The organism is Halobacteriovorax sp. RT-2-3, assembly GCF_047085075.1.
Classification (GTDB): domain Bacteria; phylum Bdellovibrionota; class Bacteriovoracia; order Bacteriovoracales; family Bacteriovoracaceae; genus Halobacteriovorax_A.
The window spans coordinates 781,336-839,006 of sequence record NZ_JBKIYF010000003.1; the positions used below are offsets into that span (position 1 = coordinate 781,336).

Here is a 57,671-nt window from a genome sequence, read left to right on the forward strand (position 1 = left end):
AATTAAAGCATCAATCTCAACTTCAACATTTTTTAAATCTGGAATCAAGTAGTTGATATCAAAACAGTCTTCGTAAGGAAATAGAATTCCACTATCGATAATCAGGTTTGTATTTTTATATGATACTAAAGTCGCGTTAGAACCAATCTGTCCAACTCCGCCGAGAGGTGAAATATTTAAGTTAGACATTAAGATCCTTTTGTCGAATTCAGCAATAATTCGAATTCTTTATTGTGTTCAACTAATTGTAGTAATCTTGCAGCTAATATCTCAGATGCAACATCAGTTTCTTCTCCAACGATGAAGTCTGCATATTGTCTTTGAGGTGCTAAAAACTTTTCATACATTGGACGTACGCTATCGTAGTATTGATTGATAACACTTTCTAAACTTCTACCTCTTTCTGCAACATCTCGATTAAGTCTTCTTGTGAAGCGAATATCTGCTTCAACATGGAGAAAGCAACGTATATCTAATTTCTCTCTAATTTCTTGATCAAAAAGTGTGAAGATTCCTTCAAAGAGAACAACTGGTGTAGGTTTTAAAGTCGTCGTTGTAGCGGTACGATTACTCGTTTTGAAATCGTAATTTGGAACTTCAATCGACTCGTCATTCTTCAGTGCTGTAATATGTTGTTGAAGAAGAGGCCAGTCAAATGCTTGAGGATGGTCGTAATTTGGTCGTCCTGATTTCGTATAATGCTCTTTTGGTTGCTCTGGTAGATAGTAAGAGTCCATTGATAGAACTGACACTTTCTCTTTTGGTAGTTTAGAAATTACCTTTGATGCAAAAGTAGTTTTTCCTGAACCTGAACCACCAGTGATTCCAATTAGCTTCATAGATGACCTTTGTTTGAATGTTTTCAGTAACTTATCACAGATTGAGTTCACATCAAATAAAAGAGGTGATAATCTTATAATAATTACATTTGTGTCATTCGTCAGGGATATTCGATGTCTAGAATTTTATCTATTTTGCTAATTTCTTTCCTAAGTTCAATGGTTTACGGAGCGAGTCTTAATGTCGCAATCTCATCATCGCCTAATAGCTTAAGCCCATTTTTTTCAACTGATGCAAATTCGCAAAATATCAATCGTCTGATTAATGCATCACTAATCGACTTTGACAGTAATATGCAACCTATTTGTCAGTTGTGTGAATCGTTCAAGGAATTTCGCACAAAGGATAATTATAAGATTCGCTTTAAACTTAAGCCAGGTCTCAAATTTTCTAACGGTGAAGAATTAACTTCTAAAGATGTTCAAAAGTCTCATTTTTATTTCACAGAAACGGCTAAGATCAAATCAATTTTTAGATTCGCATTTGGAAATATAACAGAAGTTAAGATTATAGATAAATTAACATTCGAATTAATTTATAAGAGTTTTGGCCTTGATCATCTTCCCAACTTAGTTCTATTTAAAATTATTCAAATTCCTAATTACGACGTTATCGATAAGGTTGAAATGGTCGATATTGTAGGTGCAGGTGATTATAAGATTACTAAAATTGCTCCACTACAAATCGACTTGAAGTCACTTAAGAAAGGTCATTATGATTTAAATTTTGTTGTCGTTAAAGATGAAACAACCCTTTCTTTGAAGCTTATTAAAGGTGAGATTGATCTTTCTGTCGCTAATATTTCACCTCGTAAGGTTAACTACTTAGAAAAGAATAGTGATGTGAATGTTCAAAAGGTTTTGGGAACAGATTATAATTTTATAGGACTAAATCAAAAGAAGGGTGTTCTACAAAATGTTAATATTAGAAAGGCGTTAAGCCATCTCGTTCCACGTAACAAAATTATAGAATATAAATTTAAAAATAATGCTGTTGCATCTAATGGACTGTTCGCAAAATCATTTAAGAGTTTCTATATAGACATGCCCGTCGATGAGTTTGATCCTAAAGTCGCTTATGATCTTTTTTTAAAAGCGGGCTTTGTAAGGAAGAATGGTGTTTGGTACGACCCAGAAGGTAAGACATTCTCTCTAACTTGGAAGACTAGTAGTAATAAGTTTCAACAAGAACTTGTTACAATTATCAAGAATGAATTCGAAAAATTTGGTCTCGTTGTTAATGTTGTCCCTCAGGAGTGGGGAACATTTCTTAGGGGAGTCAAAAGAGGGGAATATGATCTTTATTTAGGGCGTTGGATCGGCTTTACTGGTCAAGATATGCTTAAGTTCGCTTTTTACTCTGAAAATATGGCCCCAAAAGGTGCAAATCGTGTCTTTTTTGATAATAAAGAATTCGATAATTTAATTGTAAAGGCAGAGCAAACTATTGATAAGAAGAAGGAAGTTGCTCTTTATAAAAAAGCCAATATTGTAGTAAACGAACAATACCCATATATTAGTTTATGGCACCCGCATGTTATTTGGGTGATGAGTAAATGTATAAAACTGAAAGAGATATATCCAAATGGAAACTTTCTAGTTTTAAAGGAAATTGAGAATGTCTGTAAAAACTGAAATCTTTAAAATTGTTACGATCGAGTTTCAAAGTAGCTCACAGTGTGAAGAAGTAAATAAAATCGCCCTTAATGACTTTGAAGTTGATGGGATTGAAGAATTCTCAATGGAAGAAGCTCGTGTTGATGAAATTTTAGGAGAAAGAGCCTATTCTGGTGGAGATGTTCCAGAATCTGTTATTGATGAAGTCGTTGATATATCAGATGACCAAGATGTGAAAAAGTTTAATTACTTTTTCTTCCAAGGTGACATTAATAGGGCCCATGATTTTGTTAAAGCGATTGAAGGTATGGACTTATCTATTGAAGTTAAGGATGAGGAATACTCAGATTGGAATGAAGTTTGGAAAAAGCACTATGCACCTATTGAAGTAACTCCAGAGCTAAGTGTAATTCCTGAATGGTTTAAAGAAGAAGATTACAAATCAAATAATAACAATATCTATATTATTCCTGGAATGGGCTTCGGTACAGGTGAGCATGAAACAACTTATTTATGCTTGAAACATTTTATGGCCGTTAAGGATTCATTTAAGGATAAAGATCTGTGTCTAGACTTTGGATGTGGATCTGGAATTCTAGGTATTGGTGCAATCAAAAAAAGTAATATGCTCGTAGACTTTGTTGATATTGATCCAGCAGCACTTGATAATTGTCATGAAAACTTAAAACTCAATTTAGATGAAGATCGCTTAAATGGACATCGACTAGTTGCTCGTAAACGCTTTAATCTTGATGATAAGTACAAGTTAGTTTTTGCAAATATACTTATGCATGTTCTTGTTTCAGAAAAGGAAGTACTCCTAGATTCCCTAGATGATAATGGTTATTTAGTTTTATCTGGAATCTTAAATGAACAAGTTAATGATGTAATTGAAGAGTATAAGTCTTTGAAGAAAATTGATGTATTATCTAAAGGTGATTGGTCTGCAATTCTTTTAAGAAAGGAGTAGTTCATGCGTGCTATTTATACTCGAGATGATCTTTCTCCATCGATTGATGGAATACTAAGCTTTTCAGATGATCGAAGCCACCACTTAATTAAAGTCGTAAGAGTTAAAAAAGGCGATGAAGTACTACTACTTGATGGTCAAGGTGGTCGTTATACAAGTGAAGTTATAAATTGCACCAAGAGAGAAGTTTCTCTTAAAATAAAATCCTTTGAGAAAGTAGATAAGTTTTCAAATATCGACTTAGCAATAGGTCTTCCAAAAAGAGAGGCTTTTGAAAACGCACTTAAGAATGCAACTCAAGTCGGTATCTCTGAAGTATTTCCGTTTCAAGCAGATTATTCTAACTGGTCAATAAAGAACTTTGATCGTGTTAGCTCTGTAATTGAAAGCTCGTTAATTCAATCTAATAATCCTTATATGCCGATTGTGCATCATGAAACTGCTAGTTTAGATGCTCTTTTTGAGATCTTCCATCAGTATGATTATATATTCCTAACGACATTATCCCGTGCAAATGGTAATGATATCGAAGACATTAAAAGCATCAAAGATAAACGTATTTTAATTATCATTGGACCGGAGGGTGGTCTCTCTAACCGTGAAGAAGAACTTATGTTTAAGGAGAATAATGTAATTGGCCTTAGGCTAGCGACACCTATTCTCAAAACGGAAAGTGCAGTACTGACAATTGTGGGCTATGTACTTGGAAAATTTGATGTTAAATAAAAAATGTGTCATCCTATTATAAGAGGGCTCAGGGATGAATTTAGATACACAACATAATAAGAAACCAATAAATTTAAATGACTTCGAAGAATTTGAAGACTTTGAAATTGAAGATATACCATTTAAGCCAATTAATGAAGGTCTAGGCTTTCACCATGGAAGAGCAAGTAAAGAAGTATTAAAAAGTGCCAGAGTTGAAGTTACACCAACTCAGTCACATGTTAATAACTTTAATAAAGTTCTTGGCCGTGAAAAAGAAATGAGTGTTCCATCAGAACTTGAAGCTTTCTATCGTAAAGGAACTGAGTCTGAGATTCCTAAAGTAAATCGTGAAATTGAAATTAAGAGTAAAGCTCAAGATGTCTCAATTGCGAGGCGTTTTGCTTCTTACATAATTGATATGAGTGTGTCTTTAGTTGTTTTTGCTGTCACATTAGCTGCAATGTTTTTAGTAAGTGGCCTACCTCAAGAGTCATTTATTGAAATCACACTTCAAAATTCAAATTATAGATTTTTGATTGCTTTATTTGTACTGATTCATATTATCTATCGTATAACATCAGTTTATAGACCTACTTTTGGTCAATACATCTGTGGATTAAAACCAAAGCTTTCTAATGAAGCAGCATTTAATACTATTATTGAAAGAACTTTATTTGAATTCATTTCAATTCCACTTTTAGGTCTTCCGTATATTCTAGGGCTTGATAAGAAGTTCTTTGGAAATAGTTTAAAAAAGAGTAAGTAATGAAATATCAAGAAGCAAAGGATTATGTTGAAGCTAACTTTAGTGGGCAAAAAATTGTTTTTACTAATGGCTGCTTTGATATTCTCCATCGTGGACATTTAATGTACTTAAATGAAGCGAAGAAGCTCGGTGATGTACTTATCATTGGACTTAATTCAGATAGCAGCGTTAAGCGTTTGAAAGGTGAAGATAGACCTGTTAATCCAGAGAATGATCGCCAATTTATGCTTGAAAATTTAAAAGCTGTTGATAAGGTTTTTATTTTTGATGAAGATACGCCGTATGAATTGATTAATGCTGTTTTACCAAATACTCTAGTTAAAGGTGGTGACTGGGCCATTGAGCAAATTGTTGGACATGATGTTGTAACGGCCAATGGTGGACAAGTGCTAAGTCTAAACTTTGAAGACGGCTATTCTACGACGAATTTAATCGAAAAGATTCAAGGTAGATCGTAAGTGTATATACATTTACATCAAGATTACGCTGTTATTTCTAACGAAGAATCTAGTATTGAAATTCCTTTTTCGCAAATTTTAAAAACAATTAAAGCTACTCTCAAATCTGGATTAGTAGTTGTTGTAAAATTTCAAGATTGTAATTTTAAATTATCAAATTTAAGAAGTAAGCACTATGTTGCTAATAATGATTTTGCATTTATTAATACTTCATTAAAAAATAGATTTCCTATTGATTACAAAATTAAATCACCGAGTGAAATGCTCCAGTATATGCTTGATTTGAACGATTTGTTTCTTAAGTAATTGATTCTCCTGAGCTCCTTTAGTAATCGGTCGGAGTTGTTCGGTATCATATTGTCATCGTGGCAAATACTGCGTCCAAAAAAGTAAAAAATCTTCCACTTTTCTCTCAAGAATATTTCCGAGTAACCGTTATGGGTATTGCAACCAGATGGGTCTGGTTGTTTGGGATTTAAAATTGTTGAGACAAGGAGTTTCAACGCAAATTACACAAGGAGGTTGCTTATTCGAGGAGAATAGTAATGGGATTAAGAATTAACACGAACACACAGTCAATTTCAGCACAAAGAAGTCTAGGTCAAGTTAAGAGAACACAAGATGAGTCTTTAAACAAGCTTTCATCAGGTTCAAGAATTAACAAGGCAAGTGACGATGCTGCAGGACTTGCGATATCTGAAAAGTTAAGAGCGAATATCAGAGGTACTCAACAAGCGGCAAGAAACGCGGGTGATGGTATCTCAATGATTCAGATCGCTGAAGGTGGGATGAACGAAGTATCAAATATTTTAGTTCGTCTAAGAGAGCTTTCAGTACAATCTGCATCAGATACAATTGGTGATACTGAACGTGAATTTACTGATAAAGAATTCCAACAACTAACTAAAGAAGTTGATAGAATTGCAGAGTCAGTACAGTTTAACGGAACATCACTAATTAATGGTGAAGGTGACGATAAGGAATTCCAAATTGGTTTATATAATGATGAAACTAATGACAGAATTGCTTACAAGCCATCAGCAGTATCAGTTAAGACAGAAGACCTAGGTATTGGTGGGCTTTCTGTTGCAACAAAAGGTGACGCTCAGACTAACCTTGAGGCTATTGATAAGGCGATGACATCAGTGTCTGGTGGACGTGCGGAGCTAGGGGCTTTACAAAATAGACTACAGTCTACAATTAATAACCTAGAAATCTCTAATGAAAATATGAGTGCCGCAAATTCACGAATCAGAGATACAGATGTAGCAGCAGAGTCTGCAAACTTAGCTAAGGCGAATATCCTTACTAACTCTGCAACTTCGGTACTTTCGCAAGCAAACGCTTCGAGCCAATCTGCACTGAGACTGATCGGTTAAGTAAAAATCTAAATCGAAAGCAACATCTACAAGTAAGGGCCTTCTTCGGAAGGCCCTTATTCATTTATCTTATACTTTCATTTTGAAAAATTGAGCTTAAATAAATAGACCACGTTTTCACGTGGCCCACTAGAATCTTGAAAGAGCAGAAACTCAGGAGAGAGAATCGCTCATTTCTAATTATATTCATAAATCTTATTTCAAAATATGATCCTAATCATTTATTAGTGGCAAAAAATAATGTCGATTTTCATCCATTTTTTAAGTACTTATTATTGATACCTTATTTTCTAACCTATTGAATTCATGTTAATTTATATACTTTTTTCCAAATATTTGAGGGATTAACTAAAGTATTTAACCGAGTGTAACGAACAGGTATTTGTGAACACTAATTTTGTCTGAAAGCTATTTTAGTAGGACGTGAGGAAAGGAGAAAAAAATGGGTTTACGTATTGCAACTAATACCGCTGCGCAAATGGTGCAGAAAAACATTAAACAAACAGGTAAAGCTTCCGGGGAGGCCTTGGAGAAGTTATCGAGTGGTAAGAGGATTAACAAGTCCGCAGATGATGCTGCCGGTTTAGCGATTGCTAAGAATATGGAAGCACAAGTTAAGGGTTTACGTCAGGCTTCTCGAAACGCAAATGATGGTATTTCAATGGTTCAGACTGCTGAAGGTGCCATGAATGAAACAAGTAATATTTTAGTAAGATTGAGAGAGCTATCAGTTCAGGCCGCATCGGATACGATTGGTGATACTGAACGTGGCTTCCTTGATAAAGAATATCAGCAATTGGTTAAAGAAGTTGATCGTATTGCTGAGTCGACAAAGTATGGATCGATTGAATTATTAAATGGATCAGGTTCCGAGATGGATATTCAGGTTGGTACTTTTGCTGGCGATAGTGGGCAAATACAATATGACCCTTCTCAAACAAATGCAACTTCATCCGCACTGAATATTTCAGGTTTAAGCGTTTCTTCTAAAGATGATGCAAGATCGTCAATGGAGAACGTGGATGAGGCCATTACGAGTTTATCAGAGCAACGAGCGAATCTCGGTGCGATTCAGTCAAGGCTGCAATCTTCGGTTAATAACCTTGAGATTCAAGCGACTAACTTAGACTCGTCAAGATCTGTAATTGAGGATGCTGACGTGGCCTTCGAGTCATCTCAATTAGCTTCTTCTAATATTGCTAAGCAAGCAGGTATCTCATCGTTAGCACAGGCTAATAATCTGAACTCTGCAGCACTTAGATTAGTAGGTTAATAAATATGGGGGTCCTGCCCCCACTCCTTTCTTAAATAATTAAGCGGCCTTGTGTAGGAGAGACCAAGGCCGCCTTTTTAGGAGAAAGAAGTATACTAAGGTTGAGAGACAAATGAGCACAAAGAAGTTTGAACAAGATATTATTGAATCAATAAATGAAAACAGTGAAGTTATTGTCTGGGACGTTATTGATCATAATATCGTTAGACTTCCGGCCAAAATAAAAAGTCTTAATGCCTTTGCCAAACAAATCTTTTTAACAATCGAAGATGGCTTAAGAGATAGCTTGGCCCACTTTGTTCGAGGGCCAGGACTGTTAAAGTTCTATATTCCAGATTTACAATTAATATTCATTAGCGAGTTAAATGCATCACATGGTAATAGCTTAGAGATCTCGTATCCAGTAAAGGAGAAGAGACTCGAGAGACGTGAACATGAACGCTTTGAGCCTTTGATTCCACTTTATAGTTGTTTTCAAAATATAAAATATGAAATCTTCGATATAAGTGAAGGAGGGATTTCTTTTGTCTTGGGTGCATCTCAATATGAACAGCTCTTTAGTAATAAGAATGAGGTATTAAATTTTGAGGTAGGATTTGCAAAAGAAAAAATTCATGTGAAAGGCCATGTTGTAAATAAAAAGAAGATCAGACCTTATCAGATTTCAAGATTTCCATACGGTGCTTATCGAATTGCAGTTGCAATTGATAATAACCCCGAATATCGAAAGCATGTGAAAAAGCTTCAAGCGGGTTGTGATAATCTTATTAAAGATCTACTTTGATTATCTGCACTAATCCTATATGATTACTTTATGAGTTGTTATGTGATTTCTGATGTCCACGTGAAATGGGATCAAAAAAATTCTGAATTTCTTAAAAAATTTCTATCTATTGATTTCAATGAAAATGATCGTATTTATTTACTAGGTGATATTTTTGACTTAATGGTTGGAAGCTACCAAGAGTATGAAAAGCAATACGACTGGTTCTTTACACGTATCAAGGAAATTAAAGATATAGGTGCGACAATTTTCTATATACAAGGAAATCACGATTTTCATATTGAAGACTTACTAACTGATAATGGAATAATTGTAAAAACTAAACCATTTGTAGAAATTGTGAATGAAAGAAAAGTTTTATTCTGCCATGGCGATGAGATAGAAATTGAAAATTTCAATTACCGAGTATGGCGTGGCTTTATTAGGAGTTACCCTTTAGCACTTATTTCAAAATATATATTCAATTATAAGATCGTAAAGGCCATTGGGGATTACCTTTCTCATAAAAGTAGACAAAGAAATGAAAAACGATATGGTCAAACACAATTGAATGATGGAATTCGCGATAAGTTTAGAAAGAGTGCTGAAATTGCTTCAAGAGAATACAATGTCGATATAATTATCTGTGGCCATAGTCATTATCAAGATGAATACGTTTCTGAGAATTTTTCATACTATAACTGTGGATACGTACCAGCTTCAAATAAGTTTTTAATTATCAATGATGACTATAGTTTTGAAGAATTAATTTAATCTTATCTTCTTCCGTATTTAAACTTCTCTTTTAAAGTTCTAAAGTAATTTCTTTCTTCGTTAATATAGAAGTTTACATGACTACTTCTAGATTTTTTTATTTGAATCTCGTCTTTAGGCTCTAGTTTAAATTCTTTTTGTCCATCAATAGTAAGATAAATGTCTTCTTGCCCACGTGGAATAATAATACTTAATGTTTCATTATCTGGTAGAACCATCGGTCTATGGGTTAGGGCATGTGGACAAATTGGAGTGAGGACAACTCCTTTAACACTAGGGTGTAGAATTGGTCCATTCGCAGCTAGTGAGTATGCTGTTGACCCAATCGGTGTACTCACGATTAATCCATCTCCTGCTAGGTTGTATATACTCTCGCCATTTGCCTCTAGTTCAAGATTAAACATTCTTGAAATACCAGATTTAGTAATAACAGCATCATTCATAAAGTTTAGTTTAATTTTCTTGTGTCCAGGGCGTGTAATCTCAGCTTGGTATATCTGAACTTTGCGAGTTTTTAATTTTCCTTTCAGTGCCATTTCAAGACCTTCATAGAAATCGTGCTTTGCAAACTCAGCGATAAATCCAAGATTACCCATGTTTATTCCAAAGATATTCACCTTCTTAATATCTTTACTTCTTACAGCACCAATTAAGGTCCCATCACCACCAAGCGTAATTAGTATTTTGCATTTTTTAGCAATATCATCTCGATTAATGAAATTAAAATTTTCAGGTTGGCTGTTTTTGAATATTTTTAAGATGCGTGATTCTTGAGATTTTTCAAAGTAGACATCGACCTTTCTTCTTATTAGCCAATTTGTTAAGTTTGGTAGAACAGTTGAAAATTCTGTCACTACTTTTGGCTTTAAGATTATTGCTACTTTGTTTGTTATTGCCATTTATTCCTCAATTATAACTTCATTTAAAAAGTTATTTATATCATCAAAAGGTTTCTGTATTACTTTACAACCATAACTTGCAGCCCTTTGAACAATTTGCTCAGAACTGTATGCAGTAATAATATAAAAAATCTTTGAAATTTCTGATTCATTATATTTAGTTTTGGATTCTTCTATTATATCAAAACCAGTAATATCTTGAAGCATTAAATCACAAATAATACGCTCATAATTGTGTTCTTTGATAAGTTCTATTGCTTCTTTTCCACTGGCCGTAGACATAACATCTACCCCTTTTCGTTTAAGTAGAGTTACAATAGTTTTCTGTATCAGAAGCTCATCTTCAACAACTAGTATTTTCATGATTTACCTTGGGAATATTTATTTGGAAGTGGGCGCCTTCTTCGGATTCAATGAGATAAATATCACCATTAATCTTTTTAGTTAAATTTTTACAAATTGCTAAGCCTAGTCCTGTTCCAGTGTCTTTTGTTGTAAAAAACGGATTGAATATATTGTTTTCTATATCTTTAGATATTCCAGGCCCATTATCAATTATATCGATCAAAATCTTATTATTAACTTCACTAACGTTAATATCGATTCTTGAGTTTGCAATATTGTTAACATTAAGTGATTGTGAGCTGTTAATAAGTAAATTAAATATAACCTGACTTAATAATGTTCCGTTAGTCATTATTTCAATATCATTGCTCATGTCAAAATTAACTTTGTGGGATCTTGATTCCGATTTTGTTAAAATGATTGTTTCAGCAATTAAGTTTTTTAATGATGTTGAAGTGAACTCTTCATCATCCTTATATAAATTTGAAAACTCTTGAATAATAGCTTGTGATCTTTTTACGCTGTTTGATATATGCGAAAGTGTATCTTTTACATCGAAGTCTTCAGTTTGTTCTATGAGAAGATTATGAGAAAGATCAATTCCAAAAAGTGGGTTACTGAGTTCGTGCCTTAGTGTGTTTAAGAGTTCTCCCATTAGTAGTATTCTTTCATGATGAAGTGAGCTTGTGTCTTGTTGATGATCTTCAATACCGATTTGATTGATCTTAACTCCATCATCTTCAATAACAAAAGAATTGATAGGGAAATTAGAGAGAATTTTATCTCTTTCGATTTTTGATTGCCTGCTACTTTCTACAGTTATTATATTAAATAACTTAGGAATAGATTTAATGATCAACTTGTCGAAGTTTGTTCTGTCTATATCTGAAACAGGGAATAGGTCATTACGTGATAGGAGAATAATTAAGTTAAAGTCACGAAACGATAATTCTTTTGCTAAGAAATGTCCGTCTAATTGTATATCCTTATTAAGTAACTCTTTTTGATCAAAAGACTTATTTTTACTCTTTCTAACTTTTGCGAATAAAGTGTTAAAAAAAGTAGGTTCTTGATAAGTTTCATAATATTCATCATTTTTGTAGGTGATAGAGTATATATTAGTAGTACCTTTTTGATGAATGAGCATTTGAGAGGAGCTAAATCCATTTAACTCATCTGCATTTGTAAGTGCCTTTAGGAATGATCGAATACTATCTTTCTTTTTAAATTGAAATTCTTTGCTTGGCAGTAGAGTTAGCTCTTTTGCATCACATATTTTATCAGAAAGAAAATCTGTCGAATTCATTAGAACGAATTTCTTACTATTGATTTTTAATTCAATTTCATCTTTATTATATTTAACGATCTGTAGTTGAGAATTTTTTTTTGAGGTAGTTAAAAATTTGCTGTCTTGAAATAATGAATCCAAGACAGCTTTATCTGCATAAATATTTAAAAATTTATCTTTGACTCTTGAATGAGTGGTATTGCTCTGATTTTCCACTGTTTAAGATTATCTATTAGTTCATATTCTAGCAAGTCAGAAAGCATCACAATATCATTGTTTTCACGTGCTGGGATAAGTGCTTTAATAACTGAAAATAGGTGAATCTCAAGATTCTTAATTACTTCTTTATCTGAGAAGAAATTCTTGTTTGCTTTTCTTGCCGTAGCATGAATTCTCGTAATTAAGTGAATATATAGATCGAGTAACTCAATTAAATCTGCAAAAAATAAGTTCCCTTGATCAATATTTCCTTTATTGAACTCATCTGTAGTAATTAAGATTTTATCAACTAATTCATCAATATATCTTTTACAATCTTCCAATGCTTCAAAAGCCAATTCATAAGAGTTTTTAATTTGTAGACTAGGGTAGCCAAGCTCTTCGAGCGTGTAGTCTAATAATTCTCCAACTTCATCAATTGAAAAAGATTTGCCTTCAATGACAACTGCTGTGATTGATTCATTATCTGATATACCATCTGTTTCAATTGCTGTTATGGCCTGTCTAAGGGAAATCGAATTTCCATCTAAAGAAAAGCTATCGTTTCCTAGTTCTAATGTGATCATATATTTTCCCTTGCCTCTGGTTTGGACTTGTTAATGAGTGAGCATTTTTCGAAAAATTCGTAAAGGACACTACACATAAGAGATATCTCGTTATACGTGTAGAATGCAGCTTCGGATAATTTTACAAGATTATTTCCTTGTAGATTGTTTTTAGCAACTTTCGCAAAGTCTATGACTGGTGCTAATAGTGGATAAGAAGTCGATACAAGATCACTAAGACGATCGATTTCATCTAGTTTTGCTGAAAACTTCTTTATCTCTTCTAAGCTTGGTGTATTCTTACTAATTTCTTCGATTATGTATCGCGAGTACTTTTTACCAAATTCTGACAGCTCATATAATGTTTCAATACCTTTTGACTGTGAACTTAGTTGTGCTTTAGTTTGAATATTAAAAGAAGGGATATCCATGCTAGTGTTAATTTCAGTAAAAATGCTAGTCCACGCAATGTGATAGAAATTTCGCATAACTTCTTTTGCATCTTGATCCTTATGTAGTGATTCTCTAATATATAAGTCTCCATTATCAAGCATGTCAGAATGATAAAGCTTTACTCTACTTAAAGAGAGAGACGAACATGAGCTATTTAATTCCTCGATATTAATTTTGTTATTATTTAATAACTGTCCAATACATTGATGAGTAATGTTGTATGGAACATCGTTGTGACATTTGAACTCAGTGCACTCATCCTTTGGGAAACAAGGAGCACACTCTGTTTTAGGCGCTAGGTTGTAGTTGTCTAGAGCATAAGGAGTTGTTTCATGCGGCCTAACAGTACCTAGGGATATTGTTAAAGTTTTTATGTTTTTGAAACTTAGAAGATTCCCAATCATTGAATCATGGCCCACGAATAAAAAAGAACTATCGACTTTTGAATATAGTTCTTTTAGATCTAAACCAATCCATAGATTAACACGATCCTTAAAGGGCCTAATTAGCTCGGAATTTAAAATTTCATCTGCTGATTTTTGATCTTGATTAGAGCCGCAAATATATACTTTTACATTCTCATTCTTTTTTAATGTTTGGTAAATAACTTCAACCCATCGGTTCGCTTTCCACATCTTTTTTTCATTTGATGCAAATGGGTGAATTAATAAATTTGTTTTCTTTTCACTTGAATAATCTTTATTACTTAAATGAGTGAGCTTCTTTGTTGTCCCAATGATTGAAGAGAATAGGTCAACTAGATTAAATGGGTTAAGATCACCTCTCATTACTGTTGAGTAAAGGTATTGTGACCATCTGTCTGTGATCACTCTCTCATGTAAATCATTGAAGTATGGACCTACTTTATTACTTGATTCAATTAGCGAATGTAGATATGTCGCAGATTTAGAAAAAGCGAGGTTGATTGATACATCGATATTTTGTTCATTAATTTCTTTAAGTTGTTTCTTTAATTTAGAGAGGGCCTCTCTCACATTGTCAGCTCCAAATATTGCTGTTTTGTGCTCAATTGTTACAACTTTATCAAATACCTTTTCTAACAAGAACATGATCGGTGTAGCAAATTTTTTACGCGCTACTAGGACAACTCTATATTCGGGATGATTTTCTTTTAGTAGCTTAACGGCATGAGATGTTTGCAGAAGATCACCAATTCTTGTTGTTTGAATTATTGCAATGGTCTTTTTATTATCTGCTTCGTTTTTTAAGGCGTTCATTGATTGCTCCTATTCTTCTTCTAGGACAGAACATAGATATAAAAAGGCCATGTCGTCTTCGCTCAAGTTTTCTCTTTTGACTTGTTTCTCTTGAATTCTTTCAAGTTCTTTGAAGAATTCAGTCCTTAAATTGTTATGATCTTGATTCATTTAATAATTCCTTTGTAGATTCTTCTCGTAATCTACTACGACTCTCTCTTACTAAATTTGATACTTCTTTAATTTGTTCAAATTGTATTTGTAGATCATTTTTTAAAGCGATTAAAATATGCTCTACTTCTGATAGAGTCGGTGTTTCGATATTATTAATTTTTGCTCTGTAGAATAAAAATGGAAGTGCGCAGTAATCAGATGTATGACCTATATATAAATTAATATCCGCTAACTTTGCTTGTAGTTTTTGCGCGTCTTGTGCAAGTGTTGCCTTGATTGCTGCTAACACATGACGTGAGGATTTAATTAATTCCCCTTGAGCTTGCTCTAGCCAGTTGGACGTAAAGTTTAAGTCACTTTCGACAATACCGTGTCCAGAAAGTGTTTTTCGTTCTATTTTTCGATATAAGAAATCTCTTGATAGATACCTTTCAAGCTCTATTTCTGTATCGATACGTCCTTCTATATTTTTATAGAAACCACCTAATTCGTCGTGTTTGATTTGATAGATCGATATGTCAGTGTTTTGTAGATATTGTTCTTCTTTATTTAGGAAATACTTATTAAGTACATAAATAATATCTTCAGCTTTAATGATTTCATTATTTCTAACTTGTTTTTCCGTGTGTGCACTTGGGCCATAAGCAAAGTCACGATCTTTAATTCGTGGAGTGATAATCATACTTTCTAGATTTGTTGTTCCTTGTTTAAGGAATGGTGAAGGACCCATTGAAAGCTCAATTGTTGGAACATCTAATATATCTGCCATATGCTTTATTGCTGTATCTGGTGTAATTAAAAGATCACAGTTGATTAACACTGATGGAAGAGCACTGAACTGTGCTTCAATTGTTACAGCTTTCTTATCTAGTTCTGAATTGATTTTATTAGCATAAGATCTTTCGTCTGATGTCGGAGCGATCACTAGCAATGGGATCGTATCTTCTTGTGCATTAAGTTTGTTGATTAGATTGATAAGTTCTTGCCTTTCAATCATTTTATTAATATTTGATGCTGTTAATTGAATAGCTATCAGCTTAGGATCGATTTTTCCTTCGGCCTTTCTCATTTTTAAGAAATTTTGATGGCATACCTTATTGTATTCATTTGAAACGTGTAGGGCATTGAATGAGTTGTTTTCTTCAATTCCAACCATCTTATGATAGCAATCATTGAAATTTAGTGGAGCATATTTTTGCTGTGTAAGTACATCATTAAATACAACTGCCCATTCATTTGAGTATTTAACATTACAGTTGAGGTCAAATTGAATACCTTTAAATTCTTTGTTTATATATGATGCTAAACTCGTTGAGATTCTATCGTTAGAGTAGTTTATTACTAAATTCCAACTTTTATTAATTTCTTTTATCGTTTTACCAAATTCATCGAGAGCAAAGCCGTTTGAATAGATCTTATTTTTTTTGTAGCTAACAATCTTTTTTCTATCAAGTGTGATGATATTTTTAACACCATTTAGTAACTCAGCAGACTTTTCAAATTCTTTGTTAATTAAAATCGTTATATTTGCTTCAGGGTGTTTGTTCTTTAGTGATGAGACAAGTCGTCCCATTTGAAAAATGTCACCATGTCTTTTGAAGTTGATAATTAGTATATCTTTCATCTATTCCTCTTAACCTTGCTTGATTACGGCATCAAAAGCCAGGAGTAAAAAATCATTTTTATTTTTAAATTGATTTGTTTGATATATTGCTCTGTCGATATGTTGATCAATTGTTAAGTCTTGATCAGCATTATAGAGTAGGGACTTAAGTTCGCTCGATTTAATATGCTCGATACAGTCACCGATTTTGCTACTCGCTTCAAAATCTAAAAAGTCTTTGTAGAACTTATTGTAAAGAGAGAATGAGGGAGCATGAGTAAGTATAGTTGGTTTTTGAGAAAGAAATGATGCGACATTCTTTTCTTTATAGATACTCGCCACATCATCAGTGGCATATACTTCGATGTTTTTATTTGGAAATAAATTGTTCTTTATACATTCTGTGTATGTTTGCTCATTAGGTTCAATGACAATAACTTTATAATCTTGACCATGGTATATCTCAAGAAGCTTACATGCTTCATAGACGTGGTAGGCAAAACCTAAACCTAAAATTAATAAATTCTTATTCTCTTTAAGTTGATGCTCGATATTGGCGATTAGCTTTTTAGCTTCCTTTGCAGGATGGTAATTCGAATGTAGGTGTACGCCGTTAATAACAGGTACCTTTAAATTACTTCGTGATTGTTTAATTTCGTACGAATGTATATCTAAGAAAGAAAGTGATTTTGCAGGAATTGCTTGTACTAATTCTTTTGCTAGTTCCATAATTTCCTCGTCCTAAGGCCCAATGGTCTTTATATAAAGTGAAGCTCTTTCCTAGAGCTCCACCATATTATACTATAATTTCGATTAAGGGGGCAAACTGGTCTAGTATTACCTGTTTTTTACATTGTTGAGGTTGTAGCCCTGAAATTGTTGACGTTTTTTGAAGACAGTTGAGATTTCTTTAGTAGTTGACTCTTTTGCTTGTGATAGTAGGTTTAAGCACTCATCATCAAGCTTTTGATTTTCATGAACAAGTTCCGTGACATCTTGTATCCAAGATTTAAAGATTTCGATATCTTCTTGTGGATAAATCACTTTATTATTCTGAATTTCAGCTTCAATATCATCTTGGAGTAGGCGAATGATATTAATCAGTCGCTCTCTATTTTCAGAGATATTATCAACGAGGTCAAATCTTCCATTGTTACATGAAGTGATCATAGACTTTGTAGAGTTAACGAGAAGTCCCAGTAAATCTAGATGTCTAGTGATCTTATTAAAGATCTCTATTGTGTTCATTATTTAGCCTTTTGCTCAACTCTAAGTTGCTTAACAGCTTCTTGCCAACCTTCATATAGCGTCGTTAAAACTTCAAGGACTCCTTTTAATGGCTCCTTGTCAATTTTGATATTTGCCTGTGTACTTGAAAAAAGCATAAAGTCATATAAAGATGAAAGTTCTTTGGCCACATCTCCACCAACTTCAAAGTCTAAACTACTGTTAAGCTCGATGATAATATCTTGTAGCTTTCCAATAAATTGTCCTTTCGCAGATAAGTCCTTCTTTTCAATTGCTTCAATTGCTTTTTTACAATTTTTAATAGCAGCTTGATAAAGCATAAGTAGGATTTGCTCCTTACTTGCTGTTTTAACAGATGTTTGTTTGTAGGCACCTAAACCGTAACTCATTTACTTCTCCTTAATTATCCCATCGGCTGAGGTCCGCCAAGGCCTGCACCTTGTGAACGAATCCTAGACATGGTTCCTTCTAAGCGTGAAAATTTATCTTTTAAGTTCTTTTCTTTTTGTTGAAGCATGTTCTCTCTTTGAGCAATCCTTCTATCAATTGTTTCAATATTATTTTCTAGTGATCTTTTTCTTGAAGAGAGTAGACCATTTGGAAACTGAAGAAGCTGGCCTACAGTTTCTTTGAGGTTATCGATGAATCCATTAGTTTTTGTACCGTCTTCGTAGCGACCAGTTAGAACTTCAGCAATATGATCGTAATCTTTCTCCATTACTGTTTGAAATTTCTTCTGATCAAACTCAAGTAAACCTTCCCTAGAAAATTGGATACCTAGTTCTCCAATACGAGAAGTCCCTCCGTCTTTAAGAGGAATATCTTTAAAGATTGCACTTCTTAATCGAGATTCGATTGATTGTAGAAGAATATCTCCACCTAGAGTTCTAGAGGTATCAGTCGTTTCATCCATTGTGTTTTGTTGTTTAATGAATGAGAATACACCGTTAATTTGATCAATTAGAGATTTTACTTTCTCTCCAATTTTTCCAGCATCTTCACTAATGTTGATAGTGAACTCATCACCAGGCTTTGCCTTTTTTAGATCAAGAGTTACACCAGGTATTAGTTCTGCCGCTTTGTTTTCAGGTAATTCGATTTCAAAACCATCAAGTGCAACGACAGCGTCTTGGGCCTCTCTTTCAAATTCAATATAAAAATCTTGTTCACCATCTACGAAATAGAAGTGTGGGAATTCTGCCTTGTTAATATCACCAGTATCTTTTAGCGATAGGATTAGACGCCAAGGTGTATCTGATTCCGAACCGTCATTGATAACACTGGCCCTTAGTCCTGATTCTTCATCTTTGTTAATTAGTTTTGCTACTGACTTTAATGAAGCGTTGTCAGCATCTACGTATATTTCTTTTGTATCGCCACTTGGTAGTGAGTATTGAATAAACCCAACACCAATATAACTTTCATCTGGATCAGCAAAACCAGATGTCATGGCCGAAGACTTCTGTGCAAGTTGTTTAACTTCGAATTGATATGTTGCTGGTTCCGCAACGTTCTTATCCGCAGTAATTCCTACGATATCATCATTTCCAATAACACTTAATTCTCTTAGAGATCTGGCACTACCGTTTTGGAGGAGGGTTCCACGCATACCTTCAACTAGGGACGTAAGCTCTTGGACAAGTGCTTTCTTGTCAGAGATCTTACCTTTACGCATTTCCATATTTTGAATAGGAATTCGTTCAGCTTTCATAATTTGCTGAACAATATCCTTTGGAAGTCCCGTGTTAATGGAGCCCATTGCTATCGACAAAAATCCTCCTGATTTTAGATGTGAAAATCCTTTTCACACTTGTCTCCAACTCTGATTTTATCACACTTGAGCTTTTTTTTCCGTCGCATCATTAGTGGAAGAATTTTCTAGGCAAGGCCTCTTCGTCATTTGATGTTTTAGGGGCTATAATAGATAAATCCCTGAAAATAAAAAACCCGCCTTGTGGGCGGGTACTTTTCGAGAAAGTAATTTTTTTGGGATTGGGATTTTGTACTAAATTTATCGGGTATTACTGTGAAAACTTTAGAGAAAAAGTCGGATATTTACATTGAAAAGACAAAATTCTTGTTATTTCGACTAGTTACATATTTTACATTCTTATTATTGCCAATCTATTTGCAAAAAGAAGTTAATCTCGAGCCAATTTGGCAAATTATCGCAATGATTTTCTTTTCAATGTTTATTGTTTCTCAGTGGTTCTTACTGGGAAAGGAAATTGACCACCGATTAAAGATATATTTCAAAGTGAACTCATCCATCGATAGAGTCGTTTATCGACTTTTTATGGGGATGTTCTTTATGGCCATTTATTTCAACTTGCTAAGCCTTTTGCCTCACAAGTGGAGTTACAATATTTTTTGGCTTACGTGGATTGTGATGGGGCTATTTTATTCATGGCCTACGCGAGGAAAGATCATTAAGGAGTCGGTTTCGACTAACTTCCATGAGTATCGCTATCTTGATAAGTTTGAAAAGACAGTACTATTTTTAACAGTAGTTATGTTCTTTACTTCGCTACCTCAGTTGCCAAATTTATTTTCGACAAGTTCTCTAAGGCTGTTCTTTGATCCAAGTGAACGAGTCTCAGGAGCATTCTGGAACTTTATATCAATTAACTATATTCCATTTAGTAAGTATCCAAAGCTTTTAAATCTATCATGGTCGATTCATTTTTACTTTGTAACGATGTCTCTATTTTTGATGACCTTCTACGCTCTTCTTCGAAATTTTGTTTCAAGGAGACTATCTCTTCTTGGAGTATTCGCGTTAGTTTCTTCTTGGTCATTTTCAAAGATACTTGCAAATAACTACGGATTTACCCTTTTAACGACTTTTTCTGTTGTGTGGGTATGGTCTACACTCTGGTCGACAAAGAGTTCTACGTACCGTTCTGGGCTGTTTATAGGTCTGCTAGGTGCTTGGGGAACAGTTATTGATAAGTCGAATATAATCTTATTAATAGTTCAACTCCTATTAATCCATTTTGTTTTCTTCAAAGAGGAAACTGCATGGTATAAGAGACAATTTTTCAAATATACATTGTTGGGAGTCTTTCTCTCTATTTCTCTGTTCTTTTTATCAACGAGCACCGTTTCAATCGAAATGATTGAAAGTGTAAACATAATTTCTGCAGAGATAATGAGGCTCGTGTCTCGTAAATCATTCTTTATTCTCTCAATTTTTGGCCTAATAGTTTTTATGTATAAAATTTTAGGGCAAACGCGAAGTGAGAAGCACAAAATACTAAATATCTCGCATGATTCTTCCATTAAGGTTGCTATCTCTATTCTGTGCCTCCTTCTAATTGATGTTCTCTTTAGCTCGCGAACATTTCAGGACTTTTCTATACTGTGGTTATTGGCATTTTTTAGTGTCTTACTTATCGAAGTTATCTTCCAGAAAATCAGAGGGCTTAGAAGCTCTAGGAATATGATATACGCGGTTTATATTATTATCTGTCTACTGGACTCACACTTTGAAGGACGAGTTAAAATCCTATTAAGAACGATCGGAGCAATTGACTAAAATCCTAGGACTTAAAATTATTTATTTATATGAGAATTAATTTATAATTTAATTAACGTTAACGATGAAAGGGAGTTTCATCTGTTTAAGTCTCATATAACAAGACAATTGTTTGAAGAGTTTTCTGATTCCTACAAAATGCGTAAAGACGCGGCCACTTCACATCCATTTGTATTTGTCGACCCAGCTGATAGTAGTATCAAGCTGATAGCTAGTTCATTTACTTATGATGATGGTGAAGAGTATGGAGCGATCCTAGCAGGTAGTGAAGAATTAGAATTCATGGTTACTTCCGAGTAACTGCCTCTACCTTACTGAAATAACTATTATTGTGCTTTGAGCATAAGGGAAATCCATCCCTCAAAATCTTACTTCAGATATTCGAAAAATATTATTGACAAGCTTTAAAAGCACTTTGAAATGTGCATATGTGGATAAGTTAGCTTTTTTTGTTGGTAAGTTTACTTGCGACCTGTCAAAACCTGTCATCACATCGCAACATCTAAGGTAAAGTGTTGAAAATAAGGCATTTCATTAGTAAAAGTTAAATTAATGAAAAATAACCAAGCATTATGGTCAAGTGTGGATAACTCTGTTAATAATGTTAGTAAAAAACCTGAGTCAATAAGTTTTTTCACAAAAGAAATTTTTTTTTCGCGCTCAGATGTAAGAAAAATGTCGTGGACTTACAAAAAGCGACTTTTTCAGTTTTTTGAATAATGTTGGTCTAATATCAGGTATAAGGTTTAGTTAATGACGTTTAAAGTAAAAGATTATTATTACAACAAGGCTAAGAAAGAGAACTTTTTGGCCCGCTCTATTTATAAGCTAGAAGAAATTGATAAGAAGTATAAGGTTATCGAAAAGGGTAATAATGTACTCGACTTAGGTTATTTTCCAGGCTCTTGGATGCAGTATACGAGCAAGAAGATTGGGCCAGAAGGCTTTGCAGTGGGTATTGATATCAAGCCAGTAAATAAGAAACTTTTAGGAGTTAAGAATGTCAGGCTTTTTGAAAAGTCGATTTTTGATGTAACAACTGTGGAGGAGCTTGATTTTGATCGCAAATTTGATGTTGTTATTTCTGATATGGCCCCAAACACTACTGGTGTACGCTCTGTAGACCAATTAAGAAGTTTAAATTTAATTGAACAAGTTTTTGCACATCTTGATGTCTTTTTAAAAAAAGATGGAAACTTTGTAATTAAAGTATTTGATGGCCATGAGGCCCAAGTCTTTTTAAAATCACAAAGAAGTATTTTTAAAGAATTCCATTTCCTAAAGCCGAAATCTACACGTTCGGTTAGTAAGGAGTTCTTTGTGATTGGTAAGGGCTATAAAGGTGTTCAAATATAGGTTTTTGTATAAGTATTTATTAGTTTTAGCTCCGCTCGCTTTAATAGGATATTTTTTAGTAGGAAAAGACGAGCAAAAGAAAATAGAAGTTAAGCCAAAGGCGAGTGAAATTGATAATCATCAATTGAAGCACTACCTCTCAAGCCAACTTTTAGATCCTAAAACTCCATTTAAACAAACAATTTCACATAATTCGAAATCTTACAAAGTGAACTATTCAACAGATCCTGAATTAGAGAGCTTTGTAAGAAAACGACTTCGTTATTATCGTCCTGATAAAGCAGCTATTGTTGTTATGGATAATAACAACGGTAATCTATTAGTCAGTATTGGATTTACAAGAGAAGGAAAGGTTTTTGATTACCTTCTTCCTTTTACTGGGACACATCCGGCAGCAAGTGTTTTTAAGATTGTTACAAGTGCAGATCTTATCAATAATGAAGATTTTAATATTCATGATAAGTTTAAATATCGTGGTCGCGGAACGACTCTTTATAAATATCAGTTAAAGAATAAAAAATCGCGTTGGCAGCGAACAACATCTTTTGATAAGGCTTTTGCTTATTCTAATAATGTAATTTTTGGAAAGGCTGCAATTAATAATACAACTCCTGAAGAGTTAGAGGAGATGGCAAAGCGCCTTGGCTTTAATGACGAGTTAATGAAGGAAATTGACTTGGCCAAGTCGACATTTGAAATTCCTCAAACAGACTATGCAATGGCCGAAATAGCGTCGGGCTTTAATAAACGTACGCAAATCTCTCCGGTTCATTGTGCTGTACTATCAAGTGTTGTTGCTAATGATGGGGTTTTACAATATCCACGACTGGCAACTGACTTAGTTGATGAACAGAATCAAAAGGTTTGGCAAAACGAAATTCGTAAAGATCAGGTTATTGGCCAAGACACTGCTAAAGAACTATCTGAACTAATGCAAGGAACGATTAAACGCGGTACTGCAAGAAGAACTTTTCGAAGATACATGAGTAGACGTATTGCTAATAAACTCGAGATAGGCGGTAAAACTGGTTCAATTACTGGTGGTTTTCCGTTTGGGAAAAGAGATTGGTTTACATCTTATGCTAAACCGAAAAATAATTTAGACGATAAGGGTATCTCTGTTTGTGTCATGATTATTAACTATAAGAAATGGTATGTGAAATCGACTAAGTTGGCGCAAGAAATTATTTCAAAGTATTATCGAGGAATTAAGTGAGTGATATTTTAGACGAGAAAATTGCTAGTCGTAAGAAAAGTTTTCTAAGGATGAGTCGAGACTCATTTCTAATAATATTATTTCTTTTGGTTTTTAGATCTTCTTTTTATGAGCCATATCGAATTCCCTCTGGTTCAATGATCCCGACACTAGAAATAGGTGATTTTATTTTAGTTGAAAAATTCAGCTATGGCCTAAAGTTACCCTTTTCTGATATTGCCCTAGGTGGGGTTAATTCAAACCCTGTATATCTACTTAGAACTAATGATGTTCAACGTGGAGACATCATTGTTTTTAAATATCCAAACGATCCAAAAATTAATTATATTAAAAGAGTCGTTGGACTACCTGGTGAAACTATTGAGATTAAAAACAAGAAGATTTATATCAATGGTAAACCAATAAACGAAAAATTAATTGCAACAAGATTCAACGATAATTACGATTATCTTGAAACTAAGATGAATGAGAAAACATTTGTTGTTAAAAAAGATATGGATAATATCTATAAGCTAAACTATCCCGCAACAAAAATACCAAAAGACCATTATTTCGTAATGGGAGATAATCGCGACAACTCTTCTGATTCTAGAGCATGGGGATTCGTACCATTTGAAAATATTAGAGGACGCGCCTTCTTCGTTTGGTTCTCAATGATGCAAGATAGCTATACTGGTCAAATGAATATAAAATCAGAGCGTATTTTTAAGTCGATTGAGTAAGATCGATTCTTGTTGCACCATCATTTCCTTCATCTGGTGACCAATTTAGATCTCTCTGTCTTCTAAGCTCATTTCTCAGCCATTTCTTTAATGTACCATCGCCATGGCCATGTACAATGATTAAATAGGGAATATGTCCCATTCTTAGATCATCAATGCATGAAAAAACTTTCTGCTGGAATTCGCTTAAACGCATCCCACGACAATTAACCTCTGTAGTGTAGTTAATGGTCTTAAAGACATTAATTTCAACTTTTTTTGCTTTTTGTGGCTTCTTATTGTTGATACCTTGTTGATCAAAAAGGGAAGCCTTTGGAACAGAAATTTTCTTTCCATTAACCTCAACAACACAATTCTTACCTTTTATTTCAGAAACAATACATGTCGAATTCAGACGGTCGCAAAAATAGCGAGAACCAACTTTTATCTCAGTCGCAATTTGTCTTTCTTCTTTTGGCCTTTCATTTCTATTTGGTTTAAGTCTTTCATATTGCTTGTTTAAGGTAGAAATTTCATTACTTAAGCTTTTAGTCTTAACATCATTAAGACCTTTTATGATCTTTTTAATTTCTTTTTCATATTGATCATAAGCTCTCTGTTTCTCTAAGAAGAGAATACCTTCTTGAGATTTTTTTTGATTCTTAAGTTCATGATTAAGCTGAATATTTTCTTTAAGTGTTTTGCTGATTTTTTCTTGTTTCTTAGATAGATCTTGAAGAAGCCTTTCATAAGTAACGTATTTAGTATCAAGCATTTTTTTAGCATCATCTAAAATAAATTCAGGAATATTGTGTTTCTTACTAAGTCGCTTAAATATCTCTAGTGCCATTGATGAACCAGGTGTTCCAATGATTAGTTTGTATGTAGGAGTATTATTATCAAAATCATAACCTACATGGGCCGAGATAAATTCTTCACTTTCTTGGATTTTGGTTTTAAGTAATTGGTGGTGTGTCGAAATAAGAACATCACATCCAAGTTCTTTTGTAACATAATTAATAATTGAATAAGCAAGTGATGATGCCTCATCTGAAGATGTCGAATTAAAAATCTCATCTGCAGCAATAAGTGAATCATTTTGAATATTTTCTAGCATTGATAAGATTACCTGAACTTCTCCCGCAAATGAGCTTAGTCCCATTTCTAAATCTTGGTAATCGCTGTCAAAGTAGAATACATCACTTTTATATTGTAGCTTTGCTTTTTGCGCAGGAATGAATAACCCAAGTTTTAGGAATAAATGGGCAATAACAATACTTTTGATGGATACTGTCTTACCACCTGTATTGGGACCAGAGATAATAATACCTCTTTTCTCACTATCAACTTCGATTGTGTTTCTGACACAATTATCAATTAGTGGATGATAAAAATCGACCAAGTTTGTTGAACCATCAATACTAACTTCTGGATAACAAAAACTTTTCGCGTGTGAATAACTAGCTAATGTATATGTATAATCTAATTCTATAAAAAATGAATACACATCATGCATTGTTGAAAGATCGTTATTCACTAGGTCACAAAAATTCTTACATATTTGTGATATGGCATAGTCAATTTTAGAGTTTATTTCGATAAGGTCATTAGACATCTTTCTCGTTGCAACTGGTTCAACAAAAAGTGTGTTACCTGTTGAAGACCTTGCAACGATACTACCTAGATCACTTCTATAAGAGTCACTTCTGATTGGAATGACAAATCTTTCATTAATAATATCAAAAGTATCCATTTGAAGACGCTTGGAAATGTCTTCATCCTTAAGAATAAAATTGATTGTTTCTCGAATTCTTTTTTCTAATCCTAATTGTTCTTGGATAAGTGGTGCGATAATAGGGTGTCTTTCAAGATGAACACTGCCGTCTGCATCGACAAACTTTCTAAATGGATTGATAAATTTCTGCTTTAGCCTTTGAGTTTTATTCACTAACTCATCTAGATAAATTCGATAGTGGCTAAAATTAAGAACTCTTTTGGTTGAAAAAAGGTTTTCAATTATATTTGCCAAAAAATTAAGCTGATCTAATGTCGCAACGCCACCTTTAGAGATGTAATTTAGGGCATTGTGATTTTCTTCACTATCTCTCAAATTACTAAAAAAATAGTCTCCTAAACTACCTGACTCATCAATTTTCTTAATAATCTCATTTAAGTCAAAAAAATGCTCATTTAATTGTTCAGATTCGAATATCTTTGGATTATGTTCTATAATATTTTTATTAACTTGAAATCTTGCGTGGGTGATTATTTCAGAAGCTATCTTGCTCCAGTCAATATTACTCAGTGTTTGTGACAAAATTGTTGGATTATTCATGAATTTAAATTTCTCAGAGCTAGGGCGAAATGTCGATAGAATTAATGATCAATTAATTGAAAATGGCGCTTCAACAAATCCTCGAATACAAAAAATCTTCTCATCGGGAAAGCTCGTATTATTACAGCTTAGACTTAGAGGAAAGAATCTTTGCATTACAATTGGAAGAGGAGGAGAGCATTGTGGTATTTGGGACTCAATTCAATCGATTCCTTCAGAATATCGAATTACACGTGATCAGTTTCTAGAATTTCTAAGATCTAATATTCGAAATAGTCGACTTATTGAAATTGAAACTGATACCAAAGATAAGTGCTTAAATTTCAAGTTTTACGATAAGAGTAACCTTTTGCTTTTCTGGAAAGGACGACAACTATTCTTTAGTTATGTTTATATAAACGAGGGGAGGAAGTTTCACTTTTCTCCATGGCAATCGAATAAGAAGCAAGTTTTTGATTTTGAAAATTATTTCGACATCTTCAATGAATTAGGAAGAAAACAACTTGATACAAAAGATGTTAAGGAAAAAAAGCTTATTCTAGCTGAAGAAGATGTTTTTAATAAAAAAGCAGAAACAACTTATAATAAAAAATTGTTGCGTAAGAAAAATTTTATTCAAAAAGACCTTGAAAACTGTAAGGTTAGACATGAGCTTGAGAAGAAATTAATTAACGATGAATTAGATTTAAATGAACACGTTTTCAAATATAAATCACTCAAAGCTAAGTTTGATTTTGGCCTTAGTTACTATCAAAAGAAGAATATTCTTTTCACGAAGATTAAGAAGTTGCGAAAAGGTGAGGAATTTCTTGAAAAACGTCTTGCTGATGTTATTAAAGAAATTGAATCCAAGAAGGAAGTATTTGTTCGAGAAAAAGTGAATGTACCAGTTTGGAAGAAAGTAGCACCCAAAAATACTGAAGTTAATAAGTCGGATGATCATTCAATTTTTAAATGGAATGAAATATCAATTGCTGTTGGACTAAATACTAAGGGAAATGATTATATCCGAAGTAAATGGTCTAGTAAGGGTGATATTTGGTTTCATATAGATGGAGATAAGAGTGCTCACGTTATTGTTAAGAATTTAGAAGGCTTTGATTTTGATAAATATAGTGTAGTTGCTTCAATTCTTGCTGATTACAGTGAGTTTAGTGCTGATCAAATACCTGTTATATTTACTCAGGTAGAGAATTTAAAAGGTGTTAAGGGCTCTGCAGGTAAAGTTATTTATAAGAAGGAAAAGCATTTGATTTTACCTAAAGTCAATTGGAAGGAAATAATTTCAACTAGTTGGTAAAGGTCTGTGTCCCTTTTAAAATAAGTTAAAAGGACATATTATGCTAAAATTTAACTTATCCCTAATTGTTGTTTTATTACTTTCTGTCACATCTGTATTTTCTAACAATAGTAGTATTTTTAATGATCACAAATTAAGAACCTACACTCCATTAGAAGGGGAGATTCAAGATTTATTTTTCGATATTCGAGAACCTAATCTTGAAAAGTATGTAAGAGCAAATACGGCCCTTGAGCCTGATGATGTTTACTATCGTGTTTATTGGGTATATCCAAACAATATTAGAATTAGAGTTGAAGGGTTACCTGAAAAAGGTTTTGATTTATTAAAGCAGACTTTGATTGCAAAAGTTAAACCTTACGTAGAATTAGTTTTAGCGAAAAATCTAACGACTCCTTTAGAAATGAGTGCATTTAAGAAGGATCCTAAAAATAATAGTCGATTCATACGAGTGAAGGATCAAGCCGAATTATTAGATTTGAGTATTGAATTGTATTCAAGTGGACAAATTAAAGAGATTGAATCAAGTAGTCCACAGTTGCATACAAAAACTTCATTTTCATATTCAAAAAAATCATGGGCAAAAGGGAAAAGTGTTATTTCACAGATATCAATTTCTGAAGGAAGAGGTGCTTCTTCAATTCTCAAAGAAATTGAAATTGAATATGAAAAATTTGGTACTTTCGGATTACCAAGTAATATCGAAGCAGTATCGTATGCCATAACTGGCGATAAAAAGGTTGAGCTAGGTAAGATAGATTTGAAGATTCAAAATTATCAAATTAATACTGGGCAAGCCAAAAAGATTATAGGCCTATAAATGAGACAAATAGAAATTAATAAAAAAGTTAGACTTTACTTTGAAAGTAAAGTTATCCATTTATCTGAAATTGATATTGAGGATTCTCTACGCTCTTTTCGTCCGGGGGAATGGTGTAGTTTCAATCATTTGAAAAATAAGTATATTGGCTTTGTGAATCCAAACTCGACAAGAAAAAAGAATGTCGTTGTCTTGAATTCAACTTTAGGGCCATGGGATTACATCTCTAAAACAATTGAAAAGGCGATTCGTTATCGAAATGAAATTGGTTATGGTAAAAATGCTAGGTTAATTTATGGAGATGAGGATGGACTGCCTGGACTTATTCTTGATGGATATCAGAACTGTGCAATTCTACAAATCAATACAGCTGGAATGGATGGCTTTCGTAACGAGATAAAATCACATATCCAAAGCTTATTAGATAAAGAAGTGATTCTTCTTGATAATAAGAAATATAGAGATATAGAAGAGCTCCCTGTTTTTGAAAGTGATGAATTACCAGATGTTATTAAAATTGAAGAAACAGAATTTCAATATCAAATCAAGAAAGATCTAATGCAGAAGGTTGGTTATTATTACGACCACCGAGAAAATAGAAGAAAATTTGAAGATCTAATTAAAAGAACAGGACAGAATTATAAGACTGGTTTAGACCTCTTTACCTATGTGGGATCATGGGGGTTACACCTTCTCAGAGCTGGTGTTGAAAGTGTTGAGTTTGTTGACCAAGCTAATATGAGTGAAGTTGTACATAATCATCTTGAAATTAATAATTTCAGTGGCAGAGGAAACTTTACTCGTAATGATGTATTTAAATTCTTAGATGAAAAAGTGAGTGAAGGGAAAAGTTACGATGTAATTGTCTGTGACCCTCCAGCTTTTAGTAAGAGTTATAAAGACAAAAAGGCTGCTATAAGTGGCTATGAAAAATTATATACAAAAATATTCAAAATGATAAACAAGGGTGGAATTCTTGCTGCTGCATCTTGTACTCAAAATATTTCAATGAATGAACTAGATCAATGTGTAGTTCGTAGTGCGCAGAAGAATAATTTATCAATCCGCTTAATTGACACAGGAATACAAGGACTAGATCATCCAATTAGCAAGTTAGAATCAAAATCAAATTACATAAAATATTTAGCATATAAGGTGGAAAGAAATGACTGATAGTTCAAGACAGAAGGTTAATAGTGTTTTAGATAGGGCCAAACGTATTGTTTATGGTCAAGATGAAATGCTTGATAGTATCATTGCAGCTTTAGTCTGCGAAGGACATCTCTTAATTGAGGGGATGCCTGGACTGGGTAAAACTTTATCTGTTTCTACAATGAGTAAGCTATGTGACTTAACTTTCAAAAGAGTTCAGTTTACGCCTGACCTACTTCCCTCTGACTTGGTTGGAACGATGGTCTACTCTCAACAAAAGGAAGAGTTTTCTACAAAGTTTGGTCCAATCTTTACACAACTTTTACTTGCGGATGAGATCAATCGATCTCCTGCCAAGGTACAATCAGCTTTACTTGAGGCCATGGCCGAAAAACAAGTTACAATTGGTGACTCTACTCATAAGTTATCGAGCCCATTTGTTGTACTAGCAACACAAAACCCAATTGAGCAGGAAGGAACTTATCCGCTTCCAGAAGCGCAGTTAGACCGTTTTATGATGAAAGTTAGTGTAAATTATCCTGACTTCGAAGCTGAAAAATCTATTTTAGATTTAGAAAATGTAAAGCAAGACCTAGGCTCTTTTCTTTCAACCGACGATATCCTATCGATTCGCCAAGAGATCGATAAAGTATACGTCGATGATAAGATGAAAGATTTAATTATTAAAATTGTTAGAGCAACCAGACCTGGAGATAAGCATTTTTCTCCTGATTTTAAAGGACTTGTACAAGCAGGAGCTTCTCCGCGTGCAGCAATCTGGCTACAGAAACTAGGTCGTTTTAATGCCTTTATGGCCCAACGTGATTTCGTTACACCAGATGATGTAATGAAAGTCGTTGCCTCAGTGTTAGGACATAGAATTATTTTAACTTATGAAGCATCCATTGATGGAATTAATCCGAGAGACTTAGCAGTTAAGATTGCTCAGAAAATGATTTAATATGAAGACACTTGAAGTACATCAAATTGTTCAAAATATGAAAAATAGTTTGTTCAAACGATCAAACTCATTTTCTATTGGTATGCTTAAATCTCACTTCAGAGGAACGGGATTAAAGTTTAAGGAACATCAGGTGTATGTTCATGGTGATGATGTTCGTTTTATTGACTGGAAGATGGTCGCAAAAACAAATACTCCATATATTAAGACTTTTGAAGAAGAGAGAAATGTTGAGATTACAATTCTTTTAGATTGTAGTCCCGGTATGGTTATCGGACACAACGGAAAGTCTAAGCTTGCAGCAGCTTTTGAAATTATATCGTTACTTTATTTACTCTCAGAAAAAACACATGACTATATAGAAACAATTATTTGTTTGAATGATCGAGTCTTAAGAGTTCAAAAAAAGAGAGGAGAGGCAGGGCTCGTTGCGTTTGTTGACGCCTTGAGGAAAACGAATGTTATTAATCAAGCTGGAGAGATTGATGTTGAATATCTGGTTTCTCAAAAAGAAAGAAATTTCGCTAAATTTGATGCCGAACTAGTTCGTGAATTTTATAAGAAAAGAGAAGTCGTTATTCTAAGTGACTTTTATGAATTCTTATCTCCAGAAACCCTAAAGAGACTAACTGCACGTAAACATGTTCATGCTTTTCGTTTGCTCTGTCCCCTCGATACTTCTAATGAGTTTCGATTCTCTATTGTTGGACGTATCGCTGGTAAAGGTAGTGGTAAGGTTGATACGAGATTAAAAGGAAAGGCGGAAGTTTTAGATTTTGGATTTCGTTTGAAAGATATAAATGTAGGGGATCGCTATTTAGAAGACTTTGTTAAGGAGATGTTGTAGTGAAAGCACGTTTCTTTTATGCATTCTTTTCAATTTTATTAATTTGTATGTCATTTAGCTCCTTAGCTTTAGACACCAAAATTGAGATAAGTATTGATAGTGAGAGTAATGTTTGGAGTGTTGGTGAAATTAAAGACTTTAAGCTAACTATTTATCCAATAAATGACATAGTAGATGAAGATATAAAGGCTCATTTATTATCACGTGATTTTGCTGATATTATTAAAATATCAAAAGTTAATAAGCAGTATTTCTTAGCTGCTAATCCAGAATATTATATTATTGAAGCCAGTGGTGTACTTATTGCTACACCAAAAGATTCGTTTCCAAAAATCTGGGATTATCGAGGAATGGCCCTAGGGGTTACATTTTCAGACATTAGTTTTCAAGATACTACAATTAAACAACAGGATTTTTTTGTATTTAACAAAAAGCTAAACGAAAATAAATCGATTTTAGATTATTCAATTTATCTTCTTATCGTTCTTATGCTTCTTGGATTGGCTATATATGGTTATCTACAATTTTCAAAAAAAAGAAGAGTGCATCAAAATTGGCAAAAAAGAGTTTTAACTTTTAAAAGTGCTGATACACGTGAAAAGCATGAACTTATATATAGTGAGAAGGATTCTTTTTTTGAATTATTTGAAAACCGTGAAGCCTTTAAAAATTATTTGAATAAAGTAAATGAAGTTCAATATAAAAGAGCTTGGACACCTGAAGATGATGTAGCAATTGTAGCTCTCCATGAAAAAGCAAAGGAGAATATCGTTGTTAAGTAACTATATCTTTCATAATAAGTACTTATTCATCTTTGGAGTTATTGGCTTTCTTTTTTGGTGCGCTGATTTTTTTGCCATTTTTAAAAAAGGTGAACTTATCTTACCTCCTAAATATAGCTTAAAGAAAAAGCCGTCATTTCTAAGAGGGTTGCTGTTTCTAATGGCCATTGGTGCTTGGGCATTAATAAGCTTTTCATTAATGGGCCCAAAAACTCCAATGGGTAAAAGCAATGTGAAGAAAGAGATTAATGACATTTATTTTGTAGTCGACGTCTCTAGATCTATGTTGGCAGAGGACTTTCCGCCAAACCGCTTGGAAGCGGCAAAAGGGCAAATAAGAAAGTTCATTGAACTATCTCCTGTTGATCGCATCGGTATTATTATGTTTGGAGATAAAGTTTTTACACTAATTCCTGTGACTACTGATTTGAAATTAGTCGAACAATCGGTAGAACAAATTAATATTGGTTTTCTAGGCTCAGGCACAAATATTGGGGATGCCTTAGGGCTTGCACTAGCACGATCTGAAACTAGTGTTGCTGAAAACAAATCTATAATTTTACTAACTGATGGTAGTGCCAATGCCGGATTAATGTCACCGATGCAGGCAGCAGAAAAAGCTAAAGAGCTTGGCATTAAAATATACACAATTGGTATTGGTGGTGATCCTGATGCTAAACTACCAGTTGGTCGTGATGCATTTGGTAGAATGAGATATCAAAATATGCCTGGTCAAAGTATGGACTTTGAAACTTTGCAAAAAATAGCTGAGATGTCTGGTGGAAAAGATTTTGTTGCCTCTGATAATGAATCTTTGAATGAGGTACTTTCTGAAATTAATAAATTGGAAAGAAAGGGCCTTGAAATTAAAGGGCGAATTATTTATCAAGAGGACTATTACAAGTTCTTACTTGCTGGCGTTTTACTTTTGATATTAATTGAAAGTACTCGTAGATTATATTTAAGGGAAGTAGCATAATGGATTTCGTTAATACAAAGCTATTGATTATATCTATTATAGTAGTCGCTATATTTATATTTTTTCTTACCTTATTAAGAAAGAAATTTTTCAAGATTGTTAAACAAGTATGGAATTTTGATTCGCGTTTTATTTCCAAGCTATCTATGTTGTTATACGCGTTAGCATTTTTAGGTTTTGCCTTATCTTTAGGTGACTTAAGAGGGCCGGAGGAACTTGTTGAATCTAATATACCTAATCAACGTACACTTATTCTAATTGATAACTCGCAAAGTATGTTAGTTGAAGATATCAGACCTAATCGTATAGCTAAAGCTGCAATTATTGCTAAACATCTTGTGAAAAATGCATATGGGCACCAGATTGCATTAAGTGTCTTTTCTGACATACAAAGAAAAATTGTACCCTTTACTGATGATGTTGATATTTTAGAGTCACGTCTAGGAAGTATGCTGAGCGCAACACCAGAAGGTGGATCTAATGTGAGTCTTGCTCTTAAAGAAGCTTTTCAGTTTTTTAAAACGAGTGAAGGTTTTTCTAAAGGAAATATCCTCTTAATCACTGATGGTGAAGAGCATGGAAGTGTTGATGTTGAAATACCAGACGAAATCAGCCTTGCTATTATTGGCGTAGGAACTGAAGAAGGTGGAAAAATTCCAATGCGTGGAAAACGTGGAAACTTCTTCGGATATAAAAAGTTTAATGGTGTTGAAATTATATCAAAAATGAATAAGCAATTTTTTGAAGATTTAGTCGGTAAGTCAAAATATGCAAAAGTATGGTTTGTTGAATCATATAGTTTACCGACGCAAGAAATATTGGCTTTCTTTAAGGATGTACATTTAAATTCTTTTACAAAAGGAACTTTGAGGTCTAGGCCGGTTTTAGGATATTGGCTTATTGTTTCAAGTATCTTGTTGTATGTGTTTTCTGTATTACTTGGGCGCTTTAGAACTTTTAAACCAGCTGTCTTAGTTTTACTTATGTGTCTTTTTATTTTGCCTGAAATTAATACTTTTGCTCAGGACGATGAAGAAACTCCAGTTGATCCCTTACAGCAGGAACTTGTAGATAAAATGAGGGCCGGTAATATTTCTAAAGAAGAGAAGTTGAAACTGGCCGAGCTTTTTCTTAGGCAAAAAGAGGGGCAAAAGCAAGCTGCAGAAATTTATAATGAAACATTAAAGAATTATGAAGATGAAGCACCGGCAGATCTATTTAATTATGCAACTGCACTTTTGAAAGATAATCAATTCGTAGACTCTATTAATTTGTATAAGTACATATTGGAGAAGAACTCAAACAATAAAGAATTAGAGCAAGTCATTAAGGAGCAAATTAAGTTTGCCCTACAAAAGCAAAAACAAGACAAGCAGAAGAAGAAAGAAGAAGAAAAAAAGAAGCAACAAGAAAAGAAAGATAAAGAAAATAAGGATAATCAGGAAAATAACGAGAATAAAGATAATAATGATGACCAACAGAAAAAAGAAGGTCAACAAGACAATAAAGATCAAAAAGACAAGGGTCAAAAAGGAAAGGACTCTAAAAATAATAAGGACAATAAGAAATCAGACTCTTCAGATAAAAATAAAGATAAACAACAGTCTGAAGGTGATCAAAATAAAAATGAGAAGAAGAAACAAAAAACTCAGCAGCAACAATGGAAAGAACTTGAAGATCAAGCTAAGAAAAAGAAGCGTATGAGAAAGGCAAATGGTGTCTTCAAACAAATCATGAATGATGACTCTCAGTTGCAAAAGAAACTTTTTGATTCAACCTCAGATGGTAATAATCGTAAGGATTGGTAATGTTTAAGTATATAGTTTTATTTTTGTTAACATTTTCTTCGCTAGCACAAACGATAACAGCTAAGGTAAGTTCATCAGAAGTATCGTTAGAAGACTCTTTTAAGTTGATAATAAATTTTGAATATCAAGGAGAGACTGAACCATATGTTAATTTCAAGTTGAATAATGCTGAAATCGTATCTGATAATACGAACGATGCAAGCCGTCTTATGATAAAGGGTTACTTTGCTGGCGGTAAGATGGTTCAAAAGAAAGTTTATAACTATGTTTATGAGCTGAGGGCCATTAAAACAGGTTCTGCAGTTATTAGAGATATTAAAGTTGATTTCGGTGCCCAAGTTGTGAAACACAGATCATTAACTGTTAGAGTTCTTAGTCAAAGAGCAAGATTGCAAGATTATTTTGTACGTGCTGAAGTTGATAAGACACAGGCATATGTAGGTGAAAAGATCGACTTGGTTTATTACATTTACTTTAAAGGGCAGATTTCAAATCCTGAATTTGTAAAATTCCCTGTTCAAAAGAACTTTTTAAAAAGATTTGAATTACCAAGATCTTCGGTTGAAAGTGTAAGTATCCAGGGAGAAATTTATAAACGAGCCGCTTTGTATAAAAGTGTACTATATCCTGAAAAAGCAGGTGACTTATCGATAGATCCAGTTGAAATACGTTTTCAACATCCCGATTATACAAGTAGACGTGGGAATGCCTTTGGTATGTCCTTTACCTTTAGTACTGGTTCCGAAAAAACTAAAGTGTTAAGGAGTGATCGAGTTAAGATTAAGGCATTGCCTATACCTGTTGAAAATATGCCTAAATCATTTACTGGTCTAGTTGGTAAACATACTTTCAACCTAAGCCTGAATAAAAGTAAGATTGTCGTAAATGACGTACTTGAGGCACGTTTAGAAATTCGTGGTGATGGCGCTTTAGAGAAGTTTGATGCTCCTCGCTTGATAACATCAGATGCGTTTGAAGTTTTCGAAACAAGAGCAGAAATGATTGAACAAACAGCTTTAGTTAAAAATAAAGTTTTTGATTATACGTTTCTAGCGAAGAGGGCAGAGTTCGTATCGGAAAGGAAAATAGAACTATCTACATTTAACCCACTTACAGGCAATTTTGAAACGACAGAATTAACAATTGATCCATTGATTATCATAGGTTCCGGTTCTGCGGCTTCAAATATAGCTTCTGATGAGACTAAAGACGTTGTTAAGAAAGTTCAGCAGACAGCTCCTGCCGAAGTGAAGACTGTTGTTTCTGGAAATATTATGGCCCCTGTTTTTACGAATTCTAAGAAAAGGAATTTGTGGGACATTATTAATTACTCTTTAATCGGGATCGCCGCTTTTGTAATTGCACTAACAGCATTTCCTTACATTCGCTTCTTTGATAGAGACCCATTTAAGAATCTTAAAAGAGAATTTAACTATTCTAATATTTTTCACCATATCACGACATTTACACCAGATGTGCATGGTGATAGTTTAAATGATCGTATTAAGGGGATGAGAGTCTCTCCTGAGGCACGAAAGTACTTTAATGACTTGGTTGATAATGCTGGAAAAAATGAATACAAGGGAGCCAAGTTACCTCTTAAGTATAAAAAAGAATATTGGCAAGAATTAGCTAGAGCAAATAATGAAAATAATTAAAAGTTTAAAAGATATTGAATGTGATAACTTTGCTATAACCATAGGAAACTTTGATGGTGTACATCGAGGACATCAAAGAATTATTAAGCAAATTTATAGTGAGTGTAGCGAAGCTAATTTAAAGCTCGTTGTTATCACTTTCACTCCACATCCTGTAGAAATTCTTAACCCTAAAGAACACTATCTTATCAATAGTTATGAGGAAAGAAGAGAACTTCTATCTGAATTAAGTATTGATTATCTCCTTGAAATTGAATTTAATCGAGATCTTTCAATGAAAGAACCGGATGATTTTTTAAACGAATATATTTTCAATCACGTTGAACCACAAAGAATATACTTAGGACATGATTTTGCCTTTGGTGCTCAGAAAAAAGGGAACCATGAGTTTGTTAAGAAATTTTGTGCTGATAAAGTAACAGATGTTAATGTTCTATGCTCTTACGATGTTGAAGGGGATAAAGTATCAAGTACGATCGTACGAGAAGCACTATCTATCGGTGATGTTGAAAGCGTTGCTAAATATTTAGGGCGCGAATACTTTATTCGCGGACGAGTAATCAAAGGAGCAGGTCGAGGTCGTCAGATTGGAATTCCAACTGCGAATTTAGCACTTGATCGCTATCGTCGCTACCCTAAAAATGGTGTTTATATAACTAAAACGAAATTTGGTGAATCAACTTGGTTTTCTGTGACAAATATTGGCCACAATCCTACATTTACTAACGGTAATAACGTTTTTGTGGAAACACATATTTTAGATTTCGATAATGATATCTATGGAAATGAATTAGAAGTTTCTTTTGTAAAGAGGCTAAGAGATGAAAAAAAATTCTCTTCAGTTAATGAGCTTATTGAACAAATAAAGCTTGATGTAGAAAAGACTCGAGAATATTTTAATGCTTAAGCTTGGTTTACTGGGAAAAGATATTCAACACTCAAAGTCACCACAAATCTATGATGAATTATATAGTGGTCAGGTAGAATATAGTCTTTTAGATGTCTCTTCTGAAGATAAGATTCCTTGCCTTAAAGATATATTTAAAACGTTACAAGGCCTTTCGATTACAGCACCATACAAGAAACACTTTTTAAATGATGTAATTCTAGAAGAGAGTGTTCGAAAAATAGGGGCGATAAATTGTATTAAATTTGATGGTACACAATTTTATGGCACAAATACGGACTTCTTAGCGGCCAAGGAGATCATTTTAAATAATGCATATCATAAGAAAGATATCGTCATGCTTGGTGATGGCGCAATGACGGATATGTTTAAGGTCTTATTTGAAGAGCTAAATATTAGCTATCATCAATTTTCTAGGCGAAAAGATGGTGACCTTAATGCAGTTAAATACGAACAATATGTAGAACTAGATAATCTATTGATTATCAACTGTTGTGCTCGTCAATTTCAATTTAATTTATCGTTATCAACTAAGTCTATTTTCTGGGATATGAACTATTCCCATCCATTTCATCACTCTTTTCTGAGCAATAAACTCACTTATATAGATGGAAGTGAACTTCTTTACCTACAAGCCGTAGCAGCAAAAAAATTTTGGAACTTTACGTTATAATAGTAAATAAATAGTAAATAGTTAGTGTATCTAAGTATTCAATATTTAAAGAAACTAATCTTAGGATAACGTAAGGTGATAAGAAAAGAATTTCTAGAAGTCATTTCAAAAACGGGTATGGTACCAAGAAAAGATTTGGTGCCTTTGGCCGCAAATAAAAACCCAGGTGTTGTTTCAGAACTCGATTTGTTAAAGTTTAATTTCTTCGATGATATTAAATTTGCAAAAGCAATTGCAGAGTTAAGTGGGCTTACATATGTTGATCTCTCTGAAACTCGTGTTCCTGGCTCTACACTACAGTTGGTAAAAAAAGGTGTCGCAACAAAATTTCGAATCGTACCTTTAAAAAGACAGTCCGGTACTTTATCTTTAGCAATCTTTGATCCCTCTCTTGTGGAAATTAGAGCAGAGATTCAAAAAGAAATTCAATCAAACGTTGAGTTTGTTCTTACTTCATTATCAGCATGGAAAACTTTATATCAAAATATTCAAGCCTCTATTGATGAAATACTTGAGACGGTTAGAGAAGTTAGAACTGATCAAGCTACTGGTGACGATAATGTTAAAGAAGAAGATATCGGAGAAGATATTATTTCTTACGTAAATAAGGTACTCGCTGAAGCGTATATTAAAAAGGTTTCAGATATTCATGTTGAACCTTATGAAAATAATTTTAGAATTAGGTTTCGTTTAGATGGATCCTTACATGAATATGCAGCACCTCCAAAATCGATGCTTTTACCACTTGTCTCTAGAATGAAAATTCTTTCACAGTTAGATATTTCTGAAAGAAGAATCCCACAAGATGGGCGTATTAAGCTTGAAATTGATGGTAATCCAATTGACTACCGTGTTTCAACACTTCCAACATTGTTTGGAGAAAAGGTTGTAATGCGACTGCTAGATCAATCAAATCTACAGCTTGATATGACTAAGTTAGGTTTTGAAAAGAAACAGCTAGAAGTTTTCTTAGAAGGGATTAAGCAGCCATATGGAATGTGTCTTGTAACTGGACCAACAGGGTCTGGAAAAACGACGACTCTTTATTCAGCACTATCAGAACTTAATAATATAGAAAAAAATATTTCCACTGCAGAAGATCCTTGTGAATTCAACTTGGAAGGTATCAATCAGGTTAACGTTAGAAAAGATATTGGTTTAGACTTTGCAAGGGCCCTTAAGGCCTTTCTTAGACAAGACCCTGATATCATCATGGTTGGGGAGATTAGAGATCAAGAAGTTGGAGAGATTGCTATTGAGGCCGCTCTTACTGGCCACATGGTTCTTTCTACGCTTCACACCAATGATGCGCCTTCAACGGTAACTCGATTGTTAAATATGGGAATTGAACCATTTCTTGTAACTGGTGCGTTGAATGTTGTTGTTGCACAAAGGTTATGTAGAAAGATTTGTGAAAATTGTAAGACTATAGATGAAAGCGTAACTGTTGATCAGATTGTTGCATGTGGAGTTACTCCTAATTCTGCAAAGAACTTAAAAGTCTATCATGGTACAGGTTGTGAGTTTTGTGATGGGTCTGGATATAAGGGCCGTGTCGCAATCTATGAAGTTCTAGAAATGACTCCTGCTGCAAGGGACCTCGTTTTAAAGCATTGTTCTTCTGATGATTTGAAAAAACAGGCTATCGCTGACGGTATGAAAACTCTAAGAATGTCTGCATTAACCAAGGTTGCAGAGGGTGTCACAACTTTAGCGGAAGCAATTAAAAACTCAAGTGTTGATAAATTATAAAAATATAAATGGGTGATATAGATGAGTAGCGATAATACGCAAACAAAAACTAAAACCGAAACAAAAACAGGTGCTATCACGAGTGCGGAGTCTTTGAAGATTCAACAGTTATTTAAGCTGATGGTTGATAATGGTGGATCCGATTTGCACTTAACTCCTGGTACAGCTCCTGCAATGAGAGTCAACGGGGATATTGTAAGAGTTAAACTACCAGCCCTTGATGCATCCTCAAGTAAGTCACTTATCTATCAAATTCTTTCTGAAGAACAGAGAAATGAGTTTGAAAAGAATTTAGAGCTAGACCTTGCATTTGGGATAAAAGGCCTTGCACGTTTTAGAGCAAATATTTTTTATTCTAAAGGTGGAGTTGCGGCAGTATTTCGTTTGATTCCAAGTGCTGTTCCTGACTTTAAAGCACTTAACTTACCAAATGTTTTAATGGAAATGACTGATGTTTCAAATGGTTTATTTCTAGTTACTGGGCCTACTGGTTCTGGTAAGTCGACGACTCTTGCAGCTCTTATAAATCGATTAAATGAAATGGAGCCTGCGCATATTGTGACACTGGAAGATCCTGTTGAATTCGTCCATCCTCACAAAACGAGTATTGTAAACCAACGTGAAATTGGACGAGATACTCATTCATTTGAAAATGCTTTAAAAGGTCTCTTAAGACAAGATCCGGATATTGTTCTTGTCGGGGAGATGAGAGACGTTGAGACAATTGAAGCCGCTCTAACGATTGCGGAAACAGGACACTTGGTTTTTGGAACACTACACACTAACTCATGTGTGCAAACAATTAACCGTCTCGTTAACGTATTCCCTTCAGATCAACAGGATCAAGTTAGAACGCTACTTTCATTTGTTTTACAAGGTGTTGTTTCACAACAGCTTTTACCTAAGACATATGAACCAGGACGTGTCGCTTGTTTAGAAATTCTAAGACCTACACCGGCAATTAGAAATCTAATTCGTGAAGATAAGATGCATCAAATTTATTCTCAGATGCAGATTGGTCAAGATAAGACTGGTATGACGACAATGAATCAGTCAATTAAAAAACATGTTGATTCAGGGGCAATTGATGCAGAGACAGCAATGTCGTATTCAACGAATCCGGAAGAACTTGGGCCGCAACTAGGTCTTAAGGAGAGATAGAGTAAGATATGCCAATTTATAAATGGGAAGGACTAGATAAAAACGGAAAGAAGACCAACGGTCAAATACAGGCCAATGATGAGAAGGACGCTAAGAAAAGACTTCGCGCCCAAGGAAATCGTGTACGTAAAATTATTCCACCTTCGATCTTAGAATTTGATATTAACACATGGTTAATTGAAAAAGGTATTGGTTCTGCTTTCGGTGCAGCCGAGCTTATGAACTTTACAAAGCAATTGTCTATTATGATAAATGCAGGTGTACCTATTATTTTGGCGCTTGAGATTATTTATAAATCAGAGAAAAATCCTTCTTTAAAGAATGCTGTTAAAAATATTGCGACTGATGTTTCAGAAGGTAATACGCTAGCCGAAAGTATGCGTAAGCAACAAGGCTTTGATAACCTTTACTGTAACCTTGTTAAGGCCGGAGAGGTTGGAGGGATTCTAGATGAGATTCTTTCTAAACTAACAGAGCACTTAGAAAAGCAAGAGAAGATTAAAAAACAAATTAAATCAGCTATGAGTTATCCATTAATTGTTTCAGGTATTGGTGCTTTAGTAGTTTGGGGACTAATTACTTATGTTGTGCCTCAGTTTACTGGAATGCTTGCGGACACTGGACAAGAGCTCCCTTGGATTACTCAATTTGTAATTGATACTTCAGAATTTTTTGGTGAATACTCTGGCAAGATGATCCTAGGTGGAATAGCTTTATTAATTTTTCTAACTTACTTCATAAAAACACCTCAAGGAAAAATTGTATTTGATAAGTTTTCAATGAGTGTACCAGGCTTTGGTATTGTTATTATTAAGGGGAGTTTAGCACAGTTTTCAAGAACTCTTTCAACACTGCTTGGTTCAGGTGTAGCACTCATCGATGCCTTAGAAATTTGTGTTGAAACAATTGATAATAGTGTTATCTCTGGTGATATCAAAGAAGTAAGAAAGAAAGTTATTGAAGGTAAAACTCTTACTGAACCATTAACTAAGATTGACTACTTTCCAGAAATGGTTGCTCAGATGATTAAGGTTGGTGAGTCAACAGGGGCCATTGATCAAATGCTGGCAAAGATCTCTGTTGTTTTTGAAGATGAAGTTAATGATGCAATTACTGCAGCAACAAAAATGCTAGAACCTTTAGTTCTTGTCGTTCTTGGTGGAATTATTGGTGGTGTTCTTATAGCAATTTACTTACCAATGTTCATGTCAGCGGGGGCATAAATACTTAAATTGACAAAGATTAGAGGCAAAAAAGTAGTTAAAATTATTTATTGTTTTAAGATAAGGTGTTGATATTATTGGGATTTAATTTTTAACTTAAATATGCCGTAAAGTAGTTATAGGGCTGGTTAAATCTTAATTTTAGCTAAGTTCTTAAAGTTATTTAAATTAATCTATCTAAATTAGATTAACGAGGAGAAAAGACATGAAATTTACGAACGAGTTGAAAAACTCAAAAGGGTTTACCCTAGTTGAGTTGATGGTCGTTGTTGCCATCATCGGGATTCTATCTGCGGTAGCAATTCCAAACTTTAAAAAGTATCAAGCGAAAACGAAAACTTCTGAAGCGAAACTTCAGCTAGCTTCAATTTACTCAGCGATGACAGCTATCCAAACTGATTATGATGCCTTCGGTACATGTTTAGGTGATGCTGGTTATGTATCTCCAAATGGTGCATGGGATTCATCTACTCCAACTAGTGGAAGTAACTATTATTCAATCGGATTTAGTGCTGCTAACTCGACACCAAACCAAATTGTTAGAGATAACGGCGGAACTTGTCAGAATATCGAATTTGGGGCACCTGCATTTAAGAAGGTTGGTGGACAGAGAACAACTGTTGCTAACATTTCTACGATCGCTGTTTCAAACATGGGGAATGGTTCACAAACTGCTCCAGGTGTTGATGCTCAAGGTGGTTACTTTGTAGCTGGAGCAATTGGCTATATTGATACAGATAACATTACAACTGCTAGAGCTAGTAAATGGGCAATTGACCAAGACAAAGTACTTAGAGAGATTAATAAAGGTTACTAATCTATAATTTAATAATCTTGAAAATAGAAGGCCTCATTAATTTGAGGCCTTTTTTATTTCTTCTATTTTCTTAATTAAAACTTCTCGTTCTTTTATATCTTTAGTTCTATTCAATTGTAATTGAAGGAGTTGGAGGTGAGACTGTTTAGACTTACGTTTATTCTTAGCCTCTTCAATTAATCTTGGGAGAATTACAAAGTTTACAGCATAAGGTGTCTTTTGAATCTTTTGATACATTAATAGGGAATTGTCGTAATCTTTGAGTTGAAAGTGATAGTTAAAGGCGGCATTGTACATAAGTCTGTAATCGTTAGGAAAAACCTCTAAACCTCTATTGAATATTATCTCCGCTCCCAAAATATCATCTTTAATGATTGATAAGTAGATACCACCATGAAGATAATTTTCGTAAAACTCTCTATCTAAATCAGCAATTAGTTTAAACCTATAATATAGCCATGACTTCTCTTGATTCTTTACGTGTTCAATATCAGCGTCAAGAAGCGTTTTTGTCCAATAGTAGCTTGAAATAAAACGGTAGTTTCCAAATGAAACAATTTTTATAAAATCACTATTTAAAGTAGTAAATAACTCAGGATTAACTGGTTTTTTAAATGAGAGATTATAGTTAATTCCTATTAAAAGTATGAATAGGATCAAAGGAATCAATTTATTTGTAAGTTGTGTTTTCTTCATGAGCATATCTGATTATACTAATATTAAAAAAAATAAAAAGGCTTCTATGTTAATTTGTGAAAATATATCAAAATCATTTAAGAAAGATTTTTGGAATAAAGATTTTTTAGCATTACAAGATGTAACTTTTGAACTGAATGCTGGACGAATCGTTGGTTTTCTTGGTGCTAATGGTGCAGGAAAAACAACTCTAATCAAAATTATTCTTGGATTCATTAAGCCGAACACTGGTTCGGTTAAAATCTTGAATATTGATTGGACTGAAGATGAGGTAAGAAAGTTAATTGGTTATATGCCAGAGCGACCATACTATTATCAGAATTTAACAGGTTATGAGTTCTTAACCTATTGTGGAGAACTACAAGAAATTGAGAACGAAGAGATTGAGAAAAATATTGAAAAATGGGCGACTAAGTTAGAGATTAAATTCGCTTTAGACAGGAAGATTAAAGGCTATTCTAAAGGGATGTTACAACGACTAGGTTTTGTCTCAGTACTTTTACATAATCCAAGACTTATTATATTAGATGAGCCACTTTCAGGCTTAGATCCAATCGGACGTAAAGAATTTAAAGACGTTATTAAAGAGGTTAATGAAGAGGGTGTTGGTGTATTCTTTTCTTCACATATTGTGAATGATGTCGAAGAAGTTTGCCACGATGTTGTTGTTCTAGAGAGTGGCAAGATCATTTATAACGGGCCGATTAAAGAATTAGTATCACAAAATACAAGTAATAAATTTATCATTAAGTACAATGATGGAGATAAGGATCATGAATTAGTGGTAGATGAAGATCTGAAAGATCAAAAAATCTTAGAATTAATTGAAGCTGGATCAAATGTTTTAAAACTAAATAGAGAAAGCTCGTCGTTAGAAGAAATAGTGTATCGGTTAAACAAATGAAGAATATATTAACAATCGCAAAGTTTACATTTAAAGATATTGTTAAGAGTAGAGTGCTCTATCTTACTTTTTGGATTGCTCTTTTTATCTTAACTTTAAGTTATATAACTTCAGAATTCTCTTATGGAAACGTTTTAAGAATTTCAATAGACTTTGGTTTAGGGGGAGCTTCATTGGCAGCAAATATTCTTGCAATTTTTGTTGGTGTAAATGTTTTGTCAGATGAAATTGAATCGCGAACTATATATATAACCTTGTCTCGACCTATTTCGAGAGTTAAGTTTTTACTTGGTAAAATCTTAGGAGTCTCGTCTATTCTTGTTTTAAGCTCATTTGTAATATTTGGAACTTCGTTAATAGTTTACTTATTACGTGGTGGTGCTCTTGATGGAGTTATAATTAATTCACTATTCCTAGGAATATTAGAGTCAATTTTACTTTTCTTGATTGTGCTTTTCTTTAGTTTAATAACTTCACGTGCACTAAGTGTTATCAATACTGTCGTTATTTATTTTGTTGGACATGCAATAACTCATATTTCAAGTTTATCTTTTGTAAAGGATAGAGAAGGACTTGAACTAATACTGCGAATATATAAAGCAGTACTCCCAGATTTAAACTTATTAAATTATAAGCCATTCGTATTTAATTCAAATCTTGTGTCAAATCAAAATATCATGAATAGTTATTTATATGGGCTTGCTTATATTTTAGTGCTTTCTTTTATAAATGCATACGTATTCAAAAATAAAGAGCTTAGCTAATGATATTACTATTTAAAATATATGCGTTTATCTTTGGAGCAATGATAGGAAGTTTTCTAAATGTTCTCATTTTGAGACTACCTACTAATGAAAAGTTTTTTATCGATCGGTCACGTTGTCCAAAATGTGGCTTTCAACTTAAGTGGTTTCACAATATTCCAATTTTAAGCTTCATTGGCTTAAGAGGGAAGTGTGCTAACTGTAAGACGAATATTAGTTTTCAATATCCAGTTATCGAGTTACTTACGGCAACTATATCGTTATTTCTATTTGGAGGCGAAATAAGTCTTCATGGATTAACTTCTTATTTATTCTTTTTTACTGTTGCTTGTTGCCTCCTTGTTCATTTTGTCATTGATGTACGTCATCAAATATTACCAGATGTAATTAATGTATATTTGGGAATAATCTTTTTTATCCATGTCGTATTTTTTTATAATTGGAAGCACTGGGTTCTAGGTGGATTAATTGGATTTTTAGTACCTTACTTAATTACTTACCTATTTTATAAAATTAAAGGTGTCATCGGCCTGGGTGGAGGTGATATAAAGCTGTTTGGTGTTCTCGGAATTTATCTTGGTCCATTAGGAATTATTCATAATATGCTCTTTTCATGTATACTAGGAAGTTTGCTAATGATGCCTTTATTACTTTTCAAAGTTATTAAAAGAGACCAGGCAATAGCATTTGGGCCATTTATTATTATTGTGGCCGTTATTCAAATCTACTTTCCAAGTACCTTTAAAATGATGCTGGGCGCATTGTTGTTTTAAATAACTTCTTGAAATGACTGGACTGTGCAGAGTATAATAAAATAATACTTTGATAGGTCACGGATGAAGAAGAATATTGATATACAGGATGTTATATTTAAAATTAGGGAAGCTTTAGGTTTAGTTCCTAAAGAACTTATTGGTGTTGACATTGGTCAAAGCTCAGTAAAAGTCTCTAAAATAGTTACCAAGAATGATACTTATAAATTAGTTAAGTATGCATCTGTTCCACTTCCGGAAGCTGCAATCATAGAAGATGAAATTCAAGATGAAGAAGCTCTAAAAGAAGCTTTAAAAGAAGCTTTTAAAGAAGCGAAAGTCACAGAGCCCTATATTTGCCTTGGTCTATCTGGGCCTAATACAGTAATTAAAAAATTACAATTGGCCGGTGGAGATGATGAAGAACTTGAAGATCAAGTAATTTGGGAAGCAGAGCAATACCTCCCATTTCCGGTTGAGGACTGTAATATCGATTGGTATGTCATCGGTGAAAACATGGGTGGTGGTCTTGATGTTATTGTTTGTGCGGTAAAGAAAGATGTCCTTGAATCATTCAAAACAATAATTGAATCCTTAGGTAAGATCGTAAAAGTCGTTGATTTGTGCTCTATTGCGATTACTAATATCTACGAGCTAGCTTCTGAAGAGGATTTATCATCAGATATTGATGATGAGTCAGAAGATGAAATATTTGAAAATACTTCAAGTACAGATATAAATAAAATTCTAATTCCATCGACATTGCTAATTGATATTGGTTCTCAGGCAACTGTTTTTATCGTCCTTAAAAAAGGTATTCCAGTCTTTGTCAAAGAAATCATTATTGGTGGCGCGAGTATTACAGAAGAGATTCAGAGACAATTAGGGGTAACATTTCAAGAAGCGGAAGACTTAAAGAAGATGTCATCTGGTGAAGGTGTTCCTGATGATGTGTTAATGATTATTAATGAGATTAATGGAACTCTTGTTAACGAACTAAAAAAAGCTCATGACTTTTATATTAATGCAACGTCTGATGATTCTTTAAAGAATATTACAGTAACTGGCGGTTCAGTGCGATTACCTAATTTGCTTGAGGAAATCCGATCATCTTTTGGTGTTGATGTTAATGTATTGAATCCATTTAATGAAATCGAATTTAATGAAAATGATTTCGATGATGATGAATTAAATGATATGGCCCACGAAGGTGTTGTTTCATTTGGATTGGCCCTTAGGGAGTTTCCAAAATGATAGAAATAAACTTATTAGAAAAAAAGAAACCTTTAGAGCTACCAGTAATTCTTGGTGTTGATTTTAATAAGGTAAATAAGAAATCGCTTCTTATTGGTTATGCTGTTTATTACGGACTTACATCTGTTCTAATTCCAGGTTTTAAAAATAAAAATCAAGATGTACGTGATGAGATTGTTCAGCAAAAGGCAGTCTTTAACAGACTAAAAAAAGAAGTTGATTCATTTGGTTCTTTAACTGAAGTTATGGATGCTTTTACAAAAAGAATTGAAGAGTTAAAAAGTAGAGAAGCACTTGTAGCGCAAGTTATGTCTAATAAATCTAACCCATATAAAGTACTAAGAGGACTTTCGGGATCATTGAATGATGATATTTGGTTTAACTCTCTAACAATTGACGACAAAAAAGTTATCAAGATTGATGGGGAATCAATATCTTTTTCATCGGTCGGGGACTTTATTAACAACGTTAAAGAACTTGAGTATTTCATACCAAGAAATGGCTACTCTTCTGAAACATTTGGTATGAAAGAACTTAAAGAAACTTCAGATCAGCTTTACGGTGAAAGTGTTACATTACAAAGTTTTTCAATTGAAGGGAAAATCCAATCATATGGAGATCTTGAGTAATGCTATCTCTAATTAATAAGCTATATTTAATCTTAATCGTTTGGGGCGCATTCCAGGCTTATGAAGCGTACAACGAAGTTGAAATTGAAAGAGCAAGTCTTCAAGAAGAAGTTAATATTGTAAACGGTAGAATTAGTAAGAAGAAAAAAGAATTAAAAAAACTTAAGGATTACGAAAGAGACGTTGAGCAAAAGAAAGAAGAGATTGAAATAGTTGCTCAAAAACTTGAAGAGACACAAAGACGTCTACCTAAAGATATTAGTGATAATGAAAGTATTAACTTAATCAAAAAGCTCGGGGAAAGCTTAAAGATCAAAGATGTACAAATTAATCCAAGCGGACAAGAAGAAAATGGATTCTATATTACGAAATATTATACATTTTCAGGGAAAGGGACATATCTACAATTCTTACTTTTACTAGAAAACATTTCTAAACAAGAAAGAATTTTAAATGTTAGAGATATTAATTTAAGTAAAATTACAAAAACAAATAAGTCTCGTTACGAAATAATTAATCTATACGCTACGATTGAGAGTTATATTTATAATCAAAACCATAGAGAAAAGCGTGGTATTGAAGAAATTGAGCAGAAACTTAAACAAGAACAATCTAAAAAACCTGCGAGAAAGAAAAGAACTAGGAATAAGAATTGAAAAATCAGAGCAAATTAATATTAGCATGCTTATTTTGTTTCTTAGCAATAGGACAAGCGCCTGTTGAACTAGGTTCCGGAAGAAATATTAGAGACCCGTTTAAAGTTAAATATAAGAAAAAAATGGGAAACAAAAAAGCGAGAAGAGAAAAGTTTACTGGTTTCTCTAATAAGCTTACGACAGATCATCTTCGTATTGATCGATTAAGAGTTACAGGTATCTTTTTAGGTAAAGATCCACGAGCGATTATAAAACAAGTTGAAGAAGAAGGATTATCTCAAGCTGTAATCATAAAAGAAGGTATGAAAATCGGCCCAGATCAAGTTGAGGTTAAAGCAATTCTACCTGGTGGGGTAGTATTAGTTGAGAAAATTATTAATGTATACGATGAAGAAGAGTACTTGGAAACAATACTTCCTTTATCAGAGTAGTTCATAATACTTTTATAAAATTCAATTTGTGATATCATAAAAATATAATAATTTTACTTAGGAAGAGTAAAAATGAAAAAAATAGTTATTGCAGTATCAATTCTATACTCATTTCTTGCACTATCAGCAAATTTAACAAAAATTGATTTTCAACAGAAAGACGATTTAAGTTATTTGAATTTCAATTTTGATAAGAACGATTTCAAAATTAAAAAGTTCCAAGTCGTTAAAGACAAACAAGTCATTATTGATATTGAAAATACAGTATCCACTCAAAGAGTTCTTAGAGCTTTTGATACTTCTGAATTTTCAGGTTCGGTAGTATTTGTTTCTGCTTTTAAGGCTCCAGGGAAGTCTCAAGATATTAGAGTCGTCGTACAATTAAGAGATAATGTTCGCTCTAAACTTCAAACTTCAGGAAACCTTGCAAGTATCATTTTTGAAAATCGTTACGGAGCATTTGCTAGTTCTAAAGAGGAAGAAGGTGCTTTAACAACAGCTGAAGAAAAGAAGAGTCAAAGACTTCTAAAGCCAAAATCTAAAAGCATGGAAGATATCTTAGAAAACTTAACTCTTTCAGGGCAAAAAAAGTATGTTGGTAATAAGATTTCCTTGAATGTTAAGGATATGAAGATCAATGATATTCTTGATCTTATTGCGGATGCCTCAGGTTTCAACGTTATTATGACAAATGATGTTGCTGAGTTAAAACCATTATCACTTAACTTAGTAAATGTTCCATGGGATCAGGCACTCGATACAGTTTTATCTATTAATAAGTTAGTAGCAGAAAAAAATGGTGCAATTCTAACGATTAAGACACTTGCTCAAGCAACAGAAGAGAAAAGAAAAGAAAGAGAAGCTACGCAAATCAAAGAAGTAGCAGAACCTCTCGTAACTAAAGTACTTCCTATCTCTTATTCTAAAGCTAAAGACTTAACGACTCTTTTAAAGGACTATGTTACTCCTGCAAGAGGTTCTTTAATTGCTGATGAAAGAACTAATAATTTAATCATTAATGATACTCTTGAGACGACAGAAAAAATTGCAAAGATCGTTGATATTCTAGATCGTCAAACTCCACAGGTTCTTATTGAATCAAAAATTGTTGAAGTTAACGAAGGTTATCAAAAACAAATTGGTCTGCAGAATGGACTCAATTTTGGATATGACCCAATTGGACAAATACCAACTTCTACAGATTTAACAGGTTCGGCCAGTTCGACTAGTATTTCTGGTCCAGGGCTAAGCTTTTCAAGTGCTCCAACAACTGGTGAGAACACAAGGAACTTACTTGGTGTTACAATCTCAAGATTTGGACGCTTATTTGATTTAAATTTTCAGTTACAACTTTTAGAAAGTGAATCAAAAGGTAAGATCATTGCTTCTCCTCGAGTTGTAACTAAACATAACGTAAAAGCAGAAATTATTTCGACAGACACAACTTCTTTTGAAGAAAGAGAAGGGACTGGTGAAGATATTACAATTACATTCAAAGAGACAACTGCCGAGCTAAGTTTGGCCGTTACTCCTCAGGTTGCTAATGATGGGGCAATTGATTTAATTGTCGAACTATCTAAAGAGCAATTTGGTACTGCACCAGCAGCGGGAGCACCACCTGATAAAACTAAAAGACAGGTAAAGACAAATGTACTTGTTGAAAATGGATCAACAATTGTTCTAGGTGGACTTTATAGTTATTCTAAAATTGAATCACATTCTGGTGTTCCTTATTTAAAGGATGTACCTATTGTCGGTTGGCTATTTAGAACTCCGTATAATCCACAGGTAAGTAAAACAGAACTTGTTATTTTCATTACACCGAGAGTTATTAATCAAGAACGTGCAGGTTTAACAAGTAGCTTGTAGATGAAAAATTACAATAATCTAATCACAAAATATAAAAGTCAATTGGAGAAAGACCCTCGATCGAAGGTCTTTGCTCCTTTGGCCGAAATATACAGAAAAGTTGGAATGAATGATGAAGCATTAGCTTTACTTAAAAGAGGACTAATTCATCATCCTAACTTCTCTGCTGCTATTATTGTTTATGGCCAGCTATTATTAGAGAGGGAAGAGATTGAAGAAGCTTACACTGTATTAAAGCCACAACTTTCTATTAATGGCGATAATATTAAGTTTCTTAAACTTTTTGCTCATTCTTGTTTTAAACAGAATTTGATCCTTGAGGCCCTAAATACATATAAAAGAGTTCTTTTTATTTCACCTAAGGATACTGAAGCAACTGAGTTTATTGTAAAATATGATAATTTTGACAGTATTGAAAATGAAGATCTAACTCAAAAAACTTTTGATATATCGAATTTAGATGATGAAATAGAAAGTTGGAGTACCTTAAGTTTAGTTCCACAAGTTAAAGAAGAGCCAGTCGTTGAAGATAAACCTAAGAGTGAACCAGGACAAATCTTTAGCCATACTCTAGTTGACCTTTATCTAAAACAAGGCGCAAAACAAAAGGCGATAGAAGTTCTTAACAGTGCGCTAGCTGAAAATCCTGAAGATCAACGTATCCAAGATAGACTACTTGAGCTTGAGGGACAAGACGAGATCAGTGAGAGTAAGGGCCGTGAAGACTTAATGGCCGCTTTTGAATCGACAGCTAAGAAATTAGAGCAAAAACCAAAAGTAGAACTGGAAAAACTGACAATGGCCTTTGAGCTATTCGAATCATACTTAAAGAAAAGAAGCAGCGAAGTTTTAAATGGATAAATTCTTAGTCATTAATGGTCCTAATTTAAATTTATTAGGAAAAAGAGAACCATCTATCTATGGCACACTTGATCTTGATGCCATTGAAAAGTACACCAATGAAAAACTCGGGCAGTTCGGGCATAAAGTTGATGTTGAATGGTTCCAATCTAATGGTGAGCAAGAGATCATTGAAAAAATACATGCTGCGTCAGAAAGTGATATTAAAGCGCTGATTATCAACCCAGCAGCTTTCTCTCATACTAGTATTGCTATTTTAGACGCCTTGCGCGTGATGAAATGCCCAGTAATTGAAGTACATCTTTCAAACACAAACCTAAGAGAGGAGTTTAGAAAGAATAAAATTACTGCAAAATCTTCGACAGCTGTGATAGAAGGTTTAAAAGAAAAAGGTTACTTCCTAGCAATATTATCGCAATTAATTTAAAGGGTTTTTATGGAAATATCGACAAACGACTTTAGGAAAGGTTTAAAACTAGAAATCGATGGCAAACCATATGTTTGTATTAAATGTGACTTCACTAACCCAGGTAAAGGTTCAGCTTTTTATAAGTTAAGAATCAAAAACCTAGAAACAGGTGCAGTTATTGAAAGAACTTTCAAGTCTGGTGTAGCAACTGGTGCTCTTAAGCCAGATCTAGAAGAAAAAGAAGTAGAGTATTTATACAATGATCCTGATGGATTTAACTTCATGGACCAATCGTCTTTTGAAACAATTCACGTTGCAACTGAATACATTGATGATGCTGCTAACTACCTACAAGAAGGTATTAAAGTAGGACTATTATATTATAAAGGTAAACCAATTTCGATTGAACTTCCTAACTTTGTTGAGTTATCTGTAACTGAAACAGACCCAGGTCTTAAGGGTGATACAGCTCAAGGTGGATTAAAGAAGGCAATTATGGAAACAGGTCTTCAAGTTAACGTTCCACTATTTATCAAAGAGGGGGAAATCCTAAAAATTGATACAAGAACTGGTGATTACGTCGAGCGTGTAAACAAATAATTTCTTAAATATAAAGGCCCTTTTAAAGGGCCTTTTTCTTATCTCTAATCCATGTCTTTCTGTGGTAAAAAGTACGCTTAACATTAATTAAAATAATTATTTGATATAATAATTTTAGATAGTTAGTTGTATTTATATACCAGAGGAAATGTGTCAAATAACACAACCGAAATGACAAAATATGAATTTGAAAAAGTAATGAGTAACACTCAAGAGCTTATTATTTTTTTAGAATCAAATCGTATTGATAATGAAGAGCAATCTTCAATTGATGTTTTTTATCTAGACTCACTCACAAAAATTTTATTTTTTCACTCCACTGGAAAAGTTCAAAAATTATTTTTAGAAATTAGTAGCCTCACTACTTACTTGATAAAAAGAAAAAAAATTAATCGCTTAAATGAATTAACAAAAATATTCACGCACTTTGATATTACATATTCAAATGATTTATTATCGTACATTAAATTAATAAGTGGCCAAGAGTTAAAGGAAGATATCTCTAATATCATCACAACAATTACTGCTGTTAAAAACCCTGAAATATATTTTCAAATATCGGCCATTAGAAAAAGGTTAGTGAATGATATTAACTTAATAGATCCTTTGATGTTTATTGAATCCCTATTCAAGATCATTCCTCTATTTTTTGAGTCTGAAGAATTTCAAGATGTTTTATACAACTATGTTAAACGTTCAGACGATAATGATTTGATTAGAGCGATTAATCATTATTTGAAAGATTATACAGGTATAGAAGAACATACTAAGAATACGAAAGAGCACGTAATTAACAGGGATTATGTTGAGGCGTTGTATCTACCTCCAAATAGGAAAGATGAGTTGCTATCGTTAGTAGAATTAAGAGAAAAACTAATTGATGGCTGTGAGTCTAAAACTGAATATGTAAATACTCTATTTGAAATGGCTGCAGCTTATAAGCGACTTGGAAATAATGAACGAGCTTTCTTTATGGCAGTTATTGTTAATCGTTTAAGTCCAGGCTATAGGAATGTTGAGGTAATGTTAAAGAGATGAGATTTGTAAATAAATTTCTGATTATATTTACTCTTGTCTTTGGACTTCTCACGGTAGGAGCCTGGCGTTTTATACAGTCAAAATATGTATCAACATTACTAACAGAGTATATTAATAAAAATGTAATCATTGATTCAAATATGTCTCTTTCTTTCACTAGAGTTTCGGGTGGATTTTTCCCTCCTCGAACTATTTTAGAGGATGTTAATTTCAAAGTAAGAGATGAACTTGAAGTACAGGTAAAGGATGTTTCAGCAGCATTTTCTCTTTTAAGTCTTTTCTCATCAAATATAAGATTTAACTCTGTTGAATTTAGTGATGGTTATGTTGTTCTAGAGAAATTAGAAAAGAGTGAAGATGATAATTCTCAAGTAAGTATTTTTAATACTCTTTCCAATGTTACTAACCAATTACCTTTTAAAATTAACAAGATTGAAATTAAAAACTCTGATTTTTATATTGCTGAAAATAAATTAAATATACCGATCAAGTACCTAGCACTTAGTCCATTTGAGTATAGCTATGACATCCTTCTTGATATTGAAAATGTTAAGTGGGAAGGTGCTGTAGTCGATAATCTTTATCTTGACGCTGAAATTGTTGAAAACAATATTCGTGTCAGAAATGGATATATATTCATTAAAGATTCTAAAATTAGCGGATCAGGAAAATATGAATTTAGCAGTAAGAAAGTTCATTCCGATATCGATTACAAAATAAACTTTGATAGTTTTGAGGACATAAAAAGAAAATACAATATAAATATTGATGGCGTAATAGAAGGGAAATCGACTATTACAGGCGCTGTTGATAAGAAGGATATATACGTTAGTGGTTTTACTAATGGTAGTAATATACATTCTGATTATGTAAATCTTGATTCTTTTAAAACGAAACACTCTTTTCATAATAACAAGTTAACGATTAGAAATTTCACTGGTGAAGTGAATAGTGGAAAAGTTAAAGTAGCTGATGAATTAGTGTTAAATTTTAATTCTGACAAAGTTATAGATAATGATGTCGTTGTTGAAACAACTAATCTTCATCTCAATGATATTTTATATTTTCTAGGCGAGGATTTTGTCCTTTTAAAGGGCCGAGCTAATGGAAAGGTTTTATTGAGAATGAATAATTCTGGTGAAGTCTTAGTCGATACCTTTAAGAATAGTCCTATCTCAATCACTAACTTAGCTCTAAAACCAAGTACTGATAACATTATAAATTTTTCTAACATTAGCCTAGAGAACTTAAATATAGTAGCAGGAAGTGATTTTAATATAAGTGTTAATGCTAAAACTAATAATTCATTGTTAATGGGGAAAGGTTCAGTAATAGGTAATCTTGTTGACTTTGATATTAAAGCAAAGAACTTCTCGATATCAGATCTTGGTGGTGAAATTGCTGGGGTTGCAAAAGGACATGGCGACTTTGATATTACAATAAAGGGAACTGATAATGTTGTAATTGATGTGAACTCATCAGATGTTGAGTATGTTGATGTTTTTGGTTTCTTGCTTGAGAAGAAATCCAATGCAAATCTTAAGTATTCAATTAACGAAAATATCATTTATGTTGATAGTTTAAATAATACAACAAATGGACAGTCTAATATTTATGGTGTCGTAAATTTAGAAAAAGAAAATGTCGATTTAAATATTAAAATGAAGAGTGTTGACCTAAGTCTTCTACATAGAAATATTAAACCTATATGGGAAGATGTTAAGGTATATACCACACCACTTGAAGGTGTTTTTAATGCTGATGTAAATCTATCTGGAAATTTTTCAAATTTAGTAACTAAGTTGAAAATAGATTCAGATAAAGTAAGTGCCTATAAAGAGCCTATTGATAATATATCTTTAGAACTAATTGTCTCGAATAGGGAAGTCGAAGTAAAAGATGCAATAATAAAGAAGAATCGTTCTAGTGCATCCGCTGACTTTGTTTACAATTTCAAAAATGGATTCGAAAAAATTTCATTCATTACGACTCCAATTAAATTAGGGGATTTATATCGATATCGTGATCTTGGCCTTGGGTATAATGGTTATTTCTCTGCAAGTATTGATGCAAAAAGAAATGGTGTTTTAAAAGGAAAAGGTAACGCATATTTAACGGAAACCAAGATCGGAAACCAAGAAATTGGAGCTTCTGAGTTAGAATTTGAATTCATTGATAAGATCATTAATTTTAATACTAATATTCTTAATCAAGGAATACATATTGATGGTGAGCTAGATTTTAGTAAATCACAACCTAAAGTTATTTTGAATTATGCAGTTGATATGCCTGATATTAAACCATCTCTTGCATTTATTTCTGAGCACAATTCTTTTAACAACGAGCTTAATGGTTTTGTACAAATGAGCGGTCAACTGTCTTATGACTTCAATCCTGATAAACCCGTCAGCTCTATCATGAATTTAACTCAGTTTCATATAAGTAATTATGGAAGATCCTTAACTTTAAGAAGGCCAACTTCAATAGAGATAGAACAATCTGAAATTAAACAATTAGGTCTCTCTCTCAGTGGATCCGGAGGATACTATCAATTGTCAGGAAGTGGTAATGTCGATACTAACTTTCAATTAGTTCAAGAGTTAGATATTAATCTAAGTTATCTAACATTACTTACTAGTGAGATTGAAAGGATTTTAGGATCAATCAAAGGAAAGGGGATTATTGTTGGTAATCGAAAAAAATATGACCTATCACATTCTCTTAGCACTTCTAATTTTGGATTAAAGCTTAAAAGTGTTCCGTTAGAAATATCAAATGCTAATGGAGTCGGTGCATACCGTGATCAAAAAATCCTAATAAATAATTTAAGTGGCGAAATTGGTTCAGGAGATTTTAATCTTTCTGGTTACATTAAGGCTAATTTTCCGTTTCCTGAAGTATATATAACTTCAAATTATACAAATGTAGGTTATCAAGTTGAATCTCGATCTATCGTTAATACAGATGGAAACTTAACTCTGAGTGGAAGAGGTTTTCCTTATTTAATTAAAGGAAGTGTATTTGTTAATGGTGGACTTATTGAAAACGAATTTAATGATTTTAAATCTTCCTCTGAATTCAATAAAAGTTTAAGTAAGTATATCACTCAAAATCAAAGAGGAATTCCAGATCTTATTAATCTCGATATTGATTTAAGTGTAAAGGAAACTGTCCGTTTAAGAAACCGCTTAGCTGATTTACTAATTGCGGGAGACTTACATATTGATGGCCAGTTCACAAACCCGGCTATGCAAGGTCAACTTATCATTGTTCCAGGTCTTAGT

At 33.3% G+C, this 57,671-nt stretch carries 58 protein-coding genes (2 of these 58 only partly in view); 43 read left to right on the top strand and 15 right to left on the bottom strand.

Annotation, left to right across the window (positions count from 1 at the left end):
• Together ACMAYX_RS14365 and udk are read right to left on the bottom strand one after the other, a co-directional pair.
• Positions 1-189, bottom strand: partial view of a ribonuclease J gene (locus tag ACMAYX_RS14365; protein WP_412470448.1) — the 5' end (the start) only. The gene continues 1,419 nt to the left of window position 1, outside the view; only the first 189 of its 1,608 coding nucleotides appear in the window; its start codon is at positions 187-189; its stop codon lies beyond the left edge, outside the window.
• Positions 189-839, bottom strand: coding sequence for a uridine kinase (gene udk, locus ACMAYX_RS14370; protein WP_103218511.1), 651 nt, complete (start codon positions 837-839; stop codon positions 189-191). Before udk ends, ACMAYX_RS14365 begins: the two co-directional genes overlap by 1 nt.
• 114 nt (positions 840-953) lie before the next feature.
• Here udk and ACMAYX_RS14375 point away from each other — a divergent pair, with 114 nt between their 5' ends.
• The 10 genes from ACMAYX_RS14375 to ACMAYX_RS14420 all read left to right on the top strand — a co-directional run bounded on the left by ACMAYX_RS14375 (position 954) and on the right by ACMAYX_RS14420 (position 9,547).
• Positions 954-2,474: an ABC transporter substrate-binding protein gene (locus tag ACMAYX_RS14375; protein ID WP_412471036.1), complete on the top strand. Its 1,521-nt coding sequence runs from the start codon at positions 954-956 to the stop codon at positions 2,472-2,474.
• Positions 2,458-3,426, top strand: coding sequence for a 50S ribosomal protein L11 methyltransferase (locus tag ACMAYX_RS14380; protein ID WP_103218509.1), 969 nt, complete (start codon positions 2,458-2,460; stop codon positions 3,424-3,426). Before ACMAYX_RS14375 ends, ACMAYX_RS14380 begins: the two co-directional genes overlap by 17 nt.
• Positions 3,427-3,429: 3 nt before the next feature.
• On the top strand, positions 3,430-4,152 hold the full coding sequence (locus ACMAYX_RS14385) for an RsmE family RNA methyltransferase (RefSeq protein WP_103218508.1): 723 nt from the start codon (positions 3,430-3,432) through the stop codon (positions 4,150-4,152).
• Positions 4,153-4,186: 34 nt separating this feature from the next.
• Positions 4,187-4,900 (top strand): RDD family protein, encoded by a 714-nt coding sequence (locus tag ACMAYX_RS14390; protein ID WP_103218507.1) that lies wholly within the window; start codon positions 4,187-4,189, stop codon positions 4,898-4,900.
• Positions 4,900-5,358: a D-glycero-beta-D-manno-heptose 1-phosphate adenylyltransferase gene (gene rfaE2 / locus ACMAYX_RS14395; RefSeq protein WP_103218506.1), complete on the top strand. Its 459-nt coding sequence runs from the start codon at positions 4,900-4,902 to the stop codon at positions 5,356-5,358. The genes ACMAYX_RS14390 and rfaE2 overlap by 1 nt, the downstream gene beginning before the upstream one ends.
• Positions 5,359-5,664 (top strand): hypothetical protein, encoded by a 306-nt coding sequence (locus tag ACMAYX_RS14400; RefSeq protein ID WP_103218505.1) that lies wholly within the window; start codon positions 5,359-5,361, stop codon positions 5,662-5,664.
• 239 nt (positions 5,665-5,903) lie between these two features.
• Complete coding sequence (locus ACMAYX_RS14405) at positions 5,904-6,737, top strand: flagellin (protein WP_103218504.1); 834 nt, start codon at positions 5,904-5,906, stop codon at positions 6,735-6,737.
• Between the two features lie 442 nt (positions 6,738-7,179).
• Positions 7,180-8,010, top strand: coding sequence for a flagellin (locus tag ACMAYX_RS14410; RefSeq protein WP_103218503.1), 831 nt, complete (start codon positions 7,180-7,182; stop codon positions 8,008-8,010).
• A gap of 112 nt (positions 8,011-8,122) precedes the next feature.
• Positions 8,123-8,794, top strand: a complete 672-nt coding sequence (locus tag ACMAYX_RS14415; RefSeq protein WP_103218502.1) for a PilZ domain-containing protein — start codon at positions 8,123-8,125, stop codon at positions 8,792-8,794.
• Positions 8,795-8,824: 30 nt separating this feature from the next.
• On the top strand, positions 8,825-9,547 hold the full coding sequence (locus ACMAYX_RS14420; RefSeq protein ID WP_412470446.1) for a UDP-2,3-diacylglucosamine diphosphatase: 723 nt from the start codon (positions 8,825-8,827) through the stop codon (positions 9,545-9,547).
• A 2-nt stretch (positions 9,548-9,549) separates the two neighbouring features.
• Here ACMAYX_RS14420 and ACMAYX_RS14425 read toward each other — a convergent pair whose 3' ends face one another.
• The 11 genes from ACMAYX_RS14425 to fliD form a co-directional block, all read right to left on the bottom strand.
• Positions 9,550-10,446 (bottom strand): NAD(+)/NADH kinase, encoded by an 897-nt coding sequence (locus ACMAYX_RS14425; RefSeq protein ID WP_103218500.1) that lies wholly within the window; start codon positions 10,444-10,446, stop codon positions 9,550-9,552.
• Positions 10,447-10,809, bottom strand: coding sequence for a response regulator (locus ACMAYX_RS14430; protein WP_103218499.1), 363 nt, complete (start codon positions 10,807-10,809; stop codon positions 10,447-10,449). It abuts the gene before it with no gap.
• The gene (locus tag ACMAYX_RS14435; RefSeq protein WP_412471038.1) at positions 10,790-12,220 is read right to left on the bottom strand and encodes a sensor histidine kinase; all 1,431 of its coding nucleotides are present in this window, start codon (positions 12,218-12,220) and stop codon (positions 10,790-10,792) included. The genes ACMAYX_RS14430 and ACMAYX_RS14435 overlap by 20 nt, the downstream gene beginning before the upstream one ends.
• Before the next feature lie 23 nt (positions 12,221-12,243).
• Entirely contained in the window at positions 12,244-12,864 is a 621-nt protein-coding gene (locus ACMAYX_RS14440) for a hypothetical protein (protein WP_412472100.1), read from the bottom strand.
• Positions 12,861-14,534, bottom strand: a complete 1,674-nt coding sequence (locus ACMAYX_RS14445) for a glycosyltransferase family 9 protein (RefSeq protein WP_412472101.1) — start codon at positions 14,532-14,534, stop codon at positions 12,861-12,863. Before ACMAYX_RS14445 ends, ACMAYX_RS14440 begins: the two co-directional genes overlap by 4 nt.
• 9 nt (positions 14,535-14,543) lie before the next feature.
• Positions 14,544-14,684 (bottom strand): hypothetical protein, encoded by a 141-nt coding sequence (locus ACMAYX_RS14450; protein ID WP_158246910.1) that lies wholly within the window; start codon positions 14,682-14,684, stop codon positions 14,544-14,546.
• On the bottom strand, positions 14,668-16,311 hold the full coding sequence (locus ACMAYX_RS14455; RefSeq protein WP_412470443.1) for a glycosyltransferase family 9 protein: 1,644 nt from the start codon (positions 16,309-16,311) through the stop codon (positions 14,668-14,670). Before ACMAYX_RS14455 ends, ACMAYX_RS14450 begins: the two co-directional genes overlap by 17 nt.
• 9 nt (positions 16,312-16,320) lie before the next feature.
• Positions 16,321-17,019: a hypothetical protein gene (locus ACMAYX_RS14460; protein ID WP_103218494.1), complete on the bottom strand. Its 699-nt coding sequence runs from the start codon at positions 17,017-17,019 to the stop codon at positions 16,321-16,323.
• Positions 17,020-17,127: 108 nt separating this feature from the next.
• A complete protein-coding gene (locus tag ACMAYX_RS14465) occupies positions 17,128-17,538 on the bottom strand; it encodes a hypothetical protein (RefSeq protein ID WP_103218493.1) in 411 nt (136 codons plus the stop codon).
• Complete coding sequence (gene fliS / locus ACMAYX_RS14470) at positions 17,538-17,927, bottom strand: flagellar export chaperone FliS (protein WP_103218492.1); 390 nt, start codon at positions 17,925-17,927, stop codon at positions 17,538-17,540. The genes ACMAYX_RS14465 and fliS overlap by 1 nt, the downstream gene beginning before the upstream one ends.
• A 14-nt stretch (positions 17,928-17,941) precedes the next feature.
• Complete coding sequence (gene fliD / locus ACMAYX_RS14475) at positions 17,942-19,309, bottom strand: flagellar filament capping protein FliD (protein ID WP_392993819.1); 1,368 nt, start codon at positions 19,307-19,309, stop codon at positions 17,942-17,944.
• Positions 19,310-19,666: 357 nt separating this feature from the next.
• Between fliD and ACMAYX_RS14480 the strand changes: the two genes are divergently transcribed.
• The 5 genes from ACMAYX_RS14480 to lepB all read left to right on the top strand — a co-directional run bounded on the left by ACMAYX_RS14480 (position 19,667) and on the right by lepB (position 24,370).
• Complete coding sequence (locus ACMAYX_RS14480; protein ID WP_146037877.1) at positions 19,667-21,076, top strand: hypothetical protein; 1,410 nt, start codon at positions 19,667-19,669, stop codon at positions 21,074-21,076.
• Between the two features lie 138 nt (positions 21,077-21,214).
• Positions 21,215-21,376: a hypothetical protein gene (locus ACMAYX_RS14485; RefSeq protein WP_158246909.1), complete on the top strand. Its 162-nt coding sequence runs from the start codon at positions 21,215-21,217 to the stop codon at positions 21,374-21,376.
• A gap of 453 nt (positions 21,377-21,829) precedes the next feature.
• A complete protein-coding gene (locus ACMAYX_RS14490; protein WP_103218488.1) occupies positions 21,830-22,432 on the top strand; it encodes an SAM-dependent methyltransferase in 603 nt (200 codons plus the stop codon).
• Positions 22,433-22,436: 4 nt separating this feature from the next.
• The gene (locus ACMAYX_RS14495) at positions 22,437-23,648 is read left to right on the top strand and encodes a penicillin-binding transpeptidase domain-containing protein (protein WP_146037876.1); all 1,212 of its coding nucleotides are present in this window, start codon (positions 22,437-22,439) and stop codon (positions 23,646-23,648) included.
• Positions 23,645-24,370 carry a signal peptidase I gene (gene lepB, locus ACMAYX_RS14500; RefSeq protein WP_103218486.1) on the top strand — a complete coding sequence of 242 codons (726 nt, stop codon included), beginning with the start codon at positions 23,645-23,647 and terminating at the stop codon, positions 24,368-24,370. The genes ACMAYX_RS14495 and lepB overlap by 4 nt, the downstream gene beginning before the upstream one ends.
• On the opposite strand, the gene ACMAYX_RS14505 is transcribed toward lepB, so the two are convergent.
• Positions 24,354-26,684 (bottom strand): endonuclease MutS2, encoded by a 2,331-nt coding sequence (locus tag ACMAYX_RS14505; protein WP_412472102.1) that lies wholly within the window; start codon positions 26,682-26,684, stop codon positions 24,354-24,356. The genes lepB and ACMAYX_RS14505 overlap by 17 nt on opposite strands.
• Here ACMAYX_RS14505 and ACMAYX_RS14510 point away from each other — a divergent pair.
• The 15 genes from ACMAYX_RS14510 (at position 26,683) to ACMAYX_RS14580 (ending at position 43,524) form a co-directional block, all read left to right on the top strand.
• Positions 26,683-27,984 (top strand): hypothetical protein, encoded by a 1,302-nt coding sequence (locus ACMAYX_RS14510; protein WP_412472103.1) that lies wholly within the window; start codon positions 26,683-26,685, stop codon positions 27,982-27,984. The two genes, ACMAYX_RS14505 and ACMAYX_RS14510, sit on opposite strands and share 2 nt — an antisense overlap.
• Before the next feature lie 40 nt (positions 27,985-28,024).
• Positions 28,025-28,804: a hypothetical protein gene (locus tag ACMAYX_RS14515; RefSeq protein WP_412472104.1), complete on the top strand. Its 780-nt coding sequence runs from the start codon at positions 28,025-28,027 to the stop codon at positions 28,802-28,804.
• Positions 28,805-29,977 carry a class I SAM-dependent rRNA methyltransferase gene (locus ACMAYX_RS14520; protein WP_412472105.1) on the top strand — a complete coding sequence of 391 codons (1,173 nt, stop codon included), beginning with the start codon at positions 28,805-28,807 and terminating at the stop codon, positions 29,975-29,977. It begins immediately after the preceding gene.
• Positions 29,970-30,917 (top strand): AAA family ATPase, encoded by a 948-nt coding sequence (locus ACMAYX_RS14525; RefSeq protein WP_103218481.1) that lies wholly within the window; start codon positions 29,970-29,972, stop codon positions 30,915-30,917. The genes ACMAYX_RS14520 and ACMAYX_RS14525 overlap by 8 nt, the downstream gene beginning before the upstream one ends.
• A gap of 1 nt (position 30,918) precedes the next feature.
• The gene (locus tag ACMAYX_RS14530) at positions 30,919-31,764 is read left to right on the top strand and encodes a DUF58 domain-containing protein (protein WP_103218480.1); all 846 of its coding nucleotides are present in this window, start codon (positions 30,919-30,921) and stop codon (positions 31,762-31,764) included.
• The gene (locus ACMAYX_RS14535) at positions 31,764-32,546 is read left to right on the top strand and encodes a hypothetical protein (protein ID WP_412472106.1); all 783 of its coding nucleotides are present in this window, start codon (positions 31,764-31,766) and stop codon (positions 32,544-32,546) included. Before ACMAYX_RS14530 ends, ACMAYX_RS14535 begins: the two co-directional genes overlap by 1 nt.
• On the top strand, positions 32,512-33,525 hold the full coding sequence (locus ACMAYX_RS14540; RefSeq protein ID WP_392993800.1) for a VWA domain-containing protein: 1,014 nt from the start codon (positions 32,512-32,514) through the stop codon (positions 33,523-33,525). The genes ACMAYX_RS14535 and ACMAYX_RS14540 overlap by 35 nt, the downstream gene beginning before the upstream one ends.
• Positions 33,525-35,333, top strand: coding sequence for a vWA domain-containing protein (locus ACMAYX_RS14545; protein ID WP_412472107.1), 1,809 nt, complete (start codon positions 33,525-33,527; stop codon positions 35,331-35,333). The genes ACMAYX_RS14540 and ACMAYX_RS14545 overlap by 1 nt, the downstream gene beginning before the upstream one ends.
• On the top strand, positions 35,333-36,991 hold the full coding sequence (locus tag ACMAYX_RS14550) for a BatD family protein (protein ID WP_412463551.1): 1,659 nt from the start codon (positions 35,333-35,335) through the stop codon (positions 36,989-36,991). Before ACMAYX_RS14545 ends, ACMAYX_RS14550 begins: the two co-directional genes overlap by 1 nt.
• On the top strand, positions 36,978-37,898 hold the full coding sequence (locus ACMAYX_RS14555; protein ID WP_412472108.1) for a bifunctional riboflavin kinase/FAD synthetase: 921 nt from the start codon (positions 36,978-36,980) through the stop codon (positions 37,896-37,898). The genes ACMAYX_RS14550 and ACMAYX_RS14555 overlap by 14 nt, the downstream gene beginning before the upstream one ends.
• Entirely contained in the window at positions 37,891-38,571 is a 681-nt protein-coding gene (locus ACMAYX_RS14560; RefSeq protein WP_412470434.1) for a hypothetical protein, read from the top strand. Before ACMAYX_RS14555 ends, ACMAYX_RS14560 begins: the two co-directional genes overlap by 8 nt.
• Positions 38,572-38,646: 75 nt before the next feature.
• Positions 38,647-40,323 (top strand): GspE/PulE family protein, encoded by a 1,677-nt coding sequence (locus ACMAYX_RS14565; RefSeq protein WP_199177555.1) that lies wholly within the window; start codon positions 38,647-38,649, stop codon positions 40,321-40,323.
• 21 nt (positions 40,324-40,344) lie between these two features.
• Positions 40,345-41,484, top strand: a complete 1,140-nt coding sequence (locus ACMAYX_RS14570; protein WP_392993792.1) for a type IV pilus twitching motility protein PilT — start codon at positions 40,345-40,347, stop codon at positions 41,482-41,484.
• 8 nt (positions 41,485-41,492) lie between these two features.
• Entirely contained in the window at positions 41,493-42,707 is a 1,215-nt protein-coding gene (locus ACMAYX_RS14575; protein WP_103218472.1) for a type II secretion system F family protein, read from the top strand.
• Between the two features lie 205 nt (positions 42,708-42,912).
• Positions 42,913-43,524 carry a type IV pilin protein gene (locus tag ACMAYX_RS14580; RefSeq protein WP_103218471.1) on the top strand — a complete coding sequence of 204 codons (612 nt, stop codon included), beginning with the start codon at positions 42,913-42,915 and terminating at the stop codon, positions 43,522-43,524.
• Between the two features lie 36 nt (positions 43,525-43,560).
• Here the strand turns inward: ACMAYX_RS14580 and ACMAYX_RS14585 are convergent, their stop codons facing one another.
• Positions 43,561-44,220, bottom strand: a complete 660-nt coding sequence (locus tag ACMAYX_RS14585) for a hypothetical protein (protein ID WP_412472109.1) — start codon at positions 44,218-44,220, stop codon at positions 43,561-43,563.
• Positions 44,221-44,266: 46 nt separating this feature from the next.
• On the opposite strand from ACMAYX_RS14585, the gene ACMAYX_RS14590 reads away from it, so the two are divergent.
• The 13 genes from ACMAYX_RS14590 to ACMAYX_RS14650 form a co-directional block, all read left to right on the top strand.
• Entirely contained in the window at positions 44,267-45,124 is an 858-nt protein-coding gene (locus ACMAYX_RS14590; RefSeq protein WP_412472110.1) for an ABC transporter ATP-binding protein, read from the top strand.
• The gene (locus ACMAYX_RS14595) at positions 45,121-45,888 is read left to right on the top strand and encodes an ABC transporter permease (protein WP_103218468.1); all 768 of its coding nucleotides are present in this window, start codon (positions 45,121-45,123) and stop codon (positions 45,886-45,888) included. The genes ACMAYX_RS14590 and ACMAYX_RS14595 overlap by 4 nt, the downstream gene beginning before the upstream one ends.
• Positions 45,888-46,661, top strand: coding sequence for a prepilin peptidase (locus tag ACMAYX_RS14600; protein WP_412470430.1), 774 nt, complete (start codon positions 45,888-45,890; stop codon positions 46,659-46,661). The genes ACMAYX_RS14595 and ACMAYX_RS14600 overlap by 1 nt, the downstream gene beginning before the upstream one ends.
• A 63-nt stretch (positions 46,662-46,724) precedes the next feature.
• Positions 46,725-47,894: a type IV pilus assembly protein PilM gene (gene pilM / locus ACMAYX_RS14605; RefSeq protein WP_392993784.1), complete on the top strand. Its 1,170-nt coding sequence runs from the start codon at positions 46,725-46,727 to the stop codon at positions 47,892-47,894.
• Positions 47,891-48,523, top strand: coding sequence for a PilN domain-containing protein (locus ACMAYX_RS14610; RefSeq protein ID WP_103218465.1), 633 nt, complete (start codon positions 47,891-47,893; stop codon positions 48,521-48,523). The genes pilM and ACMAYX_RS14610 overlap by 4 nt, the downstream gene beginning before the upstream one ends.
• Positions 48,523-49,179 (top strand): type 4a pilus biogenesis protein PilO, encoded by a 657-nt coding sequence (pilO, locus tag ACMAYX_RS14615; protein WP_103218464.1) that lies wholly within the window; start codon positions 48,523-48,525, stop codon positions 49,177-49,179. Before ACMAYX_RS14610 ends, pilO begins: the two co-directional genes overlap by 1 nt.
• Positions 49,176-49,610, top strand: coding sequence for a hypothetical protein (locus tag ACMAYX_RS14620; protein WP_103218463.1), 435 nt, complete (start codon positions 49,176-49,178; stop codon positions 49,608-49,610). The genes pilO and ACMAYX_RS14620 overlap by 4 nt, the downstream gene beginning before the upstream one ends.
• A gap of 72 nt (positions 49,611-49,682) precedes the next feature.
• A complete protein-coding gene (pilQ, locus tag ACMAYX_RS14625) occupies positions 49,683-51,479 on the top strand; it encodes a type IV pilus secretin PilQ (RefSeq protein WP_103218462.1) in 1,797 nt (598 codons plus the stop codon).
• Positions 51,480-52,340, top strand: a complete 861-nt coding sequence (locus tag ACMAYX_RS14630; protein ID WP_412463558.1) for a tetratricopeptide repeat protein — start codon at positions 51,480-51,482, stop codon at positions 52,338-52,340.
• A complete protein-coding gene (locus ACMAYX_RS14635; protein ID WP_103218460.1) occupies positions 52,333-52,767 on the top strand; it encodes a type II 3-dehydroquinate dehydratase in 435 nt (144 codons plus the stop codon). The genes ACMAYX_RS14630 and ACMAYX_RS14635 overlap by 8 nt, the downstream gene beginning before the upstream one ends.
• A gap of 9 nt (positions 52,768-52,776) precedes the next feature.
• Positions 52,777-53,349 (top strand): elongation factor P, encoded by a 573-nt coding sequence (gene efp / locus ACMAYX_RS14640; RefSeq protein WP_103218459.1) that lies wholly within the window; start codon positions 52,777-52,779, stop codon positions 53,347-53,349.
• Positions 53,350-53,499: 150 nt separating this feature from the next.
• A complete protein-coding gene (locus ACMAYX_RS14645; protein ID WP_412472112.1) occupies positions 53,500-54,387 on the top strand; it encodes a hypothetical protein in 888 nt (295 codons plus the stop codon).
• Positions 54,384-57,671 carry the 5' portion of a translocation/assembly module TamB domain-containing protein gene (locus tag ACMAYX_RS14650; RefSeq protein WP_412472113.1) on the top strand. 657 nt of this gene lie beyond the right edge of the window, so the window shows 3,288 of its 3,945 coding nt (coding positions 1-3,288); its start codon is at positions 54,384-54,386; its stop codon lies off the right edge, out of view. Before ACMAYX_RS14645 ends, ACMAYX_RS14650 begins: the two co-directional genes overlap by 4 nt.

Excerpts from the sequence above, each read along its gene's own strand:
- ACMAYX_RS14585 (WP_412472109.1), bottom strand. The coding sequence starts at position 44,220 with ATGAAGAAAACACAACTTACAAATAAATTGATTCCTTTGATCCTATTC.
- ACMAYX_RS14490 (WP_103218488.1), top strand. The coding sequence starts at position 21,830 with ATGACGTTTAAAGTAAAAGATTATTATTACAACAAGGCTAAGAAAGAG.
- ACMAYX_RS14430 (WP_103218499.1), bottom strand. The coding sequence starts at position 10,809 with ATGAAAATACTAGTTGTTGAAGATGAGCTTCTGATACAGAAAACTATT.
- ACMAYX_RS14580 (WP_103218471.1), top strand. The coding sequence starts at position 42,913 with ATGAAATTTACGAACGAGTTGAAAAACTCAAAAGGGTTTACCCTAGTT.
- ACMAYX_RS14455 (WP_412470443.1), bottom strand. The coding sequence starts at position 16,311 with ATGAAAGATATACTAATTATCAACTTCAAAAGACATGGTGACATTTTT.
- ACMAYX_RS14390 (WP_103218507.1), top strand. The coding sequence starts at position 4,187 with ATGAATTTAGATACACAACATAATAAGAAACCAATAAATTTAAATGAC.
- ACMAYX_RS14540 (WP_392993800.1), top strand. The coding sequence starts at position 32,512 with ATGAAAAAGCAAAGGAGAATATCGTTGTTAAGTAACTATATCTTTCAT.
- ACMAYX_RS14460 (WP_103218494.1), bottom strand. The coding sequence starts at position 17,019 with ATGGAACTAGCAAAAGAATTAGTACAAGCAATTCCTGCAAAATCACTT.
- pilQ (WP_103218462.1), top strand. The coding sequence starts at position 49,683 with ATGAAAAAAATAGTTATTGCAGTATCAATTCTATACTCATTTCTTGCA.
- ACMAYX_RS14550 (WP_412463551.1), top strand. The coding sequence starts at position 35,333 with ATGTTTAAGTATATAGTTTTATTTTTGTTAACATTTTCTTCGCTAGCA.
- ACMAYX_RS14415 (WP_103218502.1), top strand. The coding sequence starts at position 8,123 with ATGAGCACAAAGAAGTTTGAACAAGATATTATTGAATCAATAAATGAA.
- ACMAYX_RS14595 (WP_103218468.1), top strand. The coding sequence starts at position 45,121 with ATGAAGAATATATTAACAATCGCAAAGTTTACATTTAAAGATATTGTT.
- ACMAYX_RS14590 (WP_412472110.1), top strand. The coding sequence starts at position 44,267 with ATGTTAATTTGTGAAAATATATCAAAATCATTTAAGAAAGATTTTTGG.
- ACMAYX_RS14505 (WP_412472102.1), bottom strand. The coding sequence starts at position 26,684 with ATGAATAATCCAACAATTTTGTCACAAACACTGAGTAATATTGACTGG.
- ACMAYX_RS14545 (WP_412472107.1), top strand. The coding sequence starts at position 33,525 with ATGGATTTCGTTAATACAAAGCTATTGATTATATCTATTATAGTAGTC.
- ACMAYX_RS14630 (WP_412463558.1), top strand. The coding sequence starts at position 51,480 with ATGAAAAATTACAATAATCTAATCACAAAATATAAAAGTCAATTGGAG.
- ACMAYX_RS14375 (WP_412471036.1), top strand. The coding sequence starts at position 954 with ATGTCTAGAATTTTATCTATTTTGCTAATTTCTTTCCTAAGTTCAATG.
- ACMAYX_RS14610 (WP_103218465.1), top strand. The coding sequence starts at position 47,891 with ATGATAGAAATAAACTTATTAGAAAAAAAGAAACCTTTAGAGCTACCA.
- ACMAYX_RS14380 (WP_103218509.1), top strand. The coding sequence starts at position 2,458 with ATGTCTGTAAAAACTGAAATCTTTAAAATTGTTACGATCGAGTTTCAA.
- ACMAYX_RS14465 (WP_103218493.1), bottom strand. The coding sequence starts at position 17,538 with ATGAACACAATAGAGATCTTTAATAAGATCACTAGACATCTAGATTTA.
- ACMAYX_RS14485 (WP_158246909.1), top strand. The coding sequence starts at position 21,215 with ATGCGTAAAGACGCGGCCACTTCACATCCATTTGTATTTGTCGACCCA.
- ACMAYX_RS14525 (WP_103218481.1), top strand. The coding sequence starts at position 29,970 with ATGACTGATAGTTCAAGACAGAAGGTTAATAGTGTTTTAGATAGGGCC.
- ACMAYX_RS14575 (WP_103218472.1), top strand. The coding sequence starts at position 41,493 with ATGCCAATTTATAAATGGGAAGGACTAGATAAAAACGGAAAGAAGACC.
- ACMAYX_RS14510 (WP_412472103.1), top strand. The coding sequence starts at position 26,683 with ATGAATTTAAATTTCTCAGAGCTAGGGCGAAATGTCGATAGAATTAAT.
- ACMAYX_RS14410 (WP_103218503.1), top strand. The coding sequence starts at position 7,180 with ATGGGTTTACGTATTGCAACTAATACCGCTGCGCAAATGGTGCAGAAA.
- udk (WP_103218511.1), bottom strand. The coding sequence starts at position 839 with ATGAAGCTAATTGGAATCACTGGTGGTTCAGGTTCAGGAAAAACTACT.
- ACMAYX_RS14420 (WP_412470446.1), top strand. The coding sequence starts at position 8,825 with ATGAGTTGTTATGTGATTTCTGATGTCCACGTGAAATGGGATCAAAAA.
- ACMAYX_RS14570 (WP_392993792.1), top strand. The coding sequence starts at position 40,345 with ATGAGTAGCGATAATACGCAAACAAAAACTAAAACCGAAACAAAAACA.
- ACMAYX_RS14520 (WP_412472105.1), top strand. The coding sequence starts at position 28,805 with ATGAGACAAATAGAAATTAATAAAAAAGTTAGACTTTACTTTGAAAGT.
- fliS (WP_103218492.1), bottom strand. The coding sequence starts at position 17,927 with ATGAGTTACGGTTTAGGTGCCTACAAACAAACATCTGTTAAAACAGCA.
- rfaE2 (WP_103218506.1), top strand. The coding sequence starts at position 4,900 with ATGAAATATCAAGAAGCAAAGGATTATGTTGAAGCTAACTTTAGTGGG.
- ACMAYX_RS14530 (WP_103218480.1), top strand. The coding sequence starts at position 30,919 with ATGAAGACACTTGAAGTACATCAAATTGTTCAAAATATGAAAAATAGT.
- ACMAYX_RS14445 (WP_412472101.1), bottom strand. The coding sequence starts at position 14,534 with ATGAACGCCTTAAAAAACGAAGCAGATAATAAAAAGACCATTGCAATA.
- ACMAYX_RS14440 (WP_412472100.1), bottom strand. The coding sequence starts at position 12,864 with ATGATCACATTAGAACTAGGAAACGATAGCTTTTCTTTAGATGGAAAT.
- ACMAYX_RS14385 (WP_103218508.1), top strand. The coding sequence starts at position 3,430 with ATGCGTGCTATTTATACTCGAGATGATCTTTCTCCATCGATTGATGGA.
- ACMAYX_RS14560 (WP_412470434.1), top strand. The coding sequence starts at position 37,891 with ATGCTTAAGCTTGGTTTACTGGGAAAAGATATTCAACACTCAAAGTCA.
- pilM (WP_392993784.1), top strand. The coding sequence starts at position 46,725 with ATGAAGAAGAATATTGATATACAGGATGTTATATTTAAAATTAGGGAA.
- ACMAYX_RS14600 (WP_412470430.1), top strand. The coding sequence starts at position 45,888 with ATGATATTACTATTTAAAATATATGCGTTTATCTTTGGAGCAATGATA.
- pilO (WP_103218464.1), top strand. The coding sequence starts at position 48,523 with ATGCTATCTCTAATTAATAAGCTATATTTAATCTTAATCGTTTGGGGC.
- ACMAYX_RS14450 (WP_158246910.1), bottom strand. The coding sequence starts at position 14,684 with ATGAATCAAGATCATAACAATTTAAGGACTGAATTCTTCAAAGAACTT.
- ACMAYX_RS14515 (WP_412472104.1), top strand. The coding sequence starts at position 28,025 with ATGCTAAAATTTAACTTATCCCTAATTGTTGTTTTATTACTTTCTGTC.
- efp (WP_103218459.1), top strand. The coding sequence starts at position 52,777 with ATGGAAATATCGACAAACGACTTTAGGAAAGGTTTAAAACTAGAAATC.
- ACMAYX_RS14555 (WP_412472108.1), top strand. The coding sequence starts at position 36,978 with ATGAAAATAATTAAAAGTTTAAAAGATATTGAATGTGATAACTTTGCT.
- ACMAYX_RS14405 (WP_103218504.1), top strand. The coding sequence starts at position 5,904 with ATGGGATTAAGAATTAACACGAACACACAGTCAATTTCAGCACAAAGA.
- ACMAYX_RS14425 (WP_103218500.1), bottom strand. The coding sequence starts at position 10,446 with ATGGCAATAACAAACAAAGTAGCAATAATCTTAAAGCCAAAAGTAGTG.
- ACMAYX_RS14635 (WP_103218460.1), top strand. The coding sequence starts at position 52,333 with ATGGATAAATTCTTAGTCATTAATGGTCCTAATTTAAATTTATTAGGA.